We start from the raw sequence: 54,346 nt of genomic DNA on the forward strand, positions 1-54,346 counted from the left end.
CCGGCGAAGGCCGCAGGAGGCGGGCGAAAGTGAAGGGTAGCCGCCCTGGCTGGCCGACCCAGTTGGGTGGAGAAGAGGTGGACGAACCAGTCCTTGGGCGCGGCTGGGCAAGGGTCATGCGTACCGACCCCGGGACTGGTGAGGGGGGGGGACAGAACCGCAGGATTAGGTCTTCGTCGAAGGGCGAATCGGGGACTGGGCCATTTCTGGCCGGACGGGCAAGGGTGGGCTATTAAGGCAGGCTAAGTCGCCAGGCATAATGGGCGACGGGACGCTCCTGTCGAGTGGCCTGCAACGGTAGCATTCAAGGGACCTGTTGCCGCACATAACCATCGACCGGGTTTATGCGGGCAAATTGTTTGCGCGCGAGCGCTGGGTTGAACAGAATCGCCGCGGTTCAACTCGGCGGATCTAATCGTGCGGCCGAGGATCAGGTCGCGCTTCGGCGGGGCAATGGGCACACCACGTTGTCGCTCCGTCTTGCGGGACGAATCGGATGGTCGTCGCGCATATCGGTGATTCCGCGTCTCTCATCGCTTGCGGGGTGGGACGAGGTTCGTGGCTTGACGCGCGACCTCCTTGGTGGCAAGGAACAACTAGACCTGTGTCCAAGATATCGGCGACGAGGCGGCGCTACCGGTCAATCGCAATCTGGTGTCCCGTGCCGTCGGGCGTCGATCCGCAGGTAGAGGCAGAGGTGCACACCACGTGGTCACCCGGGTTGACGTTTATCCTGATTCTGAATCTGGGATGGCCTCTACGACTTCTGGAAAGCCCAGCCGAGATTTAAAACACTGCGGAGATGTTCGGCGCCCAACCTTGGACCTTGCGGCAGCCAAGTTGATACAGATCGCCAACGGGACACAACGAGTGGAGACGGGTGACAACATTCTCGGGGTGGTGGTCAAGGTTCTTGAGGGAGTTCCCCGCGACTCCCGGGGCGATGGGTCCGAAACTCTTGTCATGGTTTAGATAAGGATCGAAAAAGAGTGCGTGGCAAAGGCTCATACTCAGCATGGATGGTTCTGGTAATCCAAGGAGACCACGCGGCTCAAGTCGAGGCATGAGTATGGTCCCGCAAGGCGCATAACGACATCCAGATCGACAACATGGCGATCAGCGGTGAACATGCAGCAGTGGTGACCATACTCAATGATTCCTTCCTCGAGGACCTGAACCAGTACCAACGGTACGCTGGTCAACGGCCAGTCGGTCAAGAAGCATTTCCTCAAGGACGGTGATGTGATCGAACTGGGCAAGTACAAGATGAAATACCTCGCCGCGCGGTAACCCAGGGCGATACGGCAGACTACGACAAAAGCATGTTGTTTCAGTCCGGGCCGCTCCCGATTGTAGCCACTCTGGGCGATCCCATGGTCGCTGCAGCAGGGCACAGGTCGGTTGCCGCAGTGGCCAGCGCGGCCCCTTCTGGCGCGGCATCCAGTTGCTCAATGGCGCCAACGCTGGCCGACAACTGTTGCTGACCAAGGACGATGACCACGCTTGGCAAGCCTGGCTTGCAGGTGGCAGTGATCGCCAGGAAGCCGAACGGTTTACTTCCTGACGCACGTTGAGGGCGCCAGCTTTCCGACGGTTGAACGGAAAGACCATTGGCGCGCAGGCCCATCCTCTGGCGACCATGATGTGATCGAACTTGACGGTGTGAAAATGCATTTCTCCATCAAAGTCTGATGGGCGATCATTGCTGCCTGCGCGGAGCCTCTGGGCGCCGGCGCAACGGCAGCACGGCAGCAGGTCCCAAGAACGGAGGGGTGCGGCCGGAGCGATCATGAAAGGTCAGGGTGCTGGGCTGTAGTGGCGGAATTGGCGGGCGCCACCTGCGGACGACGTCAATGCTCGTCGACGATGACATCCTGGTCGATGCAGGAACCGGGGTCGCCGATCTGTCGCGTTCACAGCTGGCCTGCATCGACCATGTCTTTCTGACCCATTCGCATCTCGATCACATTGCTTCGCTGCCATTGCTGATCGATTCGGTCAGCGACCTGCGCGCGAAGCCACTGATCGTCTATGCGACGGCCAGACACCGGACATCATTGGCCAAAGCTATTTTCAACTGGGCCATCTTTGGGCTGATGTCAGTGTTCATTTCCGAGTCGCGTCACCGGTAAGCCCAGTACCAAGCCGTCGATATTGGCCACTCGTCGCCTCGGCTAGCGAACGTCACGCAGTGCCCGCCGAGGCATACCCGTTCCAGCGGTTGGTTATCAGCTCGGACCTCGGGGTCTGGAAGTCTGGTGTTTACCGCGGATACGACCGTCAATGGGAATCGTTTGGCCGGTGGGTCAAAACGCATTTTGCTAATCTTACGCATCTGGTGATCGCAACGGCCTTCGCCAATCGGGAAAAGCGGCTGGCAGAGATTTCGATCACACCTTTGCCCGAGGTATTGCTCGCCGGCGCACTGCGCAAGCTAGGCGATCACTGCAGAGATCCATATCAGCCAATCTCAAAGCCACCGGACAGGCCGAAAGGACCATGGCCGAGATTTCAGGCCTGTGCCGGGCCCAATTGCGGCCGACGAGTTGCAGAATCAAAATCAGGTTTCGAATTCTGAGGTCTTGCCGGTAGGGGCCACAGGATGAGGATCGGAGCGCCGCGTGGTGTGTCCGGCGGGCGCATCTTCAGGAATAGGCATCGGCTAGCCTGAAGCGGGCGTCCACAAATGGTCCTTGGCGGAGTGGCATGGGGCGACCACCAGGGGCCACCAGTCGACGCCGATTTCCGGGTCGTTCCACAGCAACAGCGCTCGTGTTCCGGCGCGTAATACTCGGGTCGTCTTGTAGAGAAAATCAGCCGTTTCCGAAAGCACCAGGAAGCCGTGCGCGAAGCCGGGTGGAACCACAACATGCGTTGATTCTCGTCGGAAAGCTCGACTCCCTCCCAGCGGCCGAAGTGCGGCGAAGAGCGGCGCAGATCGACGGCGACGTCGAAGACCGCGCCGCTGGTGACCCGTACCAGCTTCCCTGTGGTTGCAGAAGCTGATAATGCAGCCCGCGTAACACGCCCTTGCGCGAGCGGGAATGGTTATCCTGGACAAAATTCAGGTTCAGTCCCAGGGCAGCGAAAGCCTTGCCGTTCCAGCTCTCCAGGAAGAAGCCGCGAGCGTCGCCGAAAACCTTGGGTTCGACGATCATCACGTCGGGCAGGCGGGTGGAAATCAGTTTCATCGGTCATGCGCTCGCAGGAAGTTAAGGGAGCGAGTGGCGGGCAGCAGTCACCTTGCCAGTGGCGGCGGCAGGAACAGGCCTTACTCGTCCAGCAGCGCCAGCAGGTACTGCCCATAGAGGTTCTTCTTCATCGGTTCGGCCAGTGCTTGCAGCTGTTCGGCGGTGATACAGCCCTGGTGGAAAGCGATCTCCTCCGGGCAGGCGATCTTCAGGCCCCTGCCGTTTTTCGATCGTCTGAATGAACATGCTGGCTTCGAGCAGTGACTCGTGGGTGCCCGTATCCAGCCAGGCATGGCCCACGCCCCATGATCGAAACGCCCAGTTCGCCCCATTCCAGGTACTGGCGGTTGACGTCGGTGATTTCGAGCTCGCCGCGTGGCGAAGGCTTCAGACTGCGCGCCACGTCGACCACCCGATCGTCATAAAAATACAAGCCGGTGACGGCGTAGTGCGATTTCGGTCTGGCCGGTTTCTCTTCCAGGCTGATGGCGCGTCCCTCCTTGTCGAACTCGACGACGCCGTAACGTTCGGGATCATGGACGCGGTAGGCAAACACCGTTGCACCCTGCTGCTGCTGCGCATTCACGGCCTGCAGATCGTTGGCAATCTCGTGCCCGTAGAAAATGTTGTCGCCGAGCACCAGCGCCGAAGGTCCGTTGCCGACAAAATCGGCGCCGATGATGAATGCCTGCGCCAGCCCGTCCGGGCTTGGCTGCACCGCGTACTGGATGTCCAATCCCCATTGCTGGCCATCGCCCAGCAACTGCTGGAAGCGCGGCGTATCGATCGGCGTCGAGATGATCAGAAAATCGCGAATGCCGGCCAGCATCAGCGTGGTCAGCGGATAGTAGATCATCGGCTTGTCGTAGATCGGCAACATCTGCTTCGATACCGCCAGGGTCGCCGGGTAGAGGCGGGTGCCGGAGCCGCCGGCGAGGATGATCCCCTTGCGCCGTGGCAAGCTGTTGCCGAGCGTCGAGTGGCCGAGCGTCGTAGTCATTTTGCGATCCTGATGTAAAGGCCAGCTCAAGTCGGTGACGAACTGGCAAGGCGCCGTGGCGCGCGCTGCTGGCGTCAAGTCAATCAGCCAACGGGGAGCAGTATACCGATTGCAGGCTGCGCGCAGGAGGCACTATTTCACCGTTGCTTGCACCTTGCACCCTGCGCACCGGCGGACGCCTTTCCGGGACGTTCGCGACGATCGCCCCGGCTTCCCTGCGGCCAAGCGCGGGTTGTCTTGAGTTACGATGGCTTGATGACTAATGCACATATCCCATCAGCGCAGGCCGGCAGCGCAGCCGTCGAGCCGCCGGAACTGGAACTTGACGTCGTGATCGAGGTGCCACGCGGCAGCTTTCTGAAACGCGGCTCCATCGGCCGCATCGATTTCGTTTCGCCTTTTCCCTGTCCGTTCAACTACGGCTCCGTTCCCAACTATCTCGGGCTGGAAGGCGACCTACTCGATGCCCTGGTACTCGGGCCGCGCCTGCCCGTCGGCACACGCATTCGGGTCAAGGCCTGGGGCGCGGTAACGCAGACCGACCGCGGCATGGTCGACGACAAGCTGGTGTGCTGCACCCACCCGCCGACCCCTGCGCAGAAAGCGTTCGTGCTCCGCTTTTTTCGGTTTCTACGCCAAGTGCAAGGGCCTGCTCAATCTGCTGCGCGGTCGGCCGGGGCGCAACGGCTGCGATGGCTGGTGTTCAGCCGCCCAGGCCATGGCTCGGGCGCGCCCGCGGCAGCAGTCCTGGAAAGGGTCGGCGGTCAAATACTGAAGCGCACTGACGAGCGAGCGGGGGCTCTTCTCGATATCCCCACCCTGCGGCTATCCCGTTCTGACGCCGGCTGCCTGTCCCGTATCAGTTGCCGGTCAGCATGAAGCGCGAGGCCAGCGGCGGGGAGCGGGGACAACGCCGTCATGGAGAGCTTCGTCATGAACCTCAAGAGCGCGCGTGGCCGGCCGCCCGCAGGCACAGAAGTCGACACGCGCCCAAGCAGGCCCGCGGCAACTGATTTGTGTATAGTGCTTCCATCGCGGCGGTTGTCGCCAGACCCTCTCCCGGAGTGCGCCTTGAACGTCCAGTCCCTGCTCGCCAAGTCGATGACCAGCGGCACCCTGCTGCTTGTCCTGCTGTTCTCGGCTTGTTCCGAAAATCTGCTCTTGAGCTACGGCGACGACACGAATTTCCTGCTCTTGATCACCCGAACTCCGAAAAAGCCATTGCCGATGTTCGTGCCCGCGCCGAAGCCCTATGCGCGGGGCGCAAGCAACTGGCTGTCAAGACGGAGAGTGTCTGCTCGCTCAGCAACTGTACGACGAACTATCAGTGCATGGACAAGGCCGGCGTCGCCAGGGACGCGCATTGAGGGGGGATTCGCGCTTCAGCCCTGTTTGAGGGCGACGATGACGGTGCCGGGGGTGAGGACGTGCCCGGCAAAGCGTAGTGGTGGTATTGCTCGTGCGCCATTGATCAGCAGTTTTTTCAGACCGCCAAGCTGTTCGCTGTCGATCATGTCGAAGCGATCCAGGCAGCGAAAGCCGTGCTTTTCCAGGTAGGCAACGAGCGAATAGGACGTGAACCAATTCACTGCCGGGTAGGTGGCGTGGTTGGCGATCTCCGGTCGTGTGCTCACGGCGAGGCGCTCGCAGTGGTGTTTCAGGACGCCCGGATACCAGCTGTACAGGGGCAGGGAAAACGCTTCCTGCAGCGGGCACAGACGGTTGGTCGTACTGAGGAAGAGCAGGCCCCCCGGCTTCAGCACGCGCGCCGCTTCAATGAGGCAAGTTCGCCAGTCCGTGACGTGTTCCAGGATTTCCGTGAGCAGGCTGACGTCCATCGAGCCATCATCGTAGGGAAGCTCGGTGGCCGAGCCGACCTTGAACGCGATGTCAAACTGCTCTTGCCGCGCCCGCCTCGCGGCAACTTCGATCAAGGCCTCATTGACGTCTATGCCGTGGACACGATGTCCCGACTGCGCCCACAAGCGGCACTGAGTGCCGGCTCCGCAGCCGATATCGACGACTTCCAGCGTGCGTGCGGGGCCGTTCGCTTGGGCGAGGAGCGTGAGGGCCTTGTCGCGTACGCGGGTAAAGCGCTCGAGAGTTTCGCAGGACAGGCTTTTTCGCGCGTAGTAGTTGAAGAAATCCGGGTGGCTGGAATGGTCCCAAGCAGCGCGGTTGGTGCTTGTCGATGTGCTGTTGGCCATTCCAGTCATTTCCATGCAGGTCTGCACCGCCAGCGCGGCGTGCCGTGGCTTGTGTTGTCGAGCCGGGGCGAGACAAGGGATCGTGTGCGGTGGGCAGCGCGGAAGATCGCCAGGCGATCTGTAGAGGTCACTATAGAGTATTTCTATCGGGATGGGTATATGTCCTGGCGGCCGGTATGGGCATGCCGGTGCGCGCCTCGGACAGCGGACGACGCTCCACGGTGCAAAACGACTACCGCGGGACGACGGCAGCGCCGCCAGCGGATGGCTGCTACGCAGCCGCATCGGGCATTTGTTATCCGGGTGGGGGAAAGAGCGGGTGTCCGCGCTTTTCCCTGGCGGCGCGATTGACGATGTCCACCCGCCCAAGTCTGTTCGTCGAGTACGTGGCGGTCCTCTGAAAAGGCAGAAAGGCAAATCTATCAGAGCGCTATGCTTGGCCGCGGGAAGGCTTCCCGAGAGTGAGCGGCGATCTCGCCACCGCCACGACGACGGCATCAAAGTTAATAGCAGCGAATCGTTTCGGGGCTGGAACACGATTCATTCTTCTGTGGTAGATTGCCGCAGGAGGAACGACATTGGCAGAACGCAAGTTACGTTACGGCGTCTATCTTGGCGCTGTACAGCGCCACAAACGACGGATCAGCTTCGCCGCGCTTCTGGAAGCCGAGCGCTTACGGCCCAAGGGCCCGCCGTTGCGGGCCATTGATCTGCATCGTTTGCTGACTCCTTACGTTTCTGTCCGCTTCAGCGAACAGCTGCGCGCAGTCCTGCCGCTGGCGCTGATGCTGATCGGTTTTCAGGCACTTGCTTTACGCAGCTCGCTGCTCGACGCCGAGTCCGTCGCGCTGGGTATCGTGGCGGTCATGGTCGGTCTGATGTTCTTCATGGAAGGGGTCAAGATCGGCTTGATGCCCTTCGCCGAGAACGTCGGTTTTCAGATGCCGGGCAAGACGCACCCCACGGTCTTGCTCGCTTTTAGCCTGCTGCTGGGCGCCGCCGCAACCTTTGCCGAGCCGGCGATCGGGGCGCTGCAGGCTGCCGCCAGCGCCATTTCTCCCGAGCGTTCGCCGTGGCTGCGCCAGCTGCTCGGCCCGTATGCGCATTGGCTGGTGCTGGCGGTTGCCGGCGGCGTTGGCCTGGCGGTGAGTCTGGGGATGCTGCGCACAATGTTCGGCTGGCAACTCAAGACCATGGTCCTGCTGATCATGCCGCCGACTCTCGGCCTGACCGCCTGGTGCGCCCAGCAGCCGGAGCTGGCGCCGATCATCGGCCTGGCCTGGGACTGCGGCGCGGTGACCACCGGTCCGGTAACCGTGCCGCTGGTACTCGCGGTCGGCGTCGGCGTGGCCGCCTCTACGGGGCGTAGCGATAACCCGCTGTCGGGGTTCGGGATCGTCACCCTGGCGTCGATTTTCCCGATTCTTGCCGTTCTCGGCACGGCCATCTATCTCACCGGGCTGGGCGCCGAAGCGATGCTGCCGGTGCTGCCTCCGGCGGTCGATGGATGGTACAACCGAACGCCTTTTGCCGAGATTCTTGGTGCATTGCGGGCCATCGTGCCGCTGGTTTTGCTGCTGGTACTGGTGCAGACGCGCCTGCTCGGGCAGAAGATTCGCCAGCACAACATCTTTATCTATGGCGTGGCCATGGCTCTGACCGGCATGTTGCTCTTCAATCTCGGTCTGACCGCGGGGCTGGTGGCCCTCGGCGAGCAAGCCGGCAACAACGTTCCCTGGGCCTTCTCGCCGCACCGCGACACCGGCGCGCCGGCGCTCTATCCGTTCGCCCTGGGAATTGCCATGACCCTGACCTTTGCTTTCGCCATCGGTTTTGGCGCAACCGTCGCCGAGCCGGCGCTCAACGCCATGGGCATGACAGTCGAGAACCTCACCGACGGCGCGTTCCGCAAGCGCATGCTGATCCACGCCGTTGCCATTGGAGTCGGCGTTGGCGCCGCCCTCGGGGTTGCCCGTATCCTGTTTCACTTGCCAGTGTGGATGTTGCTGCTCGGTGGTTATACGATTGCGCTGGCGTTGACCGCCGTTTCGCGCGAAGAGATCGTCAACCTCGCCTGGGACAGCGCCGGCGTGACCACCGGACCGGTGACCGTGCCGCTGTTGCTGGCCCTGGGCATCGGCCTCGGCGAGGTGGTGGGTGCTGCCGAGGGCTTCGGCATCCTCGCCATGTGTTCGGTTGGCCCGATCATCTCGGTTCTGGCTACTGGCCTGTGGATCGACATGAAGACTCGCGGACACAAGAGAAGGAGCAATAAGGCATGAGCAATAAGAATGAGTTGATTGTCCTCACCGATGTGATGTTGATCACGGTCATTGTCCAGCGCGGGGTCGCCGATCAGGTGGTCCAGGTCGCGGTTGAAGCCGGTGCCCAGGGAGCGACCGTTTTCCATGCGCACGGGACTGGCGTTCGCCAGAAGCGTCTCGGCATCCTCGGCCTGACGGTGAACACCGAAAAGGAGATCATCTACATCGTCGTGCCGTCGGAGCAGGCGGACACCTTGTTCGAACGTATCTTCGTTTCGGCAAAGATGGACACGCCGGGTATGGGAATCCTGTGGATGACTCGACTCGACAAGATGTCCACTTACGTCCCGCATGATGTGGCGGCCCGCTTTGGCGTGCACACCGAGCGTGCCGGATGAGCGTCCTGGCGCACATCGGCTACGGCGTCGAGAAGAAGCTGATCACGGCGATTCTCGTCAGCGGCCAAGGCATGAAGCTGATGAAGCTGCTCGAGAACGAAGCTGGCGTGCTGTCGGTCACCCATCACCATGCGCGCGGTACCGGTCGGCGGCAGCCCGGCACCCTTCGCTGGAGCGAGCAGGACGTACTCATGGTGCTCGTCGAAGCACCGCAGGCGGACGCGGTCTTCGCGCAGGTTTTCGCGGCGGGGGAGCTTGGCGAGCCGAATCGGGGCATTATCTTCATGGAGCCCGTCTGCCGTGGCCATCCGATGATGCCTTTCGACGTTTGACGCCGGCCAGCGGCGTGCCGCGGTCGACCGTTGCCGTGGTTCCGCGACCCGCAGCCTCTTGCTACCATTGGCGTGGCTCGATCTGAACCGTGCCTTGCCCGGCTGCGCGGCAAGGACAAGAATGCCAGCGGCTGTCGCGCCGGGCGTACGCCTACCCCTGGCGAGCCTTGTCGGTCGGCGAACCCCGGCCGACGACCTCTGTTGTCAAAACCACTCTCCACTGGGACGGACTTCACATGCCTTCATTTGATTTTTCTTCAGAAGCCGATATGGCGGCCCTGCACAACGCGGTAGACGTCACCAAGCGGGCCATCGACAATCGTTACGACTTCAAGGCGACGAGTGCCAAAGTCGAGTTGAACGAGAAGGACAAGCTGATCACGCTGCACGGCGACTCGGATTTTCAGCTTGGCCAGATCAAGGATCTGCTCTTTCCCGCCATGGAGAAAAAGGAGCCTCTTGCAAAACTCCCCCGCGGGAACTGCTGAGCCGCGGGATTCGCTCTCTGGGAGCGATTTTTGTCGCGAGGGAAGCTGCCTTGGCCGAGCGGCTAACCTGATGGCATTATTTGTCTCATTGGGGGCAACGACCGCCCTGCATCATCGGATGCACCGCGGTCGGAGAGGAAACACAGGCGGTCATTCTCGTAATCGCATCAACTGGTCGGCGGTCAGAGCCAGGATACCGAACATCAAGTGTGCCATCACCTTGGCGTCGCCCTTGACCATGATGGTGTTGCCGCCGAATTCGTCCTTGAGCCGCGCATTGCTGCGCTCGGCGACGGTGCGTTCGTTGTAACGAATGGCCTCGGCCGGTGCGAATTCGATCTTCTCGCCGCGACGCGGGTTGTGATCGATCAGCGGAACGTGGCCGAGACTCCGGCAGTGCTCACGCAATTCGGTGCTGCAATAGGCCGCATCCATGACATCGTAGAGGTTGGTCACCCGCTCGGCACTGATCAGTGATAGCGGGATGGCGGCACGGCTGTCGTGCATCGAGGCGCTTGAAAGCAGCGCCGCGATGGGCACGCCACAGTCGGCGGTGTCGAGATGCAGCTTATAGCCGTTCCAGCTGACCTTGTAGCCTTGGGCGTTGCACTTCGTGCCGCGATCACACGCCGTCGGAATCTCATCGAGCATTTGCGCCAACGTCTGCCCGCGTTGGCGCTGGATCGGCGACTCCTTCGCGGGTGGTCGTGTCTCGCCGCGCCGAGGGCGGCCACGTCTCTTCGCCGGTGGCGGCGTTTCTGCCGCTGGCGCACTCGCTTCGGAAGGGCTCTCTTCCTTGGGGAGCACCGAGGGCTGCGCCGCCGGGACCTCTTCGGGCACGGCCGCCTCGCTCCGGGACGGATGTTCGCGTCCTTCAATGGCCGTGCCGTCGCGGCTGATATGTCCGATCAGTTCATCCCCGAGATGTGCCTTGACGAGGGCTTCATGAACTCGCAGGCCCAACTCCCCCTGGGCAAACTCGTCGAAGGCACGCGAGAAGGTGGCTTCAGAAGGCAGTTTCTTGCACAGAGGAAAGCCACAGATGCGTCGCAGCGCACGGTCTATCGTCAGGCGCTCAATCAGCCCTACCGTGGTATTCAGCCCCAATACCGACTTGGCCACGAAAGCGTTCGCCAGCCACGCCCGCTCTACCGGCGGACGCCCCACGCCACACCAGTTTGATCCCGTGAATTCCTCAATGCGCACCCATTCCAGGATGTGCACGACCTTCTCCAACTTCGGTGTCAGCGGACCTTCAGCCCTTAACTCGGGCAGCAGTTCGTGCTGAATCACGTTCCATCGTTGCATGATCAGGTCGCGTTGGGTAGTATCCATTTTGCAGGCGTTATGATGTTGGTCTTGAGAAACCCATCATGCCAGAAATGGCCGCCTGCGTCCTCCGCTTTCGCCCCCAGCGGCAAAAAAATCAGCCCTGCAGTGTCAGTCTTGCAAGAGGCTCAAAGGAGAAAGAGAGCACCAAACGCCTGGATGCCCAGCCGGTTCAACAGGTTTCGGGCAACAAGGTCAAACAGGAGCTGAAGATCAAGATCGGCATCGAGTCCGAGCTGGCGAAGAAGATCGTCAAGCTGATCAAGGATTCGAAGCTCAAGGTGCAGGCGTCGATTCAGGGCGATGCGGTGCGCGTCAGTGGTGCCAAGCGCGACGAACTGCAGGCCTGCATCGCCACGATCACCAAGGCGATCACCGATTTTCCGATCAAGTACGGCAATTTTCGCGATTGATTGCCGGCTCGCCACGACGCGGCTCGGGTCGGCCGCGGCGCGGTTCCCGGTTCACGCGGCAGTTGGCGCCCCTCGGCAAGCACCGAGGCGTCGTCACGCGTCGCGACGAACTCCCTTTGCCGCGCATTCTTGCCGCAACCCGGGCCCCCGTTGTGCTACCCTAGCTGGTTCTCGTTCGTGCCAGAAACGCGCCGTTGGGCGCTCTGCAACCGCGGACAGCCGATGACTCTTGTGTTGCGAGTCCAGATTTTGAAAGCATTTCCGAGTCGTTTCTTGCAGCGTCGATTTACTTGCCGACTGTGCAGCAGTGCTTCCTGCCGTCGCGGCCTTCGCCATGTATAAGCCTGGCGATACTCACGAGCCGGTGGAGCGAGTCGAACTGGGAGTTCTTTCCTGGACCGAGGAGTTGCGCCGGGTGGCGATGGCGGTCAGCAAGAAGGATCGCAGTCCAGCCGCCAATCGCCAGCGCCTCTTCTATCTTCTGCAGTGGACGACAGACGCGCGCGGTTTCGGGGTGACCGTTAACAAGGGCCGCGATCCGGAGAGTGCCGAGGAGTTGTGGAGCCTGGATCGTGCGTTGAGCAAGCCGCCGCGTTTCGTCAGCGACGAGGATCGGGTGATTCTTGGCCTCCTGTGGAGCGAGCGCTCGTTCGATACCGGCCTGCGCGCCTTTGGCCTCGGCCCCGTGCATGGCAGCGAAGTGCTGCGGCTGATGGCCGAGACTGGCCGTCTGTGCCGCAGGGACGACTTTTCCAGCCTGACGCTGGCCGTGGCGCGTCCAGCCGCGCTCAGTTGGCGGATCAACGAGCAGGGGCGTCGGGTGCCGCTGCTCACTCCGGAGCCGGGGGGCTGTCTGGTCGTCCCCTTGCCGGCACCCTGGTACATCGACCTCGACAGGCGACTGATCGGGCCCTTGCAGGTCGATGGCAATCCGGCAGTCGTTGCTCGCCTGTTCTCCTTGCCACCCCTCTCGGCCACCGCCGCCGCGCTGGTCGGCGAGGCGTTGAGCGAACCGGCACGCGAATTGCCGAGCGCTGCCGAAACCGCGAGCGTCAATCTGCGCAGCATCGTTGCCGATCCCGTTCCGGTGCTTCGCCTGCAGACGCTGAACACGCACGGCAACCGCAGTTGGCGAGAATACGCAGCCACTTTCAGCGGTGGCGCTTTCGACGTAGCCTTGCCGGTCTTTCGCTACGCCGATGTCGAGGTGAAACCCGACGATACGCGCGATTTCTCGATCCTGGCGAGCGGCGAGATGGTTCGTATCGAGCGTAAGCGCGCGCGCGAAGCGCAGTTGATGGACGAATCCGCTGCCTGCGGTCTCGAGAAGGTCCCCGGCTACGTGCTGCAGACTTTCGGCCGGCCGCCGGACAACGCCTACGGTCTGGCGCTCGAAAGCCACTGGTCGCCATTCATGCACGACGAGTTGCCGCGTCTGCGACGTGCCGGCTGGCAGGTCGAGTTTGCCGATGATTTTCGCCATCGTCAGCTCGAAGTCGAGGCCTGGGATGCCGATCTCGTCGAGTCCGAGAATGGCTGGTTCGACCTCGACATGGGAATCTTCGTCGAAGGCGAGCGCCTGCCGCTGGCGCCACTGCTGGCCACCCTTTTTCGCCGTGACGCACGCTGGCTGGATGTCAGCCTGCTGGCGGAAATTGCCGACGACGACATGATCGAGCTGGTAACGCCGAGCGGGCAGCGCGTGCGCGCTCCGGCCTGGCGCTTGAAACCGCTGGCGGCGACGCTGATCGACCTCTTCGACGGCTTTTCCGGTGGCACGACGCTGCGCCTGTCGCGCTTCGACGCGCCGCGTCTGGCCGAGCTCAACGACGACCGCCGCTGGCAGTTCCGGGGGCAACGCGATGTCCTGGCGCTGGCTGACCAGCTGAGCGCCGCGCAGGGAATTGCGCACATCGATCCACCCGCCGGGCTCGGCCTCGAATTGCGTCACTACCAGACCGAAGGGGTCGCCTGGCTGCAGTTCCTGCGGGCCCAGAACCTCTCCGGGATTCTTGCCGACGACATGGGCCTGGGCAAGACCGCGCAGACGCTGGCGCACCTGCTGCTCGAAAAGGAAGGCGGGCGGCTCGATCGCCCGGCCTTGATCGTTCTGCCGACCTCGTTGATTTTCAACTGGAAGAACGAAGCCGCACGGTTTGCGCCTGGCCTGTCGATCCTCTCGCTGCACGGACCGGAACGCAAGAGCCGCTTTGCCGAGATCGCGCAGCACGACGTGGTGCTGACCACCTACCCCCTGCTGTGGCGTGATGCCGGGCAGCTGACCAAGCACCGCTATCACCTGCTGATTCTCGACGAGGCGCAAACGGTCAAGAACGCGCGCAGTCAGGGCGCCGAGGTGGTGCGCAAGATCACCACCCGGCATCGCCTGTGCCTGACCGGAACGCCCCTGGAAAACCACCTCGGCGAGCTGTGGAGTCAGTTCGATTTCCTCTTGCCCGGCTTTCTGGGCAGCAACCAGAACTTCACCAAGTACTGGCGGACGCCGATCGAAAAACAGGACGACGGGCAACGTCGCGAGCTGCTCTCGCGCCGACTGCGCCCCTTCATCCTGCGTCGCAAGAAAGAGGAGGTGGCGCGCGAGCTGCCCCCCAAAACGATCATCGTGCGCAAGGTCGAACTCGCCGGTAGCCAGCGCGATCTGTACGAAACGGTGCGCGTGGCGATGGACGAGAAGGTGCGTGTCGAAATCGCCAGCAAGGGTTTTAATCGCAGCCAGATCGTCATTCTCGATGCGCTGCTCAAGTTGCGCCAGGTTTGCTGCGATCCGCGCCTGGTCAAGGCCAAGGCGGCACAGAAAGTCAGGGAGCGTGCGAAGCTCGATCTGTTGATGACCATGCTCCCGGAGCAGGTCGAGGAGGGAAGGCGGATCCTGCTCTTCTCGCAGTTCACCAGCATGCTGGCGTTGATTGAGAGGGAACTCAAGCTGGCCGGCATTGGCTATGTTCTGCTCACCGGCGACACCAGGGATCGCGAAGAGCAGATCGACCGCTTTCAGGGCGGTGACGTGCCGGTTTTCCTGATCAGCCTGAAGACCGGGGGGGTCGGACTCAACCTGACCGCTGCCGATACCGTGATCCACTACGATCCCTGGTGGAACCCGGCGGTGGAGAACCAGGCCACCGATCGCGCCCATCGTCTCGGGCAGGACAAGCCGGTGTTCGTCTACAAGTTGATCGTCGCCGGCAGCATCGAGGAAAAGATCCTCGCCCTCCAGGAACGCAAGGCGGCACTTGCGGCGAGCATCCTCACGGCAGACAGCAGCGTGCGCGCCAAGTTCGGCAGCGAAGACATTGCCGCGCTTTTCGCCCCGCTTCCCCATTGAAGCCTTGGTGCCGCGGCGGCTGCTGGCGCAGTTTCTTTCCTTTGCCCTGATCGGTGTGCTCGGTACGGCAGCCCATTTCGTCGTTCTCTACGCGCTCGTTTCGTGCTTTGACTTTGGCCCTGTCCTGGCGTCGAGCCTGGGCGCCGCGAGCGGAGCGTTGCTCAATTACGGGCTCAACTACCGCTGGACTTTTCGTAGCCGCAAGCGGCATCGCGAGGCACTGCCCAAATTCATTGTTGTCGCCGGTGGGGGCTGGTTGCTGAACGCGCTGCTCATGGCTATCCTGTTGTCCCGACTCGACATTCATTATCTGCTGGTGCAGCTTGTCGTGACCGGCCTGGTTCTGGTCTGGAACTTCCTGGCCAACCGCTTCTGGACTTTCGGCGGGCTTTGAGAGGTCGGGTTCAGGGCTGACGGCCGCTGGCCGATGCTTGCCGAGCAGCCGAAAAGGACTGCTTTTCCATCCAACCTCGCCAGGTGCCGTCGATGATCGCAGAACCACAGATTTGCCAGCCTTCGCCCGCAGCGGTGGCTGAACACCCGCGCCTCAGCCCGCGAGCGGACGATGCCCTGCCCAGTATTTCGATCGTCGCGCCTGCTTACAACGAGCAGGAAGCAATCGCTGAGTTTCACCGGCGGGTGAGCGAGGTCCTCAGGGCCATCGGTGCTCCCTACGAACTGGTGCTGGTCAATGATGGCAGCACCGACCATACCCTGGCGCTGATGCACGCCTTGCAGGCGGACGATGCGCAGGTGATGGTGGTTGACCTGTCGCGAAACTTTGGCAAGGAGATCGCGCTCAGTGCAGGCCTCGACCACAGCAGCGGCGAGGTGGTGATCGTTCTCGATGCCGACTTGCAGGACCCCCCCGAGCTGATTCCGGAGATGCTCAGGGGCTGGCGCGAAGGCTACGACGTCATTTACGGCGTGCGCAGCCACCGCGACGGGGAAAGCTGGCTGAAGAAGGCGACGGCCCACCTCTTCTATCGACTGATCGGCAGCGTCAGCCGCGTGGAAATACCGCGCGACACTGGCGATTTCCGTCTGATGACGCGGCGCGTGGTACGCGAGCTGTCGCGGCTGCGCGAGGAACATCGTTTCATGAAAGGGCTGTTCGCCTGGGTGGGCTTCCCCTCCCGGCCGCTCGTCTATCGGCGCAGTCCGCGCCTGGCCGGGAGCACCAAATGGAGTTACTGGAAGCTGTGGAACCTGGCGCTCGAGGGAATCACCTCGTTCACCATCGGGCCGCTGAAAATCGCCAGCTACCTGGGGCTCTCGGTCGCCTTCCTGTCTCTGTTGTACGCCGCCTTCGTGATCTGGAAGACCTTGATGTACGGTGACCCGGTGCGCGGCTACCCGTCGCTGCTGGTGGTGGTGCTGTTCCTTGGCGGCGTGCAGCTGATCTCGGTGGGGGTTCTCGGCGAGTACATCGGACGGATTTTCAACGAGGTCAAGGGACGTCCGCTGTATCTGGTCAATCGCATTATCCCCTCGCAGTTGCACACGAAGACGAGCGCTTCCCCGCCCGAGGCGCGCTGATCGTCGCGCGCCACATGCTGGTCCGGCGGTGGTGCCGGCTGTGCGCGGCCAGCGGGCGATCGCCTTGCAGCGTGATAAAATCGCCGCTCTATGGAACTCGTGATCAACGGCGAAAGCCGCCAATTTCCCTCGCCGCTGACGGTCGCCGAACTGGTGGCCGCGCTGCACCACGCGGGCAAGCGGATCGCCGTCGAACGCAACGGCGACATCGTTCCCCGCGGCCGGCACGCCGAAACGGCGCTGGTTGACGGTGATCGTATCGAGATCGTCGTTGCCGTCGGCGGTGGCTAGCCTCATTCGGAAGAACAGGACGCATGCAAGCTTCTCCCCACAGCCTGACGATTGCCGGCAAGACCTATCGTTCGCGTCTGCTCGTCGGCACCGGCAAGTACAAGGACTTCAGCGAAACGCGAGCGGCCATCGACGCCTCCGGCGCCGAGATCGTCACCGTCGCCATCCGGCGCACCAACATCGGCCAGAACGCCGGCGAGCCGAACCTGCTCGACGTGCTGCCGCCGGCGCAGTTCACCATCCTGCCGAACACCGCCGGCTGCTATACGGCTGCCGACGCGGTGCGCACCCTGCGCCTGGCGCGCGAACTGCTCGACGGTCATCCGCTGTGCAAGCTGGAAGTCCTGGGCGATCCGAGCAACCTATTCCCGAACATGCCGGAAACGCTCAAGGCGGCGGAAACGCTGGTCAAGGAGGGCTTCGAGGTGATGGTCTACTGCGCCGACGACCCCATCCAGGCGACCATGCTCGAGGACATCGGCTGCGTCGCGGTGATGCCACTGGCTTCGCTGATCGGCTCGGGGATGGGCATCGTCAATCCCTGGAATCTGCGCCTGATCATCGACAGGGCCAGGGTGCCGGTGCTGGTCGACGCCGGTGTCGGTACCGCCTCGGATGCGGCGATCGCCATGGAGCTGGGCTGCGACGGCGTGCTGATGAATACCGCCATCGCCCACGCCCGCCAGCCACTGCTGATGGCCAGCGCCATGAAGAAGGCGGTCGAGGCCGGGCGCGAGGCCTTTCTCGCCGGGCGCATGGCGCGCAAGTTCTACTCGGCCGATCCCTCGTCGCCGACGACCGGTCTGATCGGTTCCTAGGCGTGGACGATCAGCAGGCCGAGCGCAGCGTCGATCGGCCCGGGCATATCCGCAGCTTCGTGCGCCGCCAGGGGCGCGTCTCCGCCGCCCAGCAGCGCTATCGCGAGCAGATGATGGGCAGCATCGGCGTTCCCTACGTCGCCGAGCGCGTCGATCTCGACGCACTCTTCGGACGTTCGGCGCCGCAGATCCTGGAAATCGGTTTCGGCATGGGCGAGACTTCGGCGGCGATTGCCGCCCGCCATCCCGAGCAGGATTACCTGGGCATCGAAGTGCATACCCCGGGCGTCGGCAGCCTGTGCAAGCTGATTGCCGAGATGGGACTGGCCAACCAGCGCATCATCCAGCACGACGCCGTCGAGGTGCTGCGCGAAATGATCGCCCCCGCGACGCTCGCCGGCGTTCACGTCTTTTTTCCGGATCCCTGGCCGAAGAAGCGCCACCACAAGCGGCGCCTGCTGCAGCCGGCGCTGGTCAGCCTGCTGGCCAGCCGCCTGCGCCCGGGTGGCTACCTGCACACCGCCACCGATTGGCAGGACTACGCCGAGCAGATGCTCGCCGTGCTGTCGTCCGAGGCGCTGCTCGAAAACACCGCGCCAGGCTTTGCGCCGCGCCCGGACTATCGCCCGCAAACCAAGTTCGAACAGCGTGGTCTGCGGCTTGGGCACGGCGTCTGGGATGTGGTTTTTCGGCGCCGGCCGGAGAACGTCCCGCCGCGGTCACTCGAGGCGGAAAATGACCGGCAGGATCAACTCGCCTGAATGCGCCCAGTCTACCCTGCCCATTGCCCATGCCGCGCGCACGGCGGCGTTGTCGAGAATCGCGTGGCCGCTGCTGACGCCGACATGAACGTCGCTGATGCGTCCGCTTTCGCTCACCGTCAGGATCAGGCGGACTTCACCCTCGATGCCACGGGCGACGGCGTCCGGCGGGTAGTAAACATGTTCCGAGAGTTTTCGTTGCGCCGCCTGTACGTCCCGTCTGGCGGCTGCCCTGGCCTCCGGTTGGCTGCGCCGAACGACAACTTTCGGCGGCGGTGGTGGCTTGACCGCTTCCTCGGCGCTCGCCACGGTGTCCTTCAACAGCGGCTCGGCGCTCGCTTCCGGTTGCTCGGCCGGCATGCGTAGCCGGGCCTGCAGTGCGGGCGGTGGTGGCGTGCCGTGCTTGAACGCTTGCGGAAGGAGGAGGCTGGCGTGCAGCGCGAGCGACAGGGCGAGGGCAAGAATCAGGCTGGACGGCATGGGCCTGCCATTGTGAACCAAAAAGCGGGCAACAGAACACATGCAATCGAGGCGGCGAACGCTGCCCGGTCGGGAGGGAGAAAGCGGATGAGCTACGGCGAGCGTTTCCTGGGCTGCACGGCGCGCCGATGGCTGCTGCTGGTCTGCTGGCTGCTGGCCGGAGCGGCCGTCGCGCAGGCGCCGGCGCCGGACCCAATTACCTTTGGCTACGCGATCGAGCGTGGCGACCTGCGCACGGTGACCCGCTGGCTCGACGAAGGGCTGGACCCGGAGTACCAGGCCGCGCAGGTGGGTAGCGGCCTGATGGTCGCCGCCTGGCACGGCAACGTCGAGATGATGGCCCTGTTCGTCGCCCGTGGCGCCGACCCGCGGCGCAGCAACCGCAACGGCGAGCAGCCCCTGCAACTGGCGGCCTGGGGCGGGCATCTCGAAGCGGTGCGCTGGCTCCTGGATCATGGCGCGCCCCTCGAACGCCAGGGAAACAACTGGGGGGCCCTGCATTACGCGGTGTTCAACGGCCACCAGCAACTGGTCGAGGAACTCATTGCGCGTGGGGCCAACGTCAACGCCGCTTCGCCGAATCTGTCGACGCCGCTCATCCTGGCCGCGCGCGAAGGCCGCGACGATCTGGCCCGGCGGCTGCTCGAAGCAGGGGCCGATACGCAAGCCAGGAACGACTGGGGCGACAGCGCGCTGACCATGGCCATGCGTTACGACCATCTGCGCCTGGCGAAAATGATTTCGTCGCCGGAGGAATTCGAGATTGCGGTCAAGGCGCCGAAGGAAAGTTTCGGCCAAGCCGTGCGCTCGGCGGCCGTTCCGCGCGAGATCGACGAAATCCTGAAGGAAATTCGCGCGGCGGAAGCCGAAGGGCGGCCCAGCGTGGACCTGCACAGGAAGCTCCTGGCGACCGCCAAGGCCCTGCAGAGTGCCCACCCCAGGCCCGCAGTCCAGAAACCGATGCCGCGGCCCTACATGCCCCCGTCAATGGTCATCACCGCCCGGCGCGGGCAGCCGGGTGCCGAGCGTGCGCAACTGATGGTCGATGGGAAACCGGCCGCGGTCGGCGCAGGCAAGGCGGCGAGTCCTGTCAAGCAGTCGCCGGCGCAAAGGGCGGCAGCGGTTCAGGTCGCCGATTTGCTGCGCCAGATTCGCCTCGTCGAAGCGCAGGGGCAGCCGGCAGACGACCTTCGCGAGCAGCTCTACCGGGCGGTCGAAGGCATTCAGTAGTCGCCGGCGCCAGCGTGGCGCGGTCGGTTCACGTCAAGCGCGGTCGACGAGAAAGCGTTCGAGCAGCTGATTGAGGAAACGGCGCCCACGGTCGCTCGGCGCGATGCGTTGCGGCTGTCGCTCGATCAGGCCCTCGCGCTCGGCCTGGCGCAGCTCGTTCTCGATGCTGAGCAGCGGCAGGGAGGTGCGCAACTCGAACAACTGCTCGTCGAAACCCTGGATCAGGCGCAGGGCGTTGATCATGAACTCGAACGGCAGGTCGGCGGCGGCGACGGCGAACTCCTGCTGGATCGGCGTTCCCGCCGCTACTTTGGCCAGGTACTGCTCGGGACGTTTCCAGCGCATCTGGCGCAGGACGCGGTCGTGCAGCGTCAGTTTGCCGTGCGCGCCGGCGCCGATTCCGAGGTAGTCGCCGAAATGCCAGTAGTTGAGGTTGTGCTGGCACTGCCGGCCGCTGCGGGCGAAGGCCGAGGTTTCGTAATGCGCGTAGCCGGCGGCGGCCAGGCGGGCTTCGATGGCGTCCTGCATGTCGGCACAGGTGTCGGCTGCGGGCAGGGTCGGCGGCTGCGCGGCAAAGGCCGTGTTCGCTTCAATCGTCAACTGATAGCACGAGAGGTGCGGCGGGGCGAAGGCGAGGGCGACATCGAGGTCGGCCAGGGCTTCGCTCAGCGTCTGCCCGGGCAGGCCGTAAATCAGGTCGATATTGAAATTGTCGAAGTGTCGGGCGGCAATCTCGATCGCCTGCCTGGCTTGGCGATCGTCGTGGGCACGGCCGAGCGCCTTGAGGTGGCGCGGGTTGAAGCTCTGGATGCCGATCGACAGGCGGTTCACGCCAGCGGCGCGAAAGGCGGCGAATTTTCCGGCTTCGACGCTGTCCGGATTGGCCTCCAGGGTGATTTCGCCGTTGGGCAGCAGCGGCAGCCGGCTGCGCAGGGCAGTGAGCAGCCGATCGACGGCCTCGCCGGAGAGCAGGCTGGGCGTGCCGCCACCCAGGAATATACTGTCCACCCGACGTCCCCAGACCGTCGGCAGGGCCGATTCGAGGTCGGCGATCAACGCCGTGACGTAGTCGTCTTCGGGAATCGCCGGCACTCGGCGATCGCCCTTCTGTGCCGCTACGGCATGCGAGTTGAAGTCGCAGTAGGGGCACTTCTGTACGCACCAGGGAACATGGACGTAGAGCGCCAGCGGCGGCGGCTTGCGAAAGTCGATCTGTCGCTGACCTGTCGCTGCAGCGTTGCGGGCCGGGACCAGCGGAATGATCCTGCGCCCCGTCCGCTCGGGCATCAGCGCCGTGCCAGCAGGCGCTCGACGAGGCGGGCCAGCGCCTGGCCGCGGTGCGAGCGGCGGTTCTTTTCGGCGGCGTCGAGTTCGGCGGCGCTCTTGTCGAGTTCACGGACGTAGAACAGCGGATCGTATCCGAAGCCGCTTTCGCCACGGGCTGCCGTGAGGATCTCGCCGTGCCACTCGCCCTCGGCAATGATCGGTTGCGGGTCGTCGGCGTGACGGACGAAAACGATCACCGCAACATAGTGAGCGGCGCGCTGGCGGCTGTTGCCGAGTTCGGCCAGCAGCTTTTCGTTGTTGCGTGCGTCCGATCGCGGTTCGCCGGCGTAGCGCGCCGAGTACACGCCAGGCGCACCGCCGAAGGCCTCGACACACAGGCCGGAGTCGTCGGCCAGCGCCGGCAGACCGGTCAGCTGCGCTGCGTGGCGCGCTTTGACCAGGGCGTTTTCGACGAAGGTGCAGTGCGGTTCCTCGACTTCGGGAACGTCGAGCAGACCCTGCGGAACGAGTTCCCAGCCCAGTGGGGCGAGAATGGCGTCGAGTTCCTTCAGTTTCTTGGTGTTGTTGGAAGCGAGGACGAGTTTCATGATTTCATAGGGCCAGCGATGCTTTCTGGTGGGCGATCAGGCGGCCGATGCCGGCGTCGGCCAGGTCGAGCAGTTCGATCATCTGGGCGCGCGTGAACGGCTCGCCTTCGGCGGTGCCCTGCACTTCGACGATGCCACCGCTGCCGGTCATCACGACGTTCATGTCGGTATCGCAGTTGGCGTCCTCGGCGTAGTCGAGGTCGAGCACCGCCAGGCCCTTATAGACACCGACGGAGACCGCAGCGACATGATCGCGCAAGGGGTTGCTGGCCACCTTCCCCTTGCTCAGCAAGTGTTCGCAGGCGTCGTTGAGCGCCAGCCAGGCGCCGGTGATGGCCGCACAGCGCGTGCCGCCATCGGCCTGCAGGACATCGCAATCGAGCGTGATCTGGCGTTCACCGAGCAGCGTGAGGTCGGTGACCGCACGCAGCGCACGACCGATCAGGCGCTGAATCTCCTGCGTGCGACCGGACTGCTTGCCCTTGGCTGCTTCGCGGCCGCTGCGGGTGTGTGTCGAGCGCGGCAACATGCCGTATTCGGCGGTGACCCAGCCCTGTCCGCCACCACGGAGAAAAGCGGGAACGGAGTCCTCGATACTGGCCGTGCACAGCACTCGCGTGTCGCCCATTTCGATCAACACCGAGCCTTCGGCGTGGCGGGTGAATCGGCGCGCAATGCTGACCTTGCGCAGCTGCGAAGCTTGACGGTGACTGGGGCGCATGCAGGTTCCTATTTGGCGTACTTCTGGATCGTCGAGCGGATCTCTTCGATGGCCAGTTCGATCTCCTCATCGCTGAGTTCGGTCTTGTGGCTCGGGTTGCGCCCGAACTCGTCGAGGCGGGTGGTTACCGTGTCGCGAGGCATGGATCGGGTCGAAATCACGCTGCTTCCGCCGCTGCTTTCGTCCGCGTAAGTGTCCTGCCAGCGTACGGCAATCATCGACAGGTTGTCGGCGTGCGGGCCGCCGTTGACTTCCGCCTGGTCGAGCAAGGTCGGCACGGCGCGCATCAGAGCGTTGGTTTTCAGCGCCGTGGCCATGGTGTCGCCAGGCAGGCCGCTCCAGGCGCCGTCGGTGCACAGGACGAGGACGTCTTCGGCTTCGAGCGTCGTCTTCCGGGAAAACTCGATCTCCGGCGTCTGCTGGCCGCCGAGGCAGCCGTAGATCTTGTTGCGGTCCGGGTGCGTGCTCGCCTCTGCTTCGCTGATCGCGCCCTGTTCGAGCAGCAGCCGCACGCGCGAGTGGTCCTTGGTCTGGGTCAGGATTCTGCCCTTGCGCAGCAGGTAGAGCCGAGAATCACCCGAGTGCGCCCAGTAGGCGACGTTGTTCTGCACGAGGCAGGCGACGCAGGTGGTGCGCGGCGAGTCCTCGAGGTGATGCGTGCCGGCGAAGTCGAGAATCGCGCTGTGCGCGCTGAGCATGCCCGTCTGCAGAAAGAGGAACGGGTCGCGAATGCGCGTCGTGCCCTGGCGCTGAAAGGACTCGGAGAGCGTCTGGACGGCGATCTGCGCGGCCACTTCACCGAAGTAGTGACCACCCATGCCGTCGGCAACGACCATCAGCAGGCTGTCGCGCGAGTAGCAGTGCGCCAGTCGGTCTTCGTTGTTGGCGCGCTTGCCGGTGCGGGTCTCCTGGTAGATCGTGAATTTCATGGATTTCGGGATTTCTTCAGTTTGCCGACCATCTGGTCGAGCCAGGTTGCTTTAGGCTGTGGCAGCGGCGCGACGACCGGTTCGGTGAGCGCCTTCTGCAGCGCGAAGACGCTCTGCGGCCGGTAGCGATGATTCAGGCACAGGCACCAGTCGATCGTTTCCAGCAGCTGGTCCGAGTACTGACCTTCCCAGCGCACCATCGCCGGTACCAGGCGATCCTTGTCGAGGCGGCTGTCGGCCGCTTGCGGGGTGCTCGCCGAAATGCACGCATACATCGAAGCGCCGACGCTGTAGATGTCGCTCCACGGGCCGAGCAGTTCGCGCTGGCTGTAGTGCTCCGGCGAGGCGAAGCCGGGCGTGTACATCGGCTTGAGCATTGGCGTGTCGCAGGCCAGCGTCTGGCGTGCCGCGCCAAAGTCGATCAGTACCGGGATGTGGTTGTTGCGCATGTAGATGTTCGACGGCTTGAGGTCGAGGTGCAGCAAGCGGTGCGAGTGCACCTCGCGCAGACCGTTGAGCATCTTGGTGAACACATTGCGAATGAAGTTCTCGGTGACCCCCGCCCGATGCTTCTGAATGAGCTCCTGCAGGGTGCGGCCCTGCTCGTACTCCATGACCATGTAGACGGTGTCGTTGGCACGAAAGAAGTTCAGGACGCGGATCACGTTCGGATGCGACAGGCCGGCAAGCGCCCGCCCTTCTTCGAAGAAACACTTCATCCCGTAGCGGAAAGCCGGGAGATGGTCTTCGGCGATGATCGGTGCCGTTCTTCCTTCGCTGCGCAGGGCCAGCGTATTGGGCAGGTACTCCTTGATGGCCACGCGCTTGCCCTCTCCATCCGTGGCCACATAGACGATCGAAAAGCCACCCAGTGAGAGCTGATGCTCGATGCAGTACTCATCAAGTTGGAACGCTGCAGGAAGGGGGTGGTTTGCTTGTTGCACCATCGCTGTCAAAGCTATCATTCAGAGTGTCGGCCATTGTCCGGTCTTTCGGGGTAGGCTGTAAAGCCGGCTGCAGACCTGCCTCCGTCCACACATCAGGATTGCGATGATCTACAGCATGACCGGCTATGCCGTGGCGGCGTGTGCCGTCAAGGGCGGCGCCCTGCAAATCGAGTTGAAGAGCGTCAATTCGCGCTACCTCGACTATCACTTTCGCGTCAGCGACGAGCTGCGCCTTGCCGAACCGGCGCTGCGCGAACTGATCGGCGCGCGCCTGGTGCGCGGCAAGCTGGAATGTCGGCTCAGCTTTGTTCCCACCGCCAGCGCTGCGCAGCAGGCGAGTCTGAACGCCGACCTGCTCGAAAGCCTCGCCCTGCTCGATGCGCAGGTCCGCGCCGTGCTGCCCCTTGCCGCTCCGCTGGCGGTCAGCGACGTGCTGCGCTGGCCGGGCATTTTCGGCGACGACGCGCTGGATGGCGAGGCCGTGCTCCCGGCTTGCCGGGCGCTGGCCTGCGACGCGCTCGACGAGTTCGTCGCCAGTCGCGCGCGCGAGGGCGGGAAACTGGCCGCGGTGATCCTCGAAAAGGTTGCTCGCATGCGCGTTCTGTTACGCGACATCGAGCCACGGATTCCGGCTGCTCTGGCCGCCTTCAACGAGAAACTGCGCCAGCGCCTGCTCGACGCACTCGACACGGTGAGTGACGACCGGATTCGACAGGAGGTGGCGGTCTTCGCCGCGCGTATCGATGTGGCCGAGGAACTGGCGCGCCTGGCGACTCATCTGGACGAGGTTGAGCGCGTTCTCGGAGCCGGCGGCGTCAGCGGCAAACGCCTGGATTTTCTGATGCAGGAGCTGACTCGTGAGGCCAATACCTTCGGCTCCAAGTCGCTGGTTGCCGAGCTGTCGCAGCTGGCCATCGAGTTCAAGTTGCTCATCGAACAGATGCGTGAGCAGGTGCAGAATCTGGAGTAGTGAATCACGCCGCATCATGAAGTCTCTCGTCTCAAGTTAAAGCCCCGTATTTTGGGGCTTTTCTTCGTCATGACGTTGCAGCTTGTCGCATGAGAGCGCACAATATCTGTGCACTACCAAGTGCACCACGTGGTGCACCTATAGCCAAGCAGGTGGTGCACACCAGGAGGCGATATGGGCAAGCTGACTGACTTGGATATTCGGAACTGGATGAGGAGCGGCGAGCGCTTCGAACAACGGGGCGACGGAGACGGGGTATATCTGTGCTTTCCCGCTCGGTTCGCCGTGCCGGTCTGGAAGTTGCGCTATCGTTTCGCTGGCAAACCTCGCACGGTGAACCTTGGCAGTTACCGTGACTTGTCAATTGCTGGCGCCAGAAAGACGGCCAAGGAGCTACGCGCGCGGGTTGCGTTGGGCTATGACGTTGCCGGAGAAAAGCAGGAGCGCAAGCGCGAGGCTGTCGCCAAGATCGAGGCTGAGAAGGCGGTCATTACGATGGGCGCGTTGGCCGATGACTACTTCTCGTCTCAAATTCTTGGACGCTGGAAACATCCCAACATCGTGCGCAGCCGGATCGAGAACGACATCAAGCCGAACATTGGGAAGCTGGCCATAGGGGAGATACGACCAACGCACGTTGACGCGATGCTCAAGGCTATCGTCAGGCGGGGTGCTCCGACGATGGCGAATGATGTCCTGCGTTGGGTCAAGCGAATGTTTGACTACGCCATCAAGCGCCAGATGATCAGCTTCAATCCGGCGGCGGCTTTCGATCTGGCGGATGCTGGCGGCAAGGAGGAGTCCCGCGACCGCTGGCTTACCCGTTCGGAGTTGGCCGCCCTGTTTGCTGCGATGCGAAGCGCGCGAGGATGGAATATCGAGAACGGCCTGACGGTGAAGCTGCTACTGCTGTTGGCGGTTCGCAAGGGCGAACTGATACAGGCAAGGGTTAGTGAATTCGATCTCGACGCGGCCGTTTGGTATCTGCCAGCCGACCGGACAAAAACAGGTGCGGCGATTGACATCCCTCTCCCTAATCAAGCTGTTGCGTGCCTGCGTGAGCTTGTGCGGTTGGGCAACGGGTCTGGATGGCTGCTACCGGCGCGCAAGATGCAGGAGCGCATGGTCCCTCATATCGACCTCAACACCGTTGGCGCCGCGCTTGCGAAAAACATCAAGCCTTTGATGCCCGGCGCAGAGAACTTCACGTTGCATGACTTTCGGCGCACGGCGCGCACTCACTTGGCCGCGCTGGGGGTGGCACCGCATATCGGCGAGCGCTGCCTGAATCACGCTATCAAGGGCGTGGAGGGCATCTATAACCAGCACGATTTCTTCGACGAACGCCGGGAGGCACTTCAGAAGTGGGCCGACCTACTCGATGTGATTGCAGGCGACGAGCAGGGCAAGGTCGTATCGCTCAGGCCGGCGAAGATGGCTTGACCCGGGCCTGCCCGCGCCTATCCTGCCGCGAATGGCTGCGAAGCCCTGGCTGGAAGGCGCGGAGTCGTGATTCAGGGGCTAGAAAAAGGAGCATTGTGGACGATTCGGATGCATCCGGTCGAGACCGGCTATTCCGGCGCTATGTGCGCTTGTACAACGCGAAGGCTCGTCAGCTTGGCCTCAAGATGTTTCGCGGAACGACAAAGCCCCGACGCGCGATCCGTTTGCGCGACCTCTTGGATCCCCGTCGCGTTCGTGCATTGGTGTCGTTTGCATCGAGCGAGGAAGAGGAGAAGTTCAGGGCAGACTTCTACTTTTCGTTGTACTCCGACGTTCGTCCACTTGCATCCCTTGGCTTCACGAAGCGGCGGCAAGCGTCTGAATGGGGGCGGCGTGGCGCGGCAGAACAGCGCAAGGAAGGCGACGGGAATCGCCGGTCGGTGATCGATGCCGCACACGCGATTCTTGCGGTACGTCGGCGAAAGCCATCGGCACGTCAGCTGGCGAAGTTGATCGAAGAAAAAACGGGTATCCCGGCAAACACTGTTCGAGGGCACCTTCAGAAACTGAAAAAAGAACGAATTCTGGATTAGGGGCTTCGATCTCATCCAAGGGAAGTTTCTAGTATCAGGACCATGCAAGCCGCGGCATCCCGTTGCGGGGCTCTTCATAGAGGTACAGCATGGTTCAGCACACAAAGAACGAGCGCGCGATCCCCGACGCTCTCAGGCATTTCGATTCCCTTCCTGATTCGGCAAGTGTCCGTCTGCCAGTCGTGGCGGCGCTCGTGGGATGCTCCACAGCAACCGTCTGGCGCATGGTCAAGCGTGGCACGCTGCCTACTCCTCGGCAAAGGGGTCTGCGGATTACCGCTTGGTCCGTCGGCGAGCTTCGAAAAGCGCTTGCTGTCGTTTCACCGGCGGTGATGGCGTGAGCCACAAAGGAAAAGCCGCCGCGGTAACGGGCACCGAGACGGCTTCGAAAACGACACCAAACAGCACGCATTCTAGCATCGTCGATCCGCAGCGCGGCTGGTTCGCGCTCGCCAGCAACGTGAAGCCTTCGCGCAACCGCCAGCCGAAACGCAGTTGGCAAAGGGGGGCGCGGCGATGAGTCAAGTCGACCCCCTCCTTCAGCTTCTCGACAGAGTGAAGCGCACCGGACCAGGCACATGGACTGCGCGTTGCCCCGCGCACGCCGACCGTTCGCCAAGTCTCTCGATTCGCGAGCTTGATGACGCTCGCGTGATGCTTCACTGCCATGCCGGATGTGACGTGCAAGAGGTTCTCGCTGCCGTTGACCTCACGTTTGATGCCCTATACCCACCTTGCGCGCTCGATCACCAGACAAGGCCGGAGCGACGACCATTCCCTGCGGCCGACGTTCTGCGCGCTATCGGCTTCGAAGCGCTTGTCGTCTGCTCTGCGGCTGCGGCGCTGTTGTCCGGCGAGCCGTTCAACGAGGGCGACCGCGAGCGGCTGACCCTGGCTGCCGGCCGTATTCAGGCAGCGATGACCGCGGCGGGGGTAACCCATCATGGATAGAGGCATTGATCGAGGCCAGACGTTTCTCGACGACATGGCGGAGCGTATGCGTGGCGCTACAGGCGGCGAATACGCGCGCACGGTCAAGCTTCTGAAGGCCAGCGACGTGAAGATTGAACCCGTCGAATGGATCTGGAACGGATGGCTTGCGGCCGGGAAAGTTCAGATCCTTGGAGGGGCACCAGGAACCGGGAAGACGACGATTGCAATGGGCATGTCGGCGGTGATGACGGCCGGCGGACGCTGGCCGGATGGCACCCGCGCAAGCGTCAGCAACGTCGTGATCTGGAGCGGAGAAGACGACCCGGCCGATACGCTGATTCCGCGGCTTATGCTGTCCGGTGCTGATCTATCACGCGTGCATTTCATTGACGGCGTGCAGGAGGGCCACGAGAAGCGATCATTCGACCCGTCGAAGGATATGCCCGCGCTGCGGCGCAAGCTGCATGAAATCGGCGACGTTCGCTTGCTGGTCGTCGATCCGATCGTGTCCGCAATTGCCGGCGACAGTCACAAGAACGCCGAAGTGCGGCGCGGGCTTCAACCCCTTGCCGACCTGGCCGCATCAATGCGGTGTGCGCTGCTCGGGATCACGCACTTTTCAAAGGGCACCGGCGGGCGCGATCCGGTAGAGCGCATTACCGGAAGTCTTGCCTTTGGCGCAGTTGCACGCATCGTGCTGGTCGCTGCAAGACAGCAAGAAGAGGCGGAAGACGGGCGCACCGTGCGCTTGCTGCTGCGTGCCAAGTCAAACATCGGGCCAGACGACGGGGGCTTCGAGTACGACTTGCAACAGGCGGAACTGAAAAGCCATCCCGGCATCTTCTCGTCTTCAGTCGGATGGGGTGATGCAGTCGAAGGAGCGGCACGTGATCTGCTGGCCACGGCCGACGCGACCGGCGACGACGGCGAAGGCGGCACACTGGCCGATGCTAAACGGTTTCTCTCTGATCTGCTCGAAGACGGCCCTGTGCCATCGAAAACCATCAAGGGCGATGCCGACGGCGCCGGGTATTCATGGGCAACCATCCGGCGGGCGCAGAAGGCGCTTAGAGTCGAGGCGACCAAGGAGGGAATGAAGGGCGGCTGGGCCTGGAAAATGCCCACGCAAGAAGCCATGCAACCGCCTATTGGCAACGTGAAGGTGCTCAAGAATATCGAAGACGCCCAACAAAAATTGATGGGCACCTTCGAAGAAATTGAGCACCTTCATGGTGCCACCGAGATAGTCGAGGTCGAAATATGAACCCGGCGACGATTCTCAAAGACGCGGCGGCGGGCGGGGTGACGCTCTCACTGTCGGCAGCCGAGACGATCAAGGCGACCGGCGACCAGGCCGCGGTCAATCGCTGGCTTCCGGTGATCCGAGAGCACAAAGCTTTCATTGTCGCGCTGCTGGTTGACGCGGCGGTAGGCCGCTGGCTTGCCGACATCGGCGAAACCGACCAAGAAACCATTGACGAGGTACTTACCGCGTGCAGGCGAGACAGTGAGGCGCGGGCGTACTTCCTTGGACGTGCCCGAAACGCTGGAATGGACGCCCATTCAAGCGCCGGGAAGGCGGTCGACACGACATGCAGATAACATTAAAAACCGCAACGCACAATGCCTATAGCACTGCAAAGCAGAAACCGTGCCCCAGCTTACGGTGCATGGCTTTGCACGGGTGTATTGTTTCTATGGCGAGCAACTTGCTAACAGCGCACTGCACAATGCTATTGGCAAGAACGCCGCCGCGCGCCGCGGGCGTCATTGTCTGGCGCAGTGGTGTATCCGGCTTGCCGGGGCGCGGTTCGTTCGCTGTGGCGCGGGTGCGTGGCCTTGCTGCGGCATTGCCGATTGAAATATCAGGAGGGATACAGAATGGTTTGGGCTAAAGGGGAAAGCGGGAATCGGGCGGGGAAGCCGGCCGGCGCGAGGAACAAATCGACTCGTATGGTGCTGGCCATCATGGAGGGTGGCGCGAAGGAAATCACCGAGGCCGTCGTCAAGCTGGCCAAGGAAGGCGACTTGTCCGCCGCGCGACTGGTGATTGAACGATTGTTGCCGCCGGCCAAAGACCGCCCGATCTTCCTGGCGCTACCGGACACCGACACCGCCGCCGGCATCGCGCAGGCTCAGGCCGCCATCGTGCGAGCTGTGGCTGCCGGCGAGCTGCTGCCCGGCGAGGCCGCGACGCTGGCCGGTATCGTGGAAGTCCGCCGCAAGGCACTGGAGACGCAAGAGCTTGAACAACGCATTACCGTTTTGGAGGAAACGAAGAAATGAGCACAGCACTTGAACGCCGCGCCGCCAAACTGGAGCAGGCGGCGCGCCCGGCAGAGAACCAAGTCGACCTGATTGTTCGGCGCATCATATCGCCCACTGGCGCCGAGGTTATCCGCGCCAAGATCGGCGACACAATTGTGGACCGCCGCGACGACGAGACAGAGAGCGCATTCGTGGCACGATCGAAGGGTGAAGCCCTGGCCGCGACTTGCCGCCGGCCTTGTCGCGTGCTTCTGCTACCTGCGGAGGTGCTGCAATGAGCATGATTGGTAGACGAGTCGTCAGACTGGAGAAGGCCTGCCCGAGTGGATTGGAAGCGCTTTCAGACCAGGAACTGCAAGCGAGAATCGACGAGATGTGCACCCGGCCAGATGTTCAAGCGTGGATTGCTCAAGGCGAGGACGACGACCCCGAGCGCGTGCCGGTGCTGCGGCTGCTGTCGCTGTGAGCAGACGACGGTTTGAGGTGGCGCGCCGATCCTGTCGGTTTCGTCGTCTCGTTGAATCTCAAGCGCAGGCATTTGAGCGAAGGCCAGCGGGCAATGGTGGCGGCGAAGATGGCGAATAGTCAAGCTGGCACGTTCAGCGGCAATCAGCACGTGCCCTCTGCAAATTTGCAGACACCTGCAATCAGCCAAACCAAAGCCGCCGACCTTCTCCAAGTCTCTACGCGCTACATGGCAACCGCCATTAGAGATAAAGTGAGCCGCTATCGGCTGACTGCGCCGGCGATGATCAAGGCGCCGATCAGAATGGCCATAGGTATCGGTGCTGCAGCGAAAGCCCCCATCACTGCGAGAATGATTAGCCCACCAATTATCAGAGACGCTAGCTTCTTCACCAAGTCAAGCGCCAGCAACCCCAAACCCTTTGCGATATTGACACCGAGCAAGACATAGCGGCGCCAACGAGGGCCCTCTGCCTGATCCCGTTCTTCCGCCGCATCTGCTAGCAGCCTGTCGGACTTTCGCGGTGCCGTAAGCCGTACATGATAAAATCATACTTTGTTCGAGCTACCGAGTCGTCACATGGCCCACTTCATTATCGCTGACCGCAAGACCGACTATCTACTCCCGCCGTCGCTGGACGATTGGCTGAACCAGGATCACCTGGCCCGATTCATTGTTGACGTGATCGACCAGCTTGATCTTTCCAAACTCATTCAGCAGTACGCCGGGCGCGGATCGAAAGCCTATCATCCGGCGACCCTGCTGGGGATCCTGGTGTATGGCTACGCTACGGGTGTCTTCTCCAGCCGCCGGCTGGAACAGGCAACCTACGACTCGGTGGCCTTCCGCTTCATCGCCGCCAATCTTCATCCCGATCACGACAGTCTGGCGGCCTTCCGCCGACGTTTCCTTGACGAACTGAGCGACCTGTTTCTACAGATTCTCGAAATGGCCAAGGAAATGAAGGTGCTCAAGGTGGGTAACATCTGTCTCGATGGGACGAAGATGGAGGCCAATGCCTCACGGCACAGTGCGCTGTCACACGGGTATATCGAAAAGCTGGAAGTTCAGCTCAAGGCCGAGGTTCAGGAATTGCTGGCACTGGCGGAAAAAGCTGATCAGGCCGACCTTCCGACGGGTGTCGACCTGCCCGAGGAGCTGAAGCGTCGGGAAGATCGCTTGGCAGCCATGGCCGCCGCCAAGGCCACGATTGCTGCTCGGGCCAAGGAGCGCTATCAGCGGGAGAAGGCCGAGTACGACGAGAAGGTCGCCCGCCGCGCCGCCAAGGAAGAGGCGACCGGCAAGAAGCTGGGCGGCAAGCCACCCAAGCCCCCCGAGCCTGGCGCAAGGGCCAGTGATCAGGTCAACCTCACGGACGAAGAGTCGCGCATCATGCCGGTGGCCGGTGGCGGCTTCAAACAAGCGTACAACGCCCAGGCGGCGGCTGATGCGGCAACGATGCTGGTCGTCGCCACCGGGGTCTCGCAGGCGCCCAACGATAAAGAGCAGGTCGAGCCGATGCTGGCCACCCTCAAGGCGCAGGTCGACGTGCTCGGCACCGTGGAATGCCTGATCGCCGACAGCGGTTACTGCAGCGAGAAGAACATCAAGGCGTGTGAAGCGGCCGGCATCGATCCCCTGATCGCTGTCGCGCGCGACGAGCACCACCCGGGCTGGCGGGAGCGCCACAGCGAACCGGCCCTATTGCCTGACAACGCCACGCCAACACAGGCCATGTCCCATCGGCTGAAGACCAAGGCAGGACGAGCGCACTACGCGCTACGCAAGCAGACCATCGAACCGGTGTTCGGGATCATCAAGTCGGTGATGGGATTTCGCCGCTTCTCTCTGCGCGGTTTGAAGAAGGTCACCGGTGAGTGGACGCTGGTTTGCATGGCATGGAATTTGAAGCGCCTGGCCGTATTGCGTCCACAGTAGGGAAAAGGAGGGGGAAACCCTCGGAAAAGCCAGAAAATCAAGGAAATCCGGCTTTTTTGTTCCGCATAGTGAAATTCGCGGACTTGGCCGGAATCAAGTCCGACAGGCTGCTAGTTCCTTGATCTCCTCATCGTAGAGGGCTGTCTGCGATTCTGGGTCAGCAACAAACGCCTGCTTCTTCCGAAAGAAATGCGTCGCGAGGCCTGCGCCAGCAAGCAAGACGACACCAGCCCACCCAAAGTAAGTAGGCTCATCGCCAACCCACCCGCCTATGCACAGCGTTCCGGCGATCACTGCCGACATGATCGCTACCACGGTGGCATCCTCGCGCCGCAGCTCTATGGGAATCTCTTCGTAGTGTCCGAACCTTTTCATTGTCATCGGTCTGCAATCGCGTCATAGGATTACGCCTAGAGACTTGGCAGCCTCACGAAAAGTGTCTCGAACCCCTTCTGCCGCGTCAACTGGTATTTCCCCGCCGGTCGTCGGGTGTACGCGATGTAGTGCACCTTCTCGGGTTTCTTGGAGGAGGCTGGAGCGATTAAAGGAAGCCGGCCATGAACGAGCGGATCAAGATCGAGCGTTGCGACGTCGCTACCGATATCGGCGGATGGGCTGGCTTCCTTGCTAGGCACAGGGGGATAACCGCCTATCACAAGGCCAGACGCCGCTGTGCACCACCATGTGCACTACCGGCGATGGTCGATTGGCAGGAACGCTTTAACCACGGTGTATACGAAGCCCACTTAGATAGCAGGTGCAATCTGGAGTGAGCGGCGAGGGCTGGCGAATGGCCCGGGGTTTGGCGATCGGCTCGTCGCTGGAAAACGTTTTGCTTCAAACCGCCAGCGAGCTGTGATAGTTTGGCGATTCCTGCCATGGAGGGACAGATCATGCCTATAGAATTGGGTCGTTCGAAATTGAGAAGGGTCGCATCCGCCGCGTGCGCCGCCTTGCTGGTGACCTGCGGCACGGTTGGCGCCGCCGAGGAGGTGCCGCTGGTCGATGGTACGCACTGGACCAAGTCGTCTCCGGAGATCAAGAAGGCGTATCTGGTCGGCCTGTCCAATGCCATTCAGGTCGACGTAGCGTATCAAGCGGATAACCCGAAAGCGAGCGCGAGTGACTTTTCACCGAAAGTGGTGAAGGGGATGAAGGGTCATACCCTGGAAACGGCGCTGGCCAGCATTGACAACTGGTACGCGGCCCATCCCGATCAGCTGCAGCGCCCGGTGGTCGAGACGATCTGGTTCGAGATGGTCGTGCCCGGACTGAACAAGAACAAATAACGGAGGCGAGGAATGAAAAGAACTGGACTGGCTTTGGCGACGGCTGCCACATTGACCGTTCTCGGTTGTACCAATATGACGCCGCGCGAGCAGGGGACGGTCAGTGGCGCGGCGATCGGGGCTGCTGCGGGGGCGGGAATTGCCGCCATCTCGGGCGGAAACGGCTGGACCGGGGCGGCCATCGGCGGCGTTCTTGGCGGCACCGTCGGCAACATCAAGGGCAAGAACCAGCAGTAGCGACGCCGATCCCGAGGGCGGTGCGGCCTTGCTCTCGGCGCGGGCCGACGGCCCGTATGAGATCCGCCGTCGCGGCTCTCCTATTTGGTGATCGCGGCATTGCGACCGGAAAACTTATCGCTCAGGCGAAAGGCCGCATCGCTGAGGTCGCTCCGCGGGTTGTCGTTGCAGTAGCGGGTGACGTGTTTCTCGATGGTTCCGCTGGACATCGTCGACACCTGCTGGCTGCGGAGGGCGTAGTTATGGCCGGTGAGCACGCCGCGTATCCAGGCGACGTACAGCGCGCGCTCGTCGGCGTCGGTTCTTGACTCGGTCCACGCGCGGCACGACAGGTCATCGGGGCCGAGAATCTTGACCGGAATCTCGGCGGCGCAGGCAGTGCCTGTCGCCACGGCAGCCAGCACGATGAGGGCGCGTGGCGTGAACTTGCTTCGGGACATCGGGTGGCTCCTCGCCAAGTGAAAACTGGAAGGCTTCGATTCTCCCCTGTACCGGCCGGCGAGTCCATGCCGTCGAGCAAGCTGCCTGCGCGGCGCCCGCAGTCGTGTGGCGGGTACAATGGCGCCTTCACATTCGCTGGCCGACAAGACCATGTGCGGACATCTCTATATCGTCACGGCGCCGTCAGGCGCCGGCAAGACGACGCTGGTGCGGCATTTGCTCGCGAACGATCCGGGGATCCGGGTGTCAGTTTCTCATACCACGCGGGCGCCGCGCGCGGGTGAGCGCGATGGTTTCGAATACCACTTCATCGGCGTCCAGGACTTTCTTGACAAGATTGCCAATAATGACTTCCTTGAGTGGGCGCAGGTGCATGGCAACTATTACGGCACATCGGCAAGCGGCATCGAAGTGGCCTTGCAGGCCGGGCAGGACGTGCTCCTGGAGATCGACTGGCAGGGTGCACAACAGGTTCGTCGCCAATTTCCGGCCGCCAGCGGCATCTTCATCGTGCCGCCGTCGATCGACGAACTCGGTCGCCGCCTGCGCGAACGCGCCACCGACAGTGACGAGACGATTGCCCGCCGCGTCGCTGCTGCCCGGGAAGAGATGCGCCACGTCGACGAATTCGACTATGTTATTATCAACGACGATCTGCAGCGAGCGCTGCACGACCTTTTGGCGGTGGTTCGCGCCACGCGTCTTCGCTGCCCCGCACAGCGTCAGCGCCATTCCATCCTGTTCGCGACAATGCTTTGATTCCATTGGGAGATTTCTGTATGGCACGAGTGACCGTAGACGACTGTTTGCACCGCATTTCAAATCGGTTTCAGATGACCCTGGCCGCCACCTACCGTGCTCGTCAGCTGGCTGCCGGAGCAACGCCGCTGGTCGATGGCGGCCGCGACAAGCCGACGGTGATCGCCCTGCGCGAGCTGGCCGCTGGCAAGGTCGGTCTGGAAGTCCTCAACCGCGGTCAAGCCTGACTCTCGCCGACTGGTTTTCCCGTGTTTGACGGTGGATCCAGTGGCCGCCACAGGCATTCCGACGATTCCGGCTGAGCTGGCCGTGGCTGACGAACCCGCGGACATCCTCTCTCCCGAGGACGATCCGGCATATCGCGTTTTTCTCGACAGCCTGAATTACCTGTCGCCGGAAGAAATCGACCTGGTTCGCAAGGCCTATCTGTTTGGCGAGGAAGCGCACCGCGGGCAGGTTCGCAAGTCGGGAGAACCGTACATCACCCATCCGCTGGCCGTGGCCGGGGCGATTGCCGACTGGAAAATCGATGTCGAGGGCGTGATTGCCGCGCTGTTGCACGACGTGATGGAGGATACCGCGGTCGGCAAGGCGGAGATCGTCGAACACTTCGGCAAGCCGGTCGCCGATCTGGTCGACGGCCTCTCGAAACTCGACAGGATCGAATTCCAGTCTCAGGAAGACGCCCAGGCGGAGAACTTCCGCAAGATGCTCATGGCCATGGCGCGCGACTTGCGCGTGGTGCTGATCAAACTGGCCGACCGTCACCACAACCTGCAGACGATGGCAGCGGTTCGCGCCGAGAAGCGCCGTCGCATTGCCAGAGAGACGCTGGAAATCTATGCCCCGATTGCCGGTCGCCTTGGTCTCAGTACGCTGTTCAACGAGTTGCAGGACCTTTCGTTCCAGCTGATCTATCCGATGCGCGCGCGCGTTCTCGGGCGGGCGCTGAAAGCGGCGCGTGGCAACCGGCGCGAGCTGCTGTCGCGAATTCTCGACGGCATCAAGGGCAAGCTCGGCGCGGCCAATATCGAGGCCGAAGTTTTCGGCCGCGAGAAGAGCCTCTATTCGATCTATCGCAAGATGCTCGACAAGCGCCTGTCGTTTTCCCAGGTGCTCGACGTCTATGGATTCCGCGTCGTCGTCAAGGACGTGCCGACCACCTATCTCGCCCTCGGTTCGCTGCATGCGCTGTACAAGCCGGTGCCGGGGAAGTTCAAGGACTACATCGCGATCCCCAAGCCGAACGGCTACCAGTCCCTGCACACCACCTTGATCGGTCCGCATGGGACCCCGTTTGAGGTGCAGATTCGTACCGCGGCAATGGACAAGGTGGCGCAGGAAGGAATCGCTTCGCACTGGTTGTACAAGGACAGCGAGTCCCTCGGCGAGGAGTTGCAGCAGAAAACGACCAAATGGTTTCACTCCTTGCTGGAATTGCAGAGCACCGCCGTTGATTCTTCGGAGTTTCTCGAACACGTCAAGGTCGACCTCTTCCCGCACGAGATTTACGTTTTCACGCCGAAGGGGAAGATCATCCCCTTGCCGCGGGGTGCGACGGCGGTCGACCTGGCCTACGCGGTGCACACCGACATCGGCAATCACAGCGCTCTTGCGCGCATCAATTTCAACCTGATGCCCTTGGCCACCGAGCTGACCAATGGCGATCGCGTCGATATCGTCACCTCCGCCGATGCCCATCCGAGTGCCGAGTGGCTGACGCACGTAAAGACCGGCCGGGCGCGCAGCAAGATCCGCCACTACCTGAAAACCGCGCACGTCGATGAATCGACGGCGCTCGGGGAAAAGATGCTTGGACAGGAGTTGCGGGCGCTTGGCATCAGTGCCGCCGAGGTGCCGGTAGCGCGCTGGAGGAGTGTCCTGCGCGATTCGGGAAACCGGCTGGTCAAGGAGGTCTACACCGACATTGGCCTCGGTTTCCGTCTGGCGGGTGTTGTCGCGCGCCGCCTGTTGAGCAAGGAGCATGCGGCGCTGCCGGCCGGCCAGGAAACGCCGGGCACTTCGCTGGTCATTCGTGGCAGCGAAGGCATGGCCGTGCAGTTTGCGCCGTGCTGCCAGCCGATTCCCGGTGACCCGGTCATCGGTTCGATCTGGAAGGGCAAGGGGCTGGTCATTCATACCCATGATTGTCCGGCGATCCGCAAGGCGCGCAGTGCCAAGCCGGCGAAGTGGATCGACGTCGACTGGGAGCCGGAAGCCGGGCAGCTGTTCAGCGTCCGCGTCCAGGTCGTCGTGCAGAATACCCTCGGCGCCCTGGGCAGGATTGCCACCGAGATATCGAGTTCCGGAACCAATATCCTGAACGTGCATATGGACGAGAAGGATTCCGGGCTGTACACGACCTTGCATTTCACCGTCCAGGTCGCCGATCGCACCTCGCTGGCGCGCCTGATGCGCAGCCTGCGCCGCATTCCGGAAGTGGTCCGTATCTCGCGGGAGCAAGGGCTCCCTGCGGCCTGAATCCGGAAGCAGCAGTCTTGAGCAGTCCTTCCCTTTCCCCGCTGGAGCCGCCTGCCATGCGCCCTGAGCTGGCAAGCTGCCTGCGCTTTTCCCGGTGGCGTTCCGGCCGGTCGGCCGAGCGTCGCGTCGGACTTCTCGCGCGGCGGTTCCCGGCTTGAAGGTTCTCGTCCTCGGCGCCGGTGTCGTGGGCGTCACCAGCGCCTGGTATCTGGCCAGGGCGGGGCATCAGGTGACGGTACTCGAGCGTCAGGATGCGGCCGGACTGGAAACCAGTTTTGCCAACGGCGGCCAGATTTCGGTCTCCCACGCCGAGCCCTGGGCGAACCCGCATGCGCCGCTGCGCGCGCTGGCCTGGATGCGCCGCGAGGACGCCCCGCTGCTCTTTCGCTTGCGTCGGGATGCGGCCTTGCTGGAGTGGAGTCTGCGCTTCCTGCGCGAGTGCACCGCACGGCGCACGCAGGCCAATATCCGCGACATCGTCACCCTGGCCCTGTACAGCCGCCGCCAGCTGCAGGCCCTGCGCGCCGAAACCGCGCTCGACTACGACCATCTCGAACGTGGCATTCTGCATATCTACACCGATCACCGCGACTTCAGGCTCGCCTGCGAGGCGGCGGCCGTGATGCGCAGCTTTGGTTGTGAGCGGCGCACGGTGAGCATCGACGAGTGCCTGGCCATCGAGCCGGCGCTGGCCGCCGCCAGGCAGCGCCTGGTCGGCGGCGACTACACCCGCGACGACGAATCCGGCGACGCACATCGTTTCACGCAACAGCTCGCCACCCGTTGCGCGGCGCAGGGGGTCGTCTTTCGCTACGGCGCCAGAATAGAGCAGCTGCTTGCCGACGCCGGGCGCGTTGCCGGCGTACGGCTTGCCGGCGAGGTGCTCCAGGCCGACGCCTACGTCGCGGCGCTGGGCAGCTACACCCCGCTCCTGCTGCGTCCCCTTGGCCTGCGTCTGCCCGTTTATCCGGCAAAGGGTTACTCGGCGACCGTGGCGCTCGCCGCGGATAGCGTTGCGCCCAGCGTCAGCCTCACCGACGATGGCCACAAGATCGTCTTTTCACGCCTCGGTCAACGCCTGCGTATCGCCGGTACCGCCGAGTTCAATGGCTACAACACCGAGCTCAACGGCGTGCGCTGCGCGGCCCTGATGCGCCGGGCCGGCGAACTCTTCCCCGACTTGCGACCGGCCGGCGAAGTCGAATTCTGGTGTGGCCTGCGCCCGGCGACGCCGTCCAACGTGCCGCTGATCGGACGCTCGCCAATCGCCAATCTGTATCTCAACACCGGCCACGGCACGCTCGGCTGGACGATGGCTTGCGGCTCGGGCGCCGCGCTGGCCGATATCGTCAGTGGCCGCAAGCCCGAGCCGGCTTTTCGCTTCCTTTGATCCGCCCGTCGCCCACCCATGCTGGTTGATACCCACTGCCATCTCGCCGCAGCCGAATTCGCCGACGATCGCGATGACGTCGCGGCCGCGGCTCGCGCCGCCGGCGTTTCGGCGATCGTCGTCCCGGCGGTCGATGTCGCCAGCTTCAGCGCCGTGCACGCCTGTTGCGCACGATACCCCGGCTGTGTCGCCGCCTACGGCATTCATCCGCTCTACGTTCAACAGGCCAGCGCAACCGACCTCCTGCGCCTGAAGGAGTGGTTGCCGCGCGTGGCGGCCGGAGCGGCGCCGCCGGTCGCCGTCGGCGAGATCGGCCTCGACCTGTTTGTCGCCGATCCGGCGATCGACAGGCAGGAGTACTTTTTCGCCGAACAGCTCAAGATTGCCCGCGAAAACGATCTGCCCGTGCTCCTGCACGTTCGCCGTTCGGTCGACCGGGTGCTCAGGCAACTGCGCCGGATCAGGGTCAGGGGCGGCATCGCGCATGCCTTCAACGGCAGCCGCCAGCAGGCCGACGAGTTCATCAAGCTGGGCTTCAAGCTCGGTTTTGGCGGCGCCATGACCTACCCCGGCTCGACGCGTATCCGTGGCCTGGCCGCGTCGCTGCCGCTGGCGGCCATCGTCCTCGAAACCGACGCGCCGGACATGCCGCCGGAGTGGCTGGCGGGGGCACGGAATACGCCCGTCGAACTGCCACGGATCGCCGATTTGCTCGCCGCCCTGCGCGGCATCGATCGCGACCAACTGGCCGCCGCGACGTCTGCCAACGCCGGCGCCGTACTGCCTCGGTTGCGTTTGGCGGAGCGATCGGGTACGTTACCGCCTGACGGCTTGGGGCTTCCGATTTTTCCCAAAGAGTGAGCAGCGGGCCAATGAATACTGAATGAGCAGGACAGCAGACCGGTTTTTTTGTCTGGCCAGCGCAGCGAATGTGCGCAAACCTCGGTCAGGCTTGCCGGTCTTGAATCAGGCCTTGCAAAAAACAACCATTGGCTTCCTCACATAATGAAAAATCAACTGGATCGACCGGCGGCTACGTGCGTGGCTGTCAAAGAAGGCCTCCCTGATATTCCGCACTACCTGCAAGCGCATTACTGGTGGGCCTACGTCCATCCGCGGGCGGTACATGTCTTCGAGCGGCAGTGGCTGGTAAATCTGATTCTCTGGGGCAACTACAAGCGCCTGTGCAATGCCGTTCTGCACGACTACGGCCACGACCTTCCCGGCCGCACACTGCAGATCGCCTGTGCCTACGGTGACCTGACGCCGCGCCTGGTCGACTGTGTCGCGCCGGGCGGATCGCTGGAGATCGCCGACATCCTGCCCATCCAGCTCGAGAATCTGGCCAAGAAACTGCCCAGGGATGCGCCCGTCCAGCTGCATTGCATGGATTCTGCCGCGCTTGGTTTCGCCGACGCGAGTTTCGACCGCGCCCTGCTTTTCTTCTTGCTCCATGAGCAGCCGCAGGCGGTGCGCGAAAAAACGCTCGCCGAGGCGCTGCGCGTTATTCGTCCGGGTGGCACGCTGACCATCGTCGACTACGCGCCGCTGAGCCGAGTTAACCCCCTGCGCTATCTCTGGAAACCGGTTCTCGACCGGCTGGAGCCGTTTGCCCATGACTTGTTTAGCGAGGAAGTCTCCGCCTGGTTGCCGAAGGACGGTCGTTTTCGTACCGTCGGCGATCAGCGCTTCTTCGGTGGTATGTATCAGATGTTGACGCTCGCGGTTGCCGACCGGCAAAAAGGCTCGGCAAACTGACGCGTGGATTATCAACCGGCCCTGGGCGAGGAGTTTTCTCCCCCTGGGCTCCTCGGATGTTGGTCGCGCCTGGCGACGCCGGGCGTGAGAAAGGATGAAGCATGGAGAGTTACAAGGCAGATGTCGTGATTGTCGGCGGCGGCGGGGCTGGCCTGCGGGCCGCGATCGCCGTGGCGGAGTCTGATCCCGCCCTGAAGATCGCGCTGGTCTCGAAGGTCTATCCGATGCGTAGCCATACCGTTGCTGCCGAAGGCGGCTCGGCAGGCGTGAAATTGCCCACCGATAGCCTCGAGTACCATTTCAACGACACCGTTGGCGGGGGCGACTGGTTGTGCGAGCAGGATGTGGTCGAATACTTCGTCGCTCATTGCAACGAAGAATTGACCCAACTCGAGCACTGGGGTTGCCCCTGGAGTCGCACCCCGGACGGACACGTCAATGTGCGTGCCTTTGGCGGCATGAAGATCGAACGCACCTGGTTCGCCGCCGACAAGACCGGTTTCCACATGTTGCACACGCTCTTTCAGACATCGATCAAGTATCCGTCGATCAAACGCTTCGACGAGCATTTCTGCGTCGATCTGGTGGTCGAGGACGGTCGTGTGCAGGGGGTGGTCACGATCGAGATCGGCTCGGGCGAGATGGCGCTGGTAGAAGGCAGGTCGGTGGTCATCGCCACCGGCGGCGCCGGCCGCGTGTTCCGCGAGAACACCAACGGCGGCATCGTGACCGGCGACGGGATGGCCCTGGCCTACCGCCACGGCGTACCGCTGCGGGACATGGAATTCGTCCAGTATCACCCGACCTGCATGCCGGGTACCGGCCTGCTCTTCACCGAAGCCTGCCGCGGCGAAGGCGGATTCCTGGTCAACAAGGATGGCTATCGCTACCTGCAGGACTACGGCCTCGGCCCGGCCGAGCCGTCACCGCGCAACAAGGCCATGGAACTCGGGCCGCGCGATCGCCTCAGCCAGGCCTTCTGGTACGAGCAGCAAAAGGGGCGCACCATCGAAGGCCAGCACGGCTCGGTCGTCCATCTCGACCTGCGCCACCTCGGCGAGGCCAAGCTGCGCGAACGGCTGCCGCAGATCTACGAGTTGGCCGAGCAGTTTCTCGGCGTCGATCCGGCGCGCACGCCGATTCCGGTGCGACCGGCGGTGCACTACACCATGGGCGGGATCATGGTCGACGGGCTCTGTGCGTCGCCGCTGCCTGGCCTCTACGCGGCGGGCGAGTGCTCCAGCGTCGGCATCCATGGCGCCAACCGCCTGGGCTCGAATTCGCTGTCCGAGCTGTGCGTTTTCGGCAAGGTCGCCGGCGAGGAAGCCGCGCGTTTCGCCAAGGCGGCGGCGGCGGGCAATTCGGCCAGTCTGCTCAAGCAGGCGCAGGCCGTCGAACAACGCCTGCTCGGGCTGAAGACGAAAACCGGCGGCAGCGAACGCATCGCCACCCTGCGCAAGGAAATGGCGCAGACCATGGAGGACGGCTGCGGCATCTATCGCCTGGCCGAGACCATGCAGGCGACCTGCGACAAACTCGACGAACTCAAGGAGCGCTTCAAGGACGTCAATGTCGAGGACAAGTCGAGCGTCTGGAATACCGAGTGGCTGCTGGCCATCGAACTCGAGTACCAGCTCGACGTGGCGCAGAGCATGGCCTATTCGGCCCTCAATCGCCGCGAGTCGCGCGGTGCGCATCAACGCCTTGACGGTTTCGAGAAGCGCGACGACGAGAACTTCCTCAAGCATTCGCAGGCGCATTACGTCGCCGGCGGCGCGCCGCGCATCGACTACGGCGCGGTCAAGATCACCAAGTCGCAGCCGGGAACGCGTGCCTACGGCGCCGCGGGCGAAAAGGCAGAGCAGGAAAGGAAGGCATCCAATGTCTGAAAATCAGAGAATCATCGAAATCGAGGTGCTGCGCTACAACCCGGAGACCGACAAGGAGCCGTCCAAGCAGGTCTTCGACGTGCCCTTCACCGACGACATGTCGGTATTGCAGGGCGTGCAGTACATCAAGGACTATCTCGACGGCTCATTGAGCTTCCGCTGGTCGTGCCGGATGGCGATTTGCGGCAGCTGCGGGATGATGATCAACGGCGAACCCAGCCTCTCCTGCGAGACCTTCCTGCGCGACTACTACCCGGCGCGGGTACGTGTCGAGGCGCTGGCGCATTTCCCGATCGAGAAGGATCTGGTCATCAACATGGAGGGCTTCATCGAGAAACTCGAAAGCATCCAGCCGTACATCATCCCCAAGGAAGCGCGCACGCTGGCGCAGGGCGAGTACCTGCAGACGCCCGCGCAACTGGCGAGCTACGAGCAGTTCAGCTCGTGCATCAACTGCATGCTGTGCTACGCCGCCTGCCCGCAGTTCGGGCTCAATTCGGACTTCATCGGACCGGCTGCAATGGCCCTGCTGCACCGCTACAACATCGATTCGCGCGATGCTGGCAAGGGCGAGCGGATGGAACTGGTCAACTCCGAAGAGGGGGTGTTCAACTGCACGGCGGTCGGTTACTGCTCCGAGGTCTGCCCGAAGCACGTCGACCCGGCCAACGCCGTCAACCAGAACAAGACCAATAGCGCAGCCGACTACTTCATGCGTTTCCTTACTCCGAAGGGGGGTGCCAAGTGAACAAGCGTCGTCCCTATGTTCGTCCGATGGCCGGATGGTGGCGGAAGAATCCGTTCTTCGTCGAGTACATGATCCACGAGGGAACCGCCCTCTTCGTCGCCGCCTATGCGCTGATCCTGCTCACCGGGCTGGTCTATCTCTCGCGCGGTGAAGCGGCCTGGAACGTCTGGCTCGAAGGCCTCAAGAATCCCTGGTACATCGCCTTCCACTGGCTGGCGCTGGCCGCGGTGGCCTACCACACCTACACCTGGTTCAAGATCATGCCGCGCACCATGCCGCCGGTCATCGTCGGCGGCAAGCGGCTTCCGGACATGGCCATTACCGGTGGAGGGCTGGCCGTTGCGACGACCGCCTGTCTTGCCCTGCTCGGTCTGGTATGGGGGATTGCACGATGAAAAAGACGCTGAAACGTTCCAACGCACCCATCTTCTGGGCGTTGTTCGGCGCTGGCGGCATGCTTTCGGCGCTGCTTGGCCCGATGCTGGTATTCATCACCGGCCTGGCCATCCCGCTCGGCATGCTCCTGCCGGTGGATACCATGAGCTACGCCAAGATGCTCGCCTTTGCCCAGAACATCGTCGGCAAGGGCTTCATCTTCGCCATCATTTCGCTCTTCCTGTGGCACGCCGCCCATCGCATCTTCCACAGTCTGCACGACATCGGAATTCACGCCGGCATCGTGGCCAAGCTGATCTGCTACGGTGGGGCCCTGGCGGCGACTCTGGTCACCGCCTATACGCTGCTGGCGATCGGCTTCTAGTCTGCAGGCGTTGGCGAGCGGGGTCGGGTGGGCCGTCAGGCCACCCGACCCCGCTGTCTTTGCGGGGAGGCGCAGCCGACGTGGCAATCCAGAGGTTTTGTTTTTCGCCTGGCCGATGTGGCGGACAGGTAGTCAGAGGATGGAGCTGGATTGCCGCGTCGGCTTCGCCTCCTCGCAATGACGGTGGGTGGGTGCGCGAGGTGCCGGATGAGGGGCCGGAGCGGTGCCGGAGGGGGGCCGGGTTGCCCGTTGCCCCAGCTCGGCCCGCAAGAGCTTTGCGAACGTCTGGTCAATAACGCAAGCCGCGCCTAGGCCATGCCGCTCAGGCGGGCCTTGCGCTCGCGTTCGATGCGCGTGATATAGCGCTGCACCATACTCGTCCGGGCGCCCGGCAGGGCGACGAATTCGCAGCCGACGCGAACGTAGCGGGCGCCGCCGCGTGTCGTCACGTCGAACTTGTTGCGCACGCACAGGTTGGCGACCAGCAGACCCTCGTCGGGAAGCGTCATCTTGCACTCGTTGAGCGCCATGCCGCTGGGCAGCAGGGCGGCCAGACTGGGCGTCGCCATCAGGCCGACACCGCCACCGCTGATATCCAGCAGCGACGCCTCGGCGACCAGCGTGCTGCCGTCGACGCGTTTGATCGTGGCGACGAACTTGACCGGCTTGGCGATCGGTGTCGACAGGCGAAAATACTCGCGTCGCTGCAGGCGCAGCACCTTGTCCGGCAGCGCTGCGCGAAAAGCCGGGCGGCCGTCGCTGAGTGTCTCGACCAGCTGGTTCAAGGTGAACTGCACCTTCACCTTGTCCACCAGCGCGCTGACGATCAGCTGCCTGGCCTGCAGCGCCTGGCGGTTGACCCCCTCGTCGCGGCCCCAGTCGAGGACCAGTTCATCGTTGCCCGTGTCGACTTCGAGCAGCGACGTCAACAGGAACTCGTGGCCGCGATCGAGATAGGCGCTGACCAGCGCCCGGCGCTGGATCAGCGAGCGCAGCACGGCGGCAATCTCCGCTTTCGAGTGCAACAGATACTCGCTGTATTCCTCGGCCTGTTCGATTTCGAAACCGCGGTTTTCCTCTTCCGGTTTCGCCTCAACGTCCGTGTTTTCCATCTGCCTTCCTGCAATCGCCTGGAGCGCGCAGTTTAATGCAAAAGCGGTGCCCGGGTAAGCGGGCGCACTGCCCCGGCGTGCAATCGAGCGTGCCGGGCAGGCGGTGGCTGACGCCTCCACCGTCGGAGAGGGCCATGGCTGCCCGGTCAGGGTTCGCCCGGAACTTCGGCAGGGCCGGCAAAGAGCGGTGGTGGCGCCGCCGCTGCGCCGTTTTCGAGTTGATAGAGCCAGGCCAGCAGTTCGGCGACGGCCAGGTACAGCTGCGGGGGAATGTGCTGGTCGAGGTCGACCTGCATCAGCAGCGAGACCAGTTCAGCCGACTCGTGCACATAGACGCCGTGTTCGTGGGCGCGGGCGATGATCTGTTCGGCGAGCAGGCCGCGCCCCTTGGCGACGACGCGTGGCGCAGCGTCGGTCTGGCTGTACGTCAGCGCGACGGCATTCTTCAGCGAGTCATCCGGCGCTCTGCTCATGCTCCCCGGCTTTCCGTGGGGCCGCGACGCCGAGCGACGCCAGCTCGAGTCCGGCCTTGTCCAGCTGAGTGCGCAGGCTGAGCGTCTCGCTGCTCAGGAGCTGGCGCGTTTCGGCGTTGCCGGCGATGACGCTGAGCGTGATCTGCTGTCCCTGGATGTGCAGGCGGGCATCGACGTCCCCCAGCCTGGGCAAGGAGAGGCGCAGCCGCGTCTGCCACTTTTCGCCACTCTCTTCGCCGCCGCCATCGCCTTGCCGGCCGTCGTGGCCGTTGTCGATTTCCCAGCGCAGCTGCTGCCCGGGCCAGACCTGCCCCTGCCAGGAAAAATTCTGCGTCGCGAAAGCTTCGAGCTGCTGCTGAACGATGGCCTGCAGCTGCGGCGCGACCGCTTGCGCAGCCGGGGCCGCCGGCGAGGCCTGAGCGGCCGCGCCGGCCTGGCTGCCCGCCGTGGCGCTGCGGTTTGCCGCCTCGCCAGCGCCGGTGGCCAGCCCCTGTTGAGCCGTCGCTCCCGGCTGCGCGGGTGTCGTTGCCGGCGGCAGCCTGCCTTGCGGTTCCTGCAGCAGTTGCGCCTTGCTGTAGCGGCCTTCGACCCATTCCGCCTGATGCGCTTCGTAGAACATGCCGCTCTGCACGATCGCCTGCTTGAGCAGCGGCAGGAGATCGGGTCCGCTGTTCGGCGGGCCGGCGGCAATCGCCTGATTGCCGTTCAGCGGCAGCGCTGCCGAGGCGCCGGCCTTGCCGTCACGCGCGCCGGCCAGCAGCGTGCCGATCAGTTGCCCGGTGCGACTGAGCTGGGTGGCCGTCGACTCGTTGCCCCCCTTGCCGGCCTCGCCGCCGCCGCGGGCAATCACCGCCAGGGTCAGCTTGCCGTTGCTTTCCGAAACTTCCAGTTCGATGGCGTCGCCGCTCTTGGCGGCGAAGGGCAGCGCCAGGGTGACGCTGCGCTGGTTGATCAGCGCGCGGTAGGTGCCGTTGGGCAGCAGCGCCTGGACTTCGGCCAGCAGGCGCTGGCCAGCCGCCAGTCCGGGCAGCTTGTCGGTGATTTCCTGCGCCGGCAGCGTCGGCCGCAGCGCGAGGTCGGCGCTCGGCTGGACGCGGGCGGTGACTTCGGGGACGATCATTCTGCGCCCGGCGGCGCGGTGCGGAGCAGGACGCGCAGCTCGTTCATTCGCGTCGCCAGCCGTGGCTGGATCAAGGCGTCGCAGCGCAGGCTGCTTTCGATCAGCGCCCGCGCGCGCTGTTGTTCGTCTGCCGGCAGTTCGGCGCTCAGTGCGTCGGAGAGGCGTTCGGCCAGCGCACGGCGATCGGCTTCGTGCCTGGCCAGCGCCGGCCAGTCCCTGCTTTCTGCGGCGCCAAGCATCGCCTCGGAGTAGGCCAGCAGCTGCTCCAGCGCGCTCAGCCCGGCACTCATGCCAGCGCGGCTTTCTGCGGCGTCGCGCTCGGCGAAATCTCGCGCCAGGCGCCGTGAATCTCCTCGAGCAGGGCGGCGACTTCCTCCAGCGCGGGCAGGTCGTTGTCGAGGTTGGCGTGCAGCAGGCGCAGGACCAGGTAGTCGTACAGCGCGTCGAGGCGCGCGGCGATCTCGCCGCCCTGTTCCAGGTCGAGGCTGACCTTGAGACCGTTGCCGATGATGTCGATGGCTTTGGAGATCGCTTCGCCCTTGGCTGCGGTGCGTTTGGCCTCCATCGCCGCACGGGCGTTGCCGATCGCCGCCTGCGCTCCCGAAAAGAGCAGCAGGATCAGCCGGTGCGGGTCGGCAACCTCGACGGCGGCGTCGACGCCGACCTTCTGATAGGCGGAAATCGCATGTCTTGCGTGGCCGAACATCCTTAGTTCCTCAAAGAGTAAGTGGGCAGGTTGGCGAGCTGTTGCGAGAGGAAGTTGCTCGTCGTGGTCATCCCGGAGATCAGCGTATCGAGGGCCGTGAATTGCTTGCGGTAGCGTGCCTCGATTCCCGCCAGGCGGTCGCTGATCACTCCCGATTGCTTGCCGAGGCTGGCGATCGAGCTGTTCAGTCCGTCGCGGCGCGCGGCGATCAGGCCGCTGCTGCTCACCAGGCCGTCGGCGGCGGTCTTGAAAGCGCTGCCGACGGCGGCCACGAGATCGGCGACGGCCGAGAGATCGTCGCCGATCGCCGCGCTCAGCTTGGCCGAATCGACGCTCAGCGTGCCGTTCTTCTGCATGCTGACGCCGATGTCCGAGAGGCGCTGCAGATCGCTGCCGGCGAGCGTCGCGGGGATGTTGCCGAGCACGTTGCGAAAGCTGTTCTGCGCCGTACGCAGCGTACTGTCGCCGTTCAGTGCGCCGGCCTTCTTGGTGGCCGCATTGTAATTGCCGAGACCGCTGGCCGTCGTGCTGAAGTCGTTGAACGCCCGGACCAGCGCGTTGACGCCGGTGGTCAGGCTGGAGTTGTCCTTGCTGATGGTCAGCGTCGTGCTCAGTGCCGTTTCCGGCGCTTCCGGGCCGCTGAGCAGGTTCAGGGTAATGCCGTCGATGGCCGTGCTGACCTGGTTGTTGACCCCTTCGACGGCAATGCCGTTGAGCTTGAACGCCGAGCCCTGCGCCGCCTGCGACTGCACGAAGGTATCGCTCGGCGCCGGTGCTGCGTCGGGATCGTAGGTCAGGCCGGCGATTCCCGCGAGCTTGATGAACTGGTTGCTGCCGGGGTCGTTGCTGGTCAGCACCAGTTGCTTGCCGGCGACGCCGTTGATCACCAGTGCCGACACGCCGGCGTTGGCGCCGTTGATCGCGTCGCGGATGTTCTCCGGCGTGGCGCCGTCGGCGATGGTGATCTCGGTGCTCTTGTGCGGGTTGCTGCCAGCCAGGCTGTCGAGCGACAGGGTCAGCGTTCCGCCGACCGGCAGGGTGTCGCCGGCGCCCGAGAAGGGGGTCGCTGCGCCGGTGCCGCTGGCGACGCTGTGCTGCCGCGCCAGCTGGTTCACTTCGAGCGTGTAGGTGCCGGCGACGGCGCTCGAGGAAGTGGTCGCCGCGGCGACGGTCGAGTCGCTGAGCCGGGTCGCAAAAACGGTGAATTTCTGCGTCGCCGTCGTTCCGGTCGCCGGGACCAGCGTTCCCGCCGCCGTCTGCAGCGCCGAGATCGATCCCTGCAGCGAACCCAGCGCCGATATCTTGGCCTGGTAGCTCGCTTCCTTCTGCGACAGAGCGGTCAGCGGCCGCTGTTCCAGCGACATCAACTGGCTGATGATGCTGTTTACGTCAAGGTTCGAGCCCAGGCCCGGTGAGGAAAGCGCCATGATCTTCTCCTGCCGCCGCTACCGGCATGCTTGCTGCATGGGGCTGAGCGGGCGATGTTCAGGCCGTTTGCGTGACGAACAGCCCCTTGATGCTGTCCAGCGTCTTGGCGATGGCCATCATTTCTTCCGACGGCATCTGGCGGATCACTTCCTTGGTCGAGCGGTCGATGATCTTGACCACCAGCTGACCGGTGTCGCCGTCCACGCTGAACTCGAGATTGCTGTTCGTCGGCTTGACGAACTCGCGAACGCTCTGGATGGCGCTTTCGAGCTTTTCGCTGTCCGGCGGTGCCTGCACCGGTGCCTGCGCCTGCAAGTGCGCCTGCACCTGCTGCAGGGCCTGCGCCGGACTGGCCGGCGTCGCCGTGTTGCCGCCGCTGGCCGTTGCCCTGGCTTCGCGGGCGGCCGAGCTGATCGCCTGGTGGCCCTGCGGCGCTGGCGAGGAAACTGTCGGTGGAATATTCATCTCACACTCCTTGGTGAAGAGACGCCGGGGCGCGATCACGTTGCCGCGAGCGCGCCCCGATGTTACCGCTAATCAAACCCTTCCGCTTAGCCGCGCAGCAACGAGAGCACGTTCTGCGGCAGCGAGTTGGCCTGCGCGAGCATCGCCGTACCCGCCTGCTGCAGGATTTGCGCCCGCGTCAGGTTGGCCGTTTCCGCCGCGAAGTCGGCATCGACGATGCGGCTGCGTGACGCCGACAGGTTCTCCGACGTCGTTTGCAGGCTCGAAACCACCGAAGCAAAACGGTTCTGGTACGAACCGAGCGAAACGCGCGCTCCGCTGACCGTCGCCAGCGCGCCGTCGATCGCCGAGAGGGCGCTGGTGGCGGCGGCGGCGGTGAGCACATTGACACTGGCGATGCTGGCCACCGTCGAGGACACCGTGGCACCCTGGGTTCCGGACGCAGCGAGCCCGGCATAGGCGGCGTGCGCCCCGCCCCAGACGATCCCGTCGGAATTGGTACTGCTCAAGGTGACTGTACCGTGATTGGCCGTGGCTACCCCGGTCGTCGCTGCGACTGCGGTTACACCATTGGTCGTCGGGCTTGTGCCCGTAGCGAATGCTGCTGTGGCGGTAGTCGTACCCGTTCCCGTCTTGCTTACCACTGTCGTGAAGTTATCGCCGTCTGCGCGCGAGAAGCTGAGCGACCCGCCAGTGCCGGCGAGCGCATTGGCAAGACTGGTTGCCCCATTCCAGCTGATGGTAAAACCACCAACTGTGTCGCCATCAGCGGCAAAACCTGCCGTGGTCAGCGCGGTTGCCATCGTCGCGCGGTCCCCGGTTCCAGAGGCAGCGACAGCGTCCGTAATGACGACCGTATCACTTGTGCCGGTGAGGGTAATAAGCGTGTTGTAGCCAGCCGTGCCGCCGGTTTCGGCCCCACCAGCTGTGAAGGCGCCAAGGACGCCCGTGGAGGAAGTCGTGGCACTTATACCGACCGTTCCTTGCGTACCTACAACGCCGGTGGCAAACCCCGTTTGATTCAGGAAAGCGGTCTTGGCTGCGGCTGCCGCGGTCGTCTGAGCGCCGGCAGTCACGCCTGCAGCTGCACCATTAAGGCCGATGCTGATATCGCGTCCGTCGGCTGCCGTGAGTGTCAGTGCGCCCGTCGTTGCGCTGGCCGAGGCGTTAACTCCGGTTTGCGTGGCGATGGCATTGATCGCGGCGGCGACGTTCGCACCCTGGCCGGCGGCTGTGGTGCCGGCGGCAACGGCGCCGACGTTGATGCCGTTGATGCTGAAGGTGTTTGCGGCGATGGCGGTAAAGGCCGTCGCTGCTGAGCCGGTCACGACGTTGCTGTTGGCGGTCGCGGTGACGCCCGAGTTGGACGAGATGCCGTTGATCGCCGCGGCGATCGAAAACGCGCTGGCGGCGCTCTGGCCCGGGCCGGTACCGAGCGAAGACGCGCCGACCTGGAAGCCGTTCAGCGTCAGGTCGCCGGCGGCCAGGGCGGTGGTCGTCGCCGTGCCGGTGGTGGTCGCGGCGAAGCTGGTGCCGGTGCCGCCGAGGGCCGAGGTGCGGGCGCTGCCAATGCCGGTGATCGCCAGGCGGTCGTTGGCCGTGCCGTTGGCGCCGATCTGGAAGTTCTGCGCGACGAATGAGCCGTCGAGGAGCTTGGTGCCGTTGAACGACGAGTTCTGCGCGACGCGGTCGATTTCCGACGCCAGCGACTGGACTTCGGCGTTCAGCGCCTGGCGGTCGGACGCCGAGTTGGTGGCGTTGCCGGCCTGGACGGCGAGTTCGCGCATCCGCTGCAGGTTGTTGCTGATCTGTTCGAGGTCGCCTTCGGCGGTCTGCGCCAGCGAGATGCCGTCGTTGGCGTTGCGCGTGGCCTGATTCAGGCCACGGATCTGGGAATTCATCCGGTCGGAGATGGCGAGGCCGGCGGCGTCGTCCTTGGCGCTGTTGATGCGCAGGCCGGACGAGAGGCGTTGCAGGGAAGTCGCCAGTGAGGTCTGCGACATGTTGAGGCTGCGCTGCGAGTTGAGCGAGGCGACGTTGGTGTTGATGACTTGGGGCATTTTGCTTCTCCTATCACGGTCAAATTGACTTCAGACTTCAGTTTCCGGTGACTGCCTGGCGAGGCTCTTGCCGGTCCATCCTGTGTGGCGATTTGTTCGCTGACAACTTTACTTACGACGGGCCTCGGGAAAACTTGAGTGATTTTTTGCCTGGCCGCCGTGTAAGACTTTTAGCGGCAGGCGGCCGGCAAAGTTGAGGGTGTGGAGACAAGAAAAGCGGTGTTTGTGCGATCGCGGGCCGGCGGCCGGCAACGCGCGGCGAGCGAAGCCGATTGCCTCCCACCCCCCGCGCCGTCATTACGAAGACGCACAGGCGTTGCCTCCTACCCCCACGCCGTCATTGCGAGGAGGCGCAGCCGACGCGGCAATCCAGTTCCATCGTCTGACTATTTCGGCGGCTGCCGCATCGGCAATGCGCGTAGAGCCAAACGTCTGGATTGCCGCGTCGGCTGGCGCCTCCTCGCAATGACGGGCGGGTTGACCTGCCGCACCGCTCGCGTCTGCCTGCACAGCACACCGGGTTTTCTTCTTGCGCAAAACGTCAACGGGCGCGATACTTGGTTGCATCTGTAATACCAACCTATCGATACAAGCATTGTGCGTGTGGTTCTCGACACTTCTGTCCTGGTCGCTGCTGCTCGTTCACGCAAGGGCGCCAGTTTCCAACTGCTCTCGATGCTGCCGAGTAGAGACTTTGAGATCGCGCTGACGGTGGCCTTGTACACCGAGTGGCAGGCCGTTCTGACCCGTGCCGAGCACCTGCCACCCGGCGCCAGCGCCGACGTTGCGCTGGGCTTCGTGCGCTATCTGGCAACGATCGCTCACCTGCAGGAGGTATATTTCTTGTGGCGACCTTTTCTGCGCGACCCGGACGATGACATGGTGCTCGAGTGTGCGGCATCGTCCGGTAGTGAATACATCGTCACGCACAACATGAAGGATTTTCGCCGCGTGGCAGAATTGAAGATCCAAGCGATCACGCCGGGCGATTTCTTGCAGCTGCTGAGGAGAAAACCATGACTGCGCTGACTGTTCGTCTGCCCAACTCTGTGCACCAGAAAGTCAAGGAACTCGCTGCGCGCGATGAGATTTCCGTGAACCAATTCATCGCCAGCGCGGTATCAGAAAAAATGGCATCGTTGATGACGCTCGATTTTCTCAGGGCGGAAGCCGCCAAAGGCCAGCGCAGCGACTTTGAGCGCTACCTGGGAATGGTGCCGGACGCGCCCGCGCTTCCTGGCGACGAGACCCCGTGACGCCAGGCAGCTGCGAAGGCGCGGCGGCGCCAACGAGCATGCGAGGATACGTGCAAGCCGCCGCCACTGTTTGAGCTGGCCTTGGGCCACGACACGTAGGGCATTCCCACACCCCCCACCCCCACGCCGTCATTGCGAGGAGGCGTTAGCCGACGCGGCAATCCAGTTCCATTCTCTGACGGTCACTGCGGCCGCAGTCCGCATGGGCAAGGTGCGTAAAGCAATACCCCTGGATTGCCGCGTCGGCTTCGCCTTCTCGCAATGACGGGCGGGTTGACCTGCCGCACCGACTGGCGCCTCCGCGCAATGACGGGCGGGTTGACCTGCCGCACCGGCTGGTGCCTCCGCGCAATGACGGGCGGGTTGACTTGCCGCACCGGCTGGCGCCTCCGCGCAATGACGTGCTGGCCAGGCGGGTTTCGGGGGCCAGCAATCCCGTGTTCGCGGCGTGCCAACTCAGTTTTCAGCGATACGCGCGGGCGGTTATAATGGGCGTCGGCGTGATGGTGGTCGGGTGGCACGGAATGGCGCCGGAAAAGGCGTTTTCGAGCCACTTCCCGGTGCTCGATGGCGCGCCCCGGGCGATTGACATGCGTCCCGCCGATTTCGCGAAGGCCGGCAGCTTGCCGGTTTTTTTGTCCGTTTGCCCGTGTTCGTGGATTGATGATGCGGATCCTGCTCTGCAATGATGATGGTTACTTCGCACCCGGGATCGAGCACCTGGCGCGGGTGCTGGCGGACGTCGCCCAGGTCACCGTCGTCGCTCCCGAACGCGACCGCAGCGGGGCGAGCAACTCGCTGACCCTCG

At 63.5% G+C, this 54,346-nt stretch carries 60 protein-coding genes and 4 pseudogenes (1 of these 64 cut by a window edge); 42 read left to right on the forward strand and 22 right to left on the reverse strand.

All coding sequences use genetic code 11. The features are described from left to right. Window positions 1–1,194 precede the first annotated feature (1,194 nt). Together QZ613_RS21140 and QZ613_RS10945 are read left to right on the forward strand one after the other, a co-directional pair. Window positions 1,195–1,290, forward strand: a complete 96-nt coding sequence (locus tag QZ613_RS21140) for a hypothetical protein (RefSeq protein WP_366144459.1) — start codon at window positions 1,195–1,197, stop codon at window positions 1,288–1,290. A 563-nt stretch (window positions 1,291–1,853) separates the two neighbouring features. Continuing rightward, window positions 1,854–2,132, forward strand: a complete 279-nt coding sequence (locus tag QZ613_RS10945) for an MBL fold metallo-hydrolase (protein WP_291982431.1) — start codon at window positions 1,854–1,856, stop codon at window positions 2,130–2,132. 530 nt (window positions 2,133–2,662) lie between these two features. Here QZ613_RS10945 and QZ613_RS21145 read toward each other — a convergent pair. The 3 genes and pseudogenes from QZ613_RS21145 to rfbA form a co-directional block, all read right to left on the reverse strand. Next, on the reverse strand, window positions 2,663–2,866 hold the full coding sequence (locus QZ613_RS21145) for a dTDP-4-dehydrorhamnose 3,5-epimerase family protein (RefSeq protein WP_366144460.1): 204 nt from the start codon (window positions 2,864–2,866) through the stop codon (window positions 2,663–2,665). Then, window positions 2,821–3,191 (reverse strand): annotated as a pseudogene (gene rfbC, locus QZ613_RS10950) (dTDP-4-dehydrorhamnose 3,5-epimerase); the annotation flags it as partial. The pseudogene rfbC and the gene QZ613_RS21145, both read right to left, overlap by 46 nt. 80 nt (window positions 3,192–3,271) lie before the next feature. Next, window positions 3,272–4,191 (reverse strand): annotated as a pseudogene (gene rfbA, locus QZ613_RS10955) (glucose-1-phosphate thymidylyltransferase RfbA). A gap of 237 nt (window positions 4,192–4,428) precedes the next feature. Here rfbA and QZ613_RS10960 point away from each other — a divergent pair. Then, window positions 4,429–5,070 (forward strand): inorganic diphosphatase, encoded by a 642-nt coding sequence (locus tag QZ613_RS10960; protein WP_366144456.1) that lies wholly within the window; start codon window positions 4,429–4,431, stop codon window positions 5,068–5,070. Window positions 5,071–5,573: 503 nt separating this feature from the next. Here QZ613_RS10960 and QZ613_RS10965 read toward each other — a convergent pair. Continuing rightward, entirely contained in the window at window positions 5,574–6,413 is an 840-nt protein-coding gene (locus QZ613_RS10965; RefSeq protein WP_291982433.1) for a class I SAM-dependent methyltransferase, read from the reverse strand. A gap of 563 nt (window positions 6,414–6,976) precedes the next feature. Here QZ613_RS10965 and QZ613_RS10970 point away from each other — a divergent pair. From QZ613_RS10970 to QZ613_RS10985, 4 genes and pseudogenes are all read left to right on the forward strand, one after another. Beyond that, window positions 6,977–8,680 carry a DUF1538 domain-containing protein gene (locus QZ613_RS10970; protein WP_043565119.1) on the forward strand — a complete coding sequence of 568 codons (1,704 nt, stop codon included), beginning with the start codon at window positions 6,977–6,979 and terminating at the stop codon, window positions 8,678–8,680. After that, entirely contained in the window at window positions 8,677–9,060 is a 384-nt protein-coding gene (locus tag QZ613_RS10975; protein ID WP_043565122.1) for a P-II family nitrogen regulator, read from the forward strand. Before QZ613_RS10970 ends, QZ613_RS10975 begins: the two co-directional genes overlap by 4 nt. Further along, the gene (locus QZ613_RS10980) at window positions 9,057–9,392 is read left to right on the forward strand and encodes a hypothetical protein (RefSeq protein ID WP_043565123.1); all 336 of its coding nucleotides are present in this window, start codon (window positions 9,057–9,059) and stop codon (window positions 9,390–9,392) included. Before QZ613_RS10975 ends, QZ613_RS10980 begins: the two co-directional genes overlap by 4 nt. A gap of 236 nt (window positions 9,393–9,628) precedes the next feature. Further along, window positions 9,629–9,847 (forward strand): annotated as a pseudogene (locus QZ613_RS10985) (DUF520 family protein); the annotation flags it as partial. A 183-nt stretch (window positions 9,848–10,030) separates the two neighbouring features. On the opposite strand, the gene QZ613_RS10990 reads toward QZ613_RS10985, so the two are convergent. Next, on the reverse strand, window positions 10,031–11,215 hold the full coding sequence (locus QZ613_RS10990; protein ID WP_291982436.1) for a transposase: 1,185 nt from the start codon (window positions 11,213–11,215) through the stop codon (window positions 10,031–10,033). Between the two features lie 125 nt (window positions 11,216–11,340). Here QZ613_RS10990 and QZ613_RS10995 point away from each other — a divergent pair. The 7 genes and pseudogenes from QZ613_RS10995 to trmB form a co-directional block, all read left to right on the forward strand. Continuing rightward, window positions 11,341–11,622: pseudogene (locus QZ613_RS10995) on the forward strand (DUF520 family protein); the annotation flags it as partial. 334 nt (window positions 11,623–11,956) lie between these two features. After that, window positions 11,957–14,965, forward strand: a complete 3,009-nt coding sequence (locus tag QZ613_RS11000; RefSeq protein WP_043565182.1) for a DEAD/DEAH box helicase — start codon at window positions 11,957–11,959, stop codon at window positions 14,963–14,965. Window positions 14,966–14,972: 7 nt separating this feature from the next. Next, window positions 14,973–15,359: a GtrA family protein gene (locus tag QZ613_RS11005; RefSeq protein WP_291862455.1), complete on the forward strand. Its 387-nt coding sequence runs from the start codon at window positions 14,973–14,975 to the stop codon at window positions 15,357–15,359. A gap of 92 nt (window positions 15,360–15,451) precedes the next feature. Then, window positions 15,452–16,504: a glycosyltransferase family 2 protein gene (locus tag QZ613_RS11010; protein ID WP_291900942.1), complete on the forward strand. Its 1,053-nt coding sequence runs from the start codon at window positions 15,452–15,454 to the stop codon at window positions 16,502–16,504. Window positions 16,505–16,594: 90 nt separating this feature from the next. Then, window positions 16,595–16,795 carry a sulfur carrier protein ThiS gene (gene thiS / locus QZ613_RS11015; protein ID WP_043565126.1) on the forward strand — a complete coding sequence of 67 codons (201 nt, stop codon included), beginning with the start codon at window positions 16,595–16,597 and terminating at the stop codon, window positions 16,793–16,795. 23 nt (window positions 16,796–16,818) lie between these two features. Further along, window positions 16,819–17,613: a thiazole synthase gene (locus tag QZ613_RS11020; RefSeq protein WP_043565128.1), complete on the forward strand. Its 795-nt coding sequence runs from the start codon at window positions 16,819–16,821 to the stop codon at window positions 17,611–17,613. Between the two features lie 2 nt (window positions 17,614–17,615). After that, window positions 17,616–18,374 (forward strand): tRNA (guanosine(46)-N7)-methyltransferase TrmB, encoded by a 759-nt coding sequence (gene trmB, locus QZ613_RS11025; protein ID WP_043565130.1) that lies wholly within the window; start codon window positions 17,616–17,618, stop codon window positions 18,372–18,374. Here the strand turns inward: trmB and QZ613_RS11030 are convergent. Next, a complete protein-coding gene (locus QZ613_RS11030; RefSeq protein ID WP_291982438.1) occupies window positions 18,333–18,854 on the reverse strand; it encodes an energy transducer TonB in 522 nt (173 codons plus the stop codon). The genes trmB and QZ613_RS11030 overlap by 42 nt on opposite strands. Before the next feature lie 87 nt (window positions 18,855–18,941). Between QZ613_RS11030 and QZ613_RS11035 the strand changes: the two genes are divergently transcribed. Further along, a complete protein-coding gene (locus QZ613_RS11035) occupies window positions 18,942–20,084 on the forward strand; it encodes an ankyrin repeat domain-containing protein (RefSeq protein ID WP_291862466.1) in 1,143 nt (380 codons plus the stop codon). A gap of 33 nt (window positions 20,085–20,117) precedes the next feature. On the opposite strand, the gene hemW is transcribed toward QZ613_RS11035, so the two are convergent. The 5 genes from hemW to QZ613_RS11060 are packed head-to-tail and all read right to left on the reverse strand — an operon-like array spanning window position 20,118 to window position 24,555. After that, a complete protein-coding gene (gene hemW, locus QZ613_RS11040) occupies window positions 20,118–21,371 on the reverse strand; it encodes a radical SAM family heme chaperone HemW (RefSeq protein WP_291862469.1) in 1,254 nt (417 codons plus the stop codon). After that, on the reverse strand, window positions 21,371–21,958 hold the full coding sequence (gene rdgB, locus QZ613_RS11045) for an RdgB/HAM1 family non-canonical purine NTP pyrophosphatase (protein ID WP_043565134.1): 588 nt from the start codon (window positions 21,956–21,958) through the stop codon (window positions 21,371–21,373). The genes hemW and rdgB overlap by 1 nt, the downstream gene beginning before the upstream one ends. 4 nt (window positions 21,959–21,962) lie before the next feature. After that, window positions 21,963–22,679 carry a ribonuclease PH gene (rph, locus tag QZ613_RS11050; RefSeq protein WP_043565136.1) on the reverse strand — a complete coding sequence of 239 codons (717 nt, stop codon included), beginning with the start codon at window positions 22,677–22,679 and terminating at the stop codon, window positions 21,963–21,965. Window positions 22,680–22,687: 8 nt separating this feature from the next. After that, window positions 22,688–23,608, reverse strand: a complete 921-nt coding sequence (locus QZ613_RS11055) for a protein phosphatase 2C domain-containing protein (protein ID WP_291900945.1) — start codon at window positions 23,606–23,608, stop codon at window positions 22,688–22,690. Next, entirely contained in the window at window positions 23,605–24,555 is a 951-nt protein-coding gene (locus tag QZ613_RS11060) for a serine/threonine-protein kinase (protein WP_043565139.1), read from the reverse strand. The genes QZ613_RS11055 and QZ613_RS11060 overlap by 4 nt, the downstream gene beginning before the upstream one ends. A gap of 103 nt (window positions 24,556–24,658) precedes the next feature. Here QZ613_RS11060 and QZ613_RS11065 point away from each other — a divergent pair, with 103 nt between their 5' ends. The 4 genes from QZ613_RS11065 to QZ613_RS11080 all read left to right on the forward strand — a co-directional run bounded on the left by QZ613_RS11065 (window position 24,659) and on the right by QZ613_RS11080 (window position 27,902). Further along, window positions 24,659–25,525 (forward strand): YicC/YloC family endoribonuclease, encoded by an 867-nt coding sequence (locus tag QZ613_RS11065; protein ID WP_291982440.1) that lies wholly within the window; start codon window positions 24,659–24,661, stop codon window positions 25,523–25,525. 174 nt (window positions 25,526–25,699) lie between these two features. Beyond that, complete coding sequence (locus QZ613_RS11070; RefSeq protein ID WP_291862478.1) at window positions 25,700–26,968, forward strand: site-specific integrase; 1,269 nt, start codon at window positions 25,700–25,702, stop codon at window positions 26,966–26,968. A gap of 95 nt (window positions 26,969–27,063) precedes the next feature. Next, a complete protein-coding gene (locus tag QZ613_RS11075; protein WP_291862481.1) occupies window positions 27,064–27,561 on the forward strand; it encodes a hypothetical protein in 498 nt (165 codons plus the stop codon). Window positions 27,562–27,650: 89 nt separating this feature from the next. Next, entirely contained in the window at window positions 27,651–27,902 is a 252-nt protein-coding gene (locus QZ613_RS11080) for an AlpA family phage regulatory protein (RefSeq protein WP_291862485.1), read from the forward strand. Here the strand turns inward: QZ613_RS11080 and QZ613_RS11085 are convergent. Further along, window positions 27,835–28,248, reverse strand: coding sequence for a hypothetical protein (locus QZ613_RS11085; protein WP_291982608.1), 414 nt, complete (start codon window positions 28,246–28,248; stop codon window positions 27,835–27,837). The genes QZ613_RS11080 and QZ613_RS11085 overlap by 68 nt on opposite strands. Before the next feature lie 256 nt (window positions 28,249–28,504). Between QZ613_RS11085 and QZ613_RS11090 the strand changes: the two genes are divergently transcribed. From QZ613_RS11090 to QZ613_RS11120, 7 genes are all read left to right on the forward strand, one after another. After that, the gene (locus tag QZ613_RS11090) at window positions 28,505–29,758 is read left to right on the forward strand and encodes an AAA family ATPase (protein ID WP_291862490.1); all 1,254 of its coding nucleotides are present in this window, start codon (window positions 28,505–28,507) and stop codon (window positions 29,756–29,758) included. Beyond that, entirely contained in the window at window positions 29,755–30,096 is a 342-nt protein-coding gene (locus QZ613_RS11095; RefSeq protein ID WP_291862493.1) for a hypothetical protein, read from the forward strand. Before QZ613_RS11090 ends, QZ613_RS11095 begins: the two co-directional genes overlap by 4 nt. Window positions 30,097–30,375: 279 nt before the next feature. Next, window positions 30,376–30,780, forward strand: coding sequence for a DUF5681 domain-containing protein (locus tag QZ613_RS11100; RefSeq protein WP_291862556.1), 405 nt, complete (start codon window positions 30,376–30,378; stop codon window positions 30,778–30,780). Next, window positions 30,777–31,040, forward strand: coding sequence for a hypothetical protein (locus QZ613_RS11105; protein ID WP_291862498.1), 264 nt, complete (start codon window positions 30,777–30,779; stop codon window positions 31,038–31,040). Before QZ613_RS11100 ends, QZ613_RS11105 begins: the two co-directional genes overlap by 4 nt. After that, entirely contained in the window at window positions 31,037–31,228 is a 192-nt protein-coding gene (locus QZ613_RS11110; RefSeq protein ID WP_291862501.1) for a hypothetical protein, read from the forward strand. Before QZ613_RS11105 ends, QZ613_RS11110 begins: the two co-directional genes overlap by 4 nt. A gap of 12 nt (window positions 31,229–31,240) precedes the next feature. Then, entirely contained in the window at window positions 31,241–31,678 is a 438-nt protein-coding gene (locus QZ613_RS11115; RefSeq protein ID WP_291982610.1) for a hypothetical protein, read from the forward strand. A gap of 129 nt (window positions 31,679–31,807) precedes the next feature. Continuing rightward, window positions 31,808–33,166, forward strand: coding sequence for an IS1182 family transposase (locus QZ613_RS11120; RefSeq protein WP_291900786.1), 1,359 nt, complete (start codon window positions 31,808–31,810; stop codon window positions 33,164–33,166). A gap of 93 nt (window positions 33,167–33,259) precedes the next feature. Here the strand turns inward: QZ613_RS11120 and QZ613_RS11125 are convergent, their stop codons facing one another. Further along, window positions 33,260–33,541 (reverse strand): hypothetical protein, encoded by a 282-nt coding sequence (locus QZ613_RS11125; protein ID WP_291982443.1) that lies wholly within the window; start codon window positions 33,539–33,541, stop codon window positions 33,260–33,262. A 518-nt stretch (window positions 33,542–34,059) separates the two neighbouring features. Here QZ613_RS11125 and QZ613_RS11130 point away from each other — a divergent pair. Next, a complete protein-coding gene (locus QZ613_RS11130) occupies window positions 34,060–34,455 on the forward strand; it encodes a hypothetical protein (protein ID WP_291982445.1) in 396 nt (131 codons plus the stop codon). Window positions 34,456–34,467: 12 nt separating this feature from the next. After that, on the forward strand, window positions 34,468–34,692 hold the full coding sequence (locus QZ613_RS11135) for a YMGG-like glycine zipper-containing protein (RefSeq protein ID WP_043565141.1): 225 nt from the start codon (window positions 34,468–34,470) through the stop codon (window positions 34,690–34,692). Window positions 34,693–34,772: 80 nt separating this feature from the next. Here QZ613_RS11135 and QZ613_RS11140 read toward each other — a convergent pair whose 3' ends face one another. Then, complete coding sequence (locus tag QZ613_RS11140) at window positions 34,773–35,132, reverse strand: hypothetical protein (RefSeq protein WP_043565142.1); 360 nt, start codon at window positions 35,130–35,132, stop codon at window positions 34,773–34,775. A 151-nt stretch (window positions 35,133–35,283) separates the two neighbouring features. Here QZ613_RS11140 and gmk point away from each other — a divergent pair, with 151 nt between their 5' ends. The 10 genes from gmk to frdD all read left to right on the forward strand — a co-directional run bounded on the left by gmk (window position 35,284) and on the right by frdD (window position 44,918). Next, complete coding sequence (gene gmk, locus QZ613_RS11145; protein ID WP_043565191.1) at window positions 35,284–35,892, forward strand: guanylate kinase; 609 nt, start codon at window positions 35,284–35,286, stop codon at window positions 35,890–35,892. A gap of 20 nt (window positions 35,893–35,912) precedes the next feature. Then, window positions 35,913–36,119, forward strand: a complete 207-nt coding sequence (gene rpoZ, locus QZ613_RS11150; protein ID WP_043565144.1) for a DNA-directed RNA polymerase subunit omega — start codon at window positions 35,913–35,915, stop codon at window positions 36,117–36,119. An 82-nt stretch (window positions 36,120–36,201) separates the two neighbouring features. Next, window positions 36,202–38,373, forward strand: a complete 2,172-nt coding sequence (locus QZ613_RS11155) for a bifunctional (p)ppGpp synthetase/guanosine-3',5'-bis(diphosphate) 3'-pyrophosphohydrolase (RefSeq protein ID WP_291900951.1) — start codon at window positions 36,202–36,204, stop codon at window positions 38,371–38,373. Between the two features lie 154 nt (window positions 38,374–38,527). After that, window positions 38,528–39,763, forward strand: a complete 1,236-nt coding sequence (locus QZ613_RS11160; protein WP_291862512.1) for a D-amino acid dehydrogenase — start codon at window positions 38,528–38,530, stop codon at window positions 39,761–39,763. 18 nt (window positions 39,764–39,781) lie between these two features. Next, on the forward strand, window positions 39,782–40,624 hold the full coding sequence (locus QZ613_RS11165) for a TatD family hydrolase (protein ID WP_291862515.1): 843 nt from the start codon (window positions 39,782–39,784) through the stop codon (window positions 40,622–40,624). A gap of 180 nt (window positions 40,625–40,804) precedes the next feature. Continuing rightward, a complete protein-coding gene (gene rquA, locus QZ613_RS11170; protein WP_291982447.1) occupies window positions 40,805–41,521 on the forward strand; it encodes a rhodoquinone biosynthesis methyltransferase RquA in 717 nt (238 codons plus the stop codon). Between the two features lie 101 nt (window positions 41,522–41,622). After that, a complete protein-coding gene (frdA, locus tag QZ613_RS11175; RefSeq protein ID WP_291982449.1) occupies window positions 41,623–43,410 on the forward strand; it encodes a fumarate reductase (quinol) flavoprotein subunit in 1,788 nt (595 codons plus the stop codon). Continuing rightward, window positions 43,403–44,158 carry a succinate dehydrogenase/fumarate reductase iron-sulfur subunit gene (locus tag QZ613_RS11180; RefSeq protein ID WP_043565152.1) on the forward strand — a complete coding sequence of 252 codons (756 nt, stop codon included), beginning with the start codon at window positions 43,403–43,405 and terminating at the stop codon, window positions 44,156–44,158. The genes frdA and QZ613_RS11180 overlap by 8 nt, the downstream gene beginning before the upstream one ends. Further along, a complete protein-coding gene (locus QZ613_RS11185; RefSeq protein WP_291982451.1) occupies window positions 44,155–44,553 on the forward strand; it encodes a fumarate reductase subunit C in 399 nt (132 codons plus the stop codon). The genes QZ613_RS11180 and QZ613_RS11185 overlap by 4 nt, the downstream gene beginning before the upstream one ends. Further along, a complete protein-coding gene (gene frdD, locus QZ613_RS11190) occupies window positions 44,550–44,918 on the forward strand; it encodes a fumarate reductase subunit FrdD (RefSeq protein WP_291862528.1) in 369 nt (122 codons plus the stop codon). Before QZ613_RS11185 ends, frdD begins: the two co-directional genes overlap by 4 nt. A gap of 308 nt (window positions 44,919–45,226) precedes the next feature. Here frdD and QZ613_RS11195 read toward each other — a convergent pair whose 3' ends face one another. From QZ613_RS11195 to QZ613_RS11230, 8 genes are all read right to left on the reverse strand, one after another. Further along, window positions 45,227–46,030, reverse strand: a complete 804-nt coding sequence (locus tag QZ613_RS11195) for a flagellar brake protein (RefSeq protein ID WP_043565156.1) — start codon at window positions 46,028–46,030, stop codon at window positions 45,227–45,229. Between the two features lie 146 nt (window positions 46,031–46,176). Continuing rightward, the gene (locus QZ613_RS11200) at window positions 46,177–46,503 is read right to left on the reverse strand and encodes an EscU/YscU/HrcU family type III secretion system export apparatus switch protein (RefSeq protein ID WP_043565158.1); all 327 of its coding nucleotides are present in this window, start codon (window positions 46,501–46,503) and stop codon (window positions 46,177–46,179) included. After that, window positions 46,484–47,623, reverse strand: coding sequence for a flagellar hook-length control protein FliK (locus QZ613_RS11205; RefSeq protein ID WP_291900962.1), 1,140 nt, complete (start codon window positions 47,621–47,623; stop codon window positions 46,484–46,486). Before QZ613_RS11205 ends, QZ613_RS11200 begins: the two co-directional genes overlap by 20 nt. Further along, entirely contained in the window at window positions 47,620–47,913 is a 294-nt protein-coding gene (locus QZ613_RS11210; RefSeq protein ID WP_291982453.1) for a flagellar protein FliT, read from the reverse strand. Before QZ613_RS11210 ends, QZ613_RS11205 begins: the two co-directional genes overlap by 4 nt. Further along, window positions 47,910–48,329, reverse strand: coding sequence for a flagellar export chaperone FliS (gene fliS, locus QZ613_RS11215; protein ID WP_043570514.1), 420 nt, complete (start codon window positions 48,327–48,329; stop codon window positions 47,910–47,912). Before fliS ends, QZ613_RS11210 begins: the two co-directional genes overlap by 4 nt. Window positions 48,330–48,331: 2 nt before the next feature. Next, the gene (fliD, locus tag QZ613_RS11220; RefSeq protein WP_291982455.1) at window positions 48,332–49,756 is read right to left on the reverse strand and encodes a flagellar filament capping protein FliD; all 1,425 of its coding nucleotides are present in this window, start codon (window positions 49,754–49,756) and stop codon (window positions 48,332–48,334) included. A 58-nt stretch (window positions 49,757–49,814) separates the two neighbouring features. Then, entirely contained in the window at window positions 49,815–50,222 is a 408-nt protein-coding gene (locus QZ613_RS11225) for a flagellar protein FlaG (protein WP_291862543.1), read from the reverse strand. Window positions 50,223–50,308: 86 nt separating this feature from the next. Further along, complete coding sequence (locus QZ613_RS11230) at window positions 50,309–52,282, reverse strand: flagellin (protein WP_291982457.1); 1,974 nt, start codon at window positions 52,280–52,282, stop codon at window positions 50,309–50,311. Between the two features lie 597 nt (window positions 52,283–52,879). Between QZ613_RS11230 and QZ613_RS11235 the strand changes: the two genes are divergently transcribed. From QZ613_RS11235 to surE, 4 genes are all read left to right on the forward strand, one after another. Beyond that, window positions 52,880–53,302 carry a putative toxin-antitoxin system toxin component, PIN family gene (locus QZ613_RS11235; protein ID WP_043570521.1) on the forward strand — a complete coding sequence of 141 codons (423 nt, stop codon included), beginning with the start codon at window positions 52,880–52,882 and terminating at the stop codon, window positions 53,300–53,302. Beyond that, window positions 53,299–53,538 carry a toxin-antitoxin system HicB family antitoxin gene (locus QZ613_RS11240; RefSeq protein WP_043570524.1) on the forward strand — a complete coding sequence of 80 codons (240 nt, stop codon included), beginning with the start codon at window positions 53,299–53,301 and terminating at the stop codon, window positions 53,536–53,538. The genes QZ613_RS11235 and QZ613_RS11240 overlap by 4 nt, the downstream gene beginning before the upstream one ends. A gap of 368 nt (window positions 53,539–53,906) precedes the next feature. Continuing rightward, window positions 53,907–54,227, forward strand: coding sequence for a hypothetical protein (locus tag QZ613_RS11245; RefSeq protein ID WP_291863355.1), 321 nt, complete (start codon window positions 53,907–53,909; stop codon window positions 54,225–54,227). Further along, on the forward strand, window positions 54,205–54,346 hold the 5' portion of the coding sequence (gene surE, locus QZ613_RS11250; RefSeq protein WP_291863359.1) for a 5'/3'-nucleotidase SurE. The gene runs 602 nt beyond the window's last position; only the first 142 of its 744 coding nucleotides appear in the window; its start codon is at window positions 54,205–54,207; its stop codon lies off the right edge, out of view. The genes QZ613_RS11245 and surE overlap by 23 nt, the downstream gene beginning before the upstream one ends.

This window comes from Candidatus Accumulibacter sp. ACC005 (assembly GCF_907163215.1).
GTDB classification, from domain to species: Bacteria; Pseudomonadota; Gammaproteobacteria; order Burkholderiales; family Rhodocyclaceae; genus Accumulibacter; species Accumulibacter regalis.

What these genes read in the sequence shown, in the direction of transcription:
- QZ613_RS10945 (WP_291982431.1), top strand. Translation starts at nt 1,854, where the DNA reads ATGCTCGTCGACGATGACATCCTGGTCGATGCAGGAACCGGGGTCGCC.
- QZ613_RS10965 (WP_291982433.1), bottom strand. Translation starts at nt 6,413, where the DNA reads ATGGAAATGACTGGAATGGCCAACAGCACATCGACAAGCACCAACCGC.
- QZ613_RS10975 (WP_043565122.1), top strand. Translation starts at nt 8,677, where the DNA reads ATGAGCAATAAGAATGAGTTGATTGTCCTCACCGATGTGATGTTGATC.
- QZ613_RS10980 (WP_043565123.1), top strand. Translation starts at nt 9,057, where the DNA reads ATGAGCGTCCTGGCGCACATCGGCTACGGCGTCGAGAAGAAGCTGATC.
- QZ613_RS10990 (WP_291982436.1), bottom strand. Translation starts at nt 11,215, where the DNA reads ATGGATACTACCCAACGCGACCTGATCATGCAACGATGGAACGTGATT.
- QZ613_RS11000 (WP_043565182.1), top strand. Translation starts at nt 11,957, where the DNA reads ATGTATAAGCCTGGCGATACTCACGAGCCGGTGGAGCGAGTCGAACTG.
- QZ613_RS11010 (WP_291900942.1), top strand. Translation starts at nt 15,452, where the DNA reads ATGATCGCAGAACCACAGATTTGCCAGCCTTCGCCCGCAGCGGTGGCT.
- thiS (WP_043565126.1), top strand. Translation starts at nt 16,595, where the DNA reads ATGGAACTCGTGATCAACGGCGAAAGCCGCCAATTTCCCTCGCCGCTG.
- QZ613_RS11020 (WP_043565128.1), top strand. Translation starts at nt 16,819, where the DNA reads ATGCAAGCTTCTCCCCACAGCCTGACGATTGCCGGCAAGACCTATCGT.
- QZ613_RS11030 (WP_291982438.1), bottom strand. Translation starts at nt 18,854, where the DNA reads ATGCCGTCCAGCCTGATTCTTGCCCTCGCCCTGTCGCTCGCGCTGCAC.
- QZ613_RS11035 (WP_291862466.1), top strand. Translation starts at nt 18,942, where the DNA reads ATGAGCTACGGCGAGCGTTTCCTGGGCTGCACGGCGCGCCGATGGCTG.
- hemW (WP_291862469.1), bottom strand. Translation starts at nt 21,371, where the DNA reads ATGCCCGAGCGGACGGGGCGCAGGATCATTCCGCTGGTCCCGGCCCGC.
- rdgB (WP_043565134.1), bottom strand. Translation starts at nt 21,958, where the DNA reads ATGAAACTCGTCCTCGCTTCCAACAACACCAAGAAACTGAAGGAACTC.
- rph (WP_043565136.1), bottom strand. Translation starts at nt 22,679, where the DNA reads ATGCGCCCCAGTCACCGTCAAGCTTCGCAGCTGCGCAAGGTCAGCATT.
- QZ613_RS11055 (WP_291900945.1), bottom strand. Translation starts at nt 23,608, where the DNA reads ATGAAATTCACGATCTACCAGGAGACCCGCACCGGCAAGCGCGCCAAC.
- QZ613_RS11060 (WP_043565139.1), bottom strand. Translation starts at nt 24,555, where the DNA reads ATGGTGCAACAAGCAAACCACCCCCTTCCTGCAGCGTTCCAACTTGAT.
- QZ613_RS11065 (WP_291982440.1), top strand. Translation starts at nt 24,659, where the DNA reads ATGATCTACAGCATGACCGGCTATGCCGTGGCGGCGTGTGCCGTCAAG.
- QZ613_RS11070 (WP_291862478.1), top strand. Translation starts at nt 25,700, where the DNA reads ATGGGCAAGCTGACTGACTTGGATATTCGGAACTGGATGAGGAGCGGC.
- QZ613_RS11080 (WP_291862485.1), top strand. Translation starts at nt 27,651, where the DNA reads ATGGTTCAGCACACAAAGAACGAGCGCGCGATCCCCGACGCTCTCAGG.
- QZ613_RS11090 (WP_291862490.1), top strand. Translation starts at nt 28,505, where the DNA reads ATGGATAGAGGCATTGATCGAGGCCAGACGTTTCTCGACGACATGGCG.
- QZ613_RS11095 (WP_291862493.1), top strand. Translation starts at nt 29,755, where the DNA reads ATGAACCCGGCGACGATTCTCAAAGACGCGGCGGCGGGCGGGGTGACG.
- QZ613_RS11100 (WP_291862556.1), top strand. Translation starts at nt 30,376, where the DNA reads ATGGTTTGGGCTAAAGGGGAAAGCGGGAATCGGGCGGGGAAGCCGGCC.
- QZ613_RS11105 (WP_291862498.1), top strand. Translation starts at nt 30,777, where the DNA reads ATGAGCACAGCACTTGAACGCCGCGCCGCCAAACTGGAGCAGGCGGCG.
- QZ613_RS11110 (WP_291862501.1), top strand. Translation starts at nt 31,037, where the DNA reads ATGAGCATGATTGGTAGACGAGTCGTCAGACTGGAGAAGGCCTGCCCG.
- QZ613_RS11120 (WP_291900786.1), top strand. Translation starts at nt 31,808, where the DNA reads ATGGCCCACTTCATTATCGCTGACCGCAAGACCGACTATCTACTCCCG.
- QZ613_RS11125 (WP_291982443.1), bottom strand. Translation starts at nt 33,541, where the DNA reads ATGAAAAGGTTCGGACACTACGAAGAGATTCCCATAGAGCTGCGGCGC.
- QZ613_RS11130 (WP_291982445.1), top strand. Translation starts at nt 34,060, where the DNA reads ATGCCTATAGAATTGGGTCGTTCGAAATTGAGAAGGGTCGCATCCGCC.
- QZ613_RS11135 (WP_043565141.1), top strand. Translation starts at nt 34,468, where the DNA reads ATGAAAAGAACTGGACTGGCTTTGGCGACGGCTGCCACATTGACCGTT.
- QZ613_RS11140 (WP_043565142.1), bottom strand. Translation starts at nt 35,132, where the DNA reads ATGTCCCGAAGCAAGTTCACGCCACGCGCCCTCATCGTGCTGGCTGCC.
- gmk (WP_043565191.1), top strand. Translation starts at nt 35,284, where the DNA reads ATGTGCGGACATCTCTATATCGTCACGGCGCCGTCAGGCGCCGGCAAG.
- rpoZ (WP_043565144.1), top strand. Translation starts at nt 35,913, where the DNA reads ATGGCACGAGTGACCGTAGACGACTGTTTGCACCGCATTTCAAATCGG.
- QZ613_RS11165 (WP_291862515.1), top strand. Translation starts at nt 39,782, where the DNA reads ATGCTGGTTGATACCCACTGCCATCTCGCCGCAGCCGAATTCGCCGAC.
- frdA (WP_291982449.1), top strand. Translation starts at nt 41,623, where the DNA reads ATGGAGAGTTACAAGGCAGATGTCGTGATTGTCGGCGGCGGCGGGGCT.
- QZ613_RS11180 (WP_043565152.1), top strand. Translation starts at nt 43,403, where the DNA reads ATGTCTGAAAATCAGAGAATCATCGAAATCGAGGTGCTGCGCTACAAC.
- frdD (WP_291862528.1), top strand. Translation starts at nt 44,550, where the DNA reads ATGAAAAAGACGCTGAAACGTTCCAACGCACCCATCTTCTGGGCGTTG.
- QZ613_RS11195 (WP_043565156.1), bottom strand. Translation starts at nt 46,030, where the DNA reads ATGGAAAACACGGACGTTGAGGCGAAACCGGAAGAGGAAAACCGCGGT.
- QZ613_RS11200 (WP_043565158.1), bottom strand. Translation starts at nt 46,503, where the DNA reads ATGAGCAGAGCGCCGGATGACTCGCTGAAGAATGCCGTCGCGCTGACG.
- QZ613_RS11205 (WP_291900962.1), bottom strand. Translation starts at nt 47,623, where the DNA reads ATGATCGTCCCCGAAGTCACCGCCCGCGTCCAGCCGAGCGCCGACCTC.
- QZ613_RS11210 (WP_291982453.1), bottom strand. Translation starts at nt 47,913, where the DNA reads ATGAGTGCCGGGCTGAGCGCGCTGGAGCAGCTGCTGGCCTACTCCGAG.
- fliS (WP_043570514.1), bottom strand. Translation starts at nt 48,329, where the DNA reads ATGTTCGGCCACGCAAGACATGCGATTTCCGCCTATCAGAAGGTCGGC.
- fliD (WP_291982455.1), bottom strand. Translation starts at nt 49,756, where the DNA reads ATGGCGCTTTCCTCACCGGGCCTGGGCTCGAACCTTGACGTAAACAGC.
- QZ613_RS11225 (WP_291862543.1), bottom strand. Translation starts at nt 50,222, where the DNA reads ATGAATATTCCACCGACAGTTTCCTCGCCAGCGCCGCAGGGCCACCAG.
- QZ613_RS11230 (WP_291982457.1), bottom strand. Translation starts at nt 52,282, where the DNA reads ATGCCCCAAGTCATCAACACCAACGTCGCCTCGCTCAACTCGCAGCGC.
- QZ613_RS11240 (WP_043570524.1), top strand. Translation starts at nt 53,299, where the DNA reads ATGACTGCGCTGACTGTTCGTCTGCCCAACTCTGTGCACCAGAAAGTC.